Origin of the sequence: Rhizobium sp. BK112 (assembly GCF_014193215.1) — a bacterium.
In the GTDB taxonomy this organism is placed as follows: Bacteria; Pseudomonadota; Alphaproteobacteria; order Rhizobiales; family Rhizobiaceae; genus Rhizobium; species Rhizobium anhuiense.
On record NZ_JACHYZ010000022.1, the window covers coordinates 1 to 57,249 of the forward strand.

Genomic DNA, 57,249 nt, shown 5'->3' on the forward strand with positions numbered 1-57,249 from the left:
GGGCTGTCATTGCTGGTCTTTGCGCGCAACAGGGCCGGCAAGCCGACCGGCAGCAAGCTGACAGCCGACGAACAGGCGAAGCTGAGCGAGCTTCTTGGCGAAGATCGCATTGTTTGACGAAGATCAATGGCGGCTCGACGAGCTCGCATTATCGTCATTCCAGCAACAATTCCTATAAACGAGGCAGGACAATGCAGGCGAAGGACATAATGACCACCAACGTGGTATCGATCGGTCCAGCGGTCGGTATACGCCACGCCGTCGCCGTCATGATGCAAAACAACGTCAGCGGTCTTCCTGTCATTGACGACGAAGGCCGCGTCTGCGGAATGCTGACGGAGGGCGATCTGCTGCTGCGGAAAGAGATCCGATTCTCCCCCCGCGCCGCCCGCGCGCCCGAAATGATATCGGAGATCGATCTTGAGCGATATATTTCCAGGAATGGCTGGTGTGTCGCCGATGTCATGTCTCAGGATGTGATCGTGGCGTGCCCCGACAGCGAGGTATCGGATATCGCCGAAAGCCTCCAGGCGCACCGGATCAAGCGGCTACCGATCGTTGAGGACGGACGTCTTGTCGGGATTGTCAGCCGCAGAGACATCCTCGGCCTGATCATCAATGCCCAGACGGCGCCGCTGCCAAAGGAAGATGAATCGATCAGGCTGGCGGTTCGAACGCGCCTGAGGTCGGAGTTGGGGATAACGCCTCAGAAGGTCCAAGTGACCGTGAAGAACGGCCAGGTGACACTCGATGGCAACGTGGAGTCGGAGTTGAAGCAAAAGGCTGTTCGCACCCTGGTCGAAAGCCTGGGCGTCGGCGCCTATCGGGATCGGCTCCAGATCGCTCGGCTGACCGTAACCGAAAGGGGCTGAAACAGCACGTCCAAGCTAGATCTTTGCCACGGCGTGGAAACAGTTCATCCCGCGCCCCATTTGTTTTCACGCAATTCCGGACGCAAAACCGCGACACACTTTTTGCTGGAATTAGCGGCGCGGCTTCGGCTGTCGCTCTCGGCGTCTCCGCACGGTGCTCATTGGTGAGGGTAATCTGACGCGAGGAGGCTCACTCGGTGTTGCGCCCCAAAACCGAGCGAGCCTCTGTCAAGTTTCCCCCCTTGACACGGGAAAATCCCGACCCGCCAAACCGACATACGCAATAGGCGAGGCCGTTTCTTTGATGGAGGTCAAACACGGCTGGAAGAGGCCCCGCTTATTCGGCGGCGATGATCTTTTCCAGAGCGGGTAGGATATCCGTCGCGAGGCTTTTCTCGTCGATCGGCCCGACATGTCTCAGGAAGATTCGTCCCGCGCGATCGATAACGAATGTTTCCGGGACGCCGTAGACTCCCCAGTCGATCGAACTTCTTCCCGTGGTGTCGATTCCGATTGCCGCGAACGGATTGCCGTTTTCCTGAAGGAAGGCTGCGGCCTTTTCTGGAGCATCCTTATAGTTGATGCCGACCAGCTTTATGCGAGAATCTTTGGCGAGTTTCATCAGCGCCGGGTGTTCGAGCCGACAGGGAACGCACCAGGACGCGAAGATGTTGACGATGGCGATGTGGCCATCAACTGTGTGATCGTTCAGCCCAGGCGCTTGAAGACCGGCAAGCGGCGCGAGATCGACGGCTGGATGTCGGCGTCCCGCCAACGCCGAAGGAATAGCGGCGGGGGAATATCCGTCCACGGATTCGCGATACAGCGTATTGGCGACGGCACCCGCAATCCCGAGAAACGCGACAAGCGGAATCGCAGCGAAGGCGTAGCGTCGCATCCTAGCGGTCTCCGCGAGGCTGCCGACGTCGTGCCAGCGCCTCGATCCGACGGCGGTAGATTCGTCCTGAGAACCAGATCTTCAACGTCGCCGTGACCATGACCACGAAGGTGAGCAAATACGCCGCAAGAACATAGTGTTCGTGGTTCATTTCAAGTCTCCCGGTGAGCAGCGGCTTTTGCTGCGAGCCTGTCATGCGTGATCAGCTTCCGTCGCCAGATCTCGTTTCTTATCGATGCGACGTAGAGCGTGGCAAACAGCGCTGAGAACGCCACTCCCATGACCAGCAGAGGGCGTAGAAACTCGACGTCGAGGGCGGGGCCGCCCAGCCGCAGCACGCTGGCGGGCTGATGCAGCGTGTTCCACCAATCGACGGAAAACTTGATGATCGGAATATTGACGAAACCCACGACGATCAGGACCGCCGTGACACGGGCGGCGCGAGCCGGATCGTCGATCGCCCGGTTGATCGCCAATATGCCGAGATACATGATGAAGAGCACGAACATCGATGTCAGGCGGGCGTCCCATACCCACCATGTGCCCCACATGGGCTTGCCCCAGATCGCGCCGGTCACGAGCGACACGAAGGTGAAGGCGGCGCCAAGGGGAGCGGCGACGCGCGCCGCAACGTCGGCCAGGGGATGCCGCCAGACCAACGAGCCGATGGCATTGGCGGTCATCGTCGTATAGCAGAGCATGGCCATCCACGCTGCGGGGACGTGGACATACATGATCCTGACGGTTACCCCCTGTTGATAGTCGACGTCGGAGCTGAAGCTCAGATAGAGGCCGATCGCGAAGAAGAATGCGCTCAGGGCGGCAAGTGCAGGAAGCAGGCGTTCGGACAGTTCCAGGAACCTGGCAGGCTGCGCAAGGCCGACGATTGCGTTTTTAAGATGTGGAATTGAGCTCATACCTTCGAGCTTTAATGCCAGACGTCGTTCCGATAATTGATGTTGATCAAACAACCGACCTGTCGGCTGCAACGATTGGAATGACCGGCCGCCGCGATCAGCAGGCGGCTAAGGGACAGTTCGTCGTGGCTGGTCCCGGCGCGTCAGCCGCCCGCCTGGTGCGCGGGCTTCATCCGACTTGATCAAGATCAAATACGCCCAACCCCTCACAATGTATTGCTCGGACCACACAGGGGAGCGTGCATATGGATTTCGAAGCGTTTTTCAAAAACGAGCTGGACGGGCTTCATGCCGAGGGCCGTTACCGCGTTTTTGCCGATCTCGAACGTCACCGCGGCAACTTTCCGCGCGCGACGCGCCATACGGCCGATGGCGAGAAGGAAGTCACGGTCTGGTGCTCCAACGACTATCTCGGCATGGGCCAGAACCCGAAGGTGATCGAGGCGATGAAGAACGCCATCGACCACTGTGGCGCGGGTGCGGGAGGCACCCGGAATATTTCTGGCACCAACCACCATCACGTCATGCTCGAGCGTGAGCTTGCCGATCTGCACGGCAAGGAAGCGGCGCTGATCTTCACGTCGGGCTATGTGTCCAACTGGGCGGCCCTCGGCACGCTCGGTGCGAAGATCCCCGGCCTGATCATCTTCTCCGATGCGCTGAACCATGCCTCGATGATCGAGGGCATCCGCTACGCCAAATGCGACAAGGTGATCTGGAAGCACAATGACGTGGCCGACCTCGAAGCCAAGCTTGCGGCCGCCGATCCGAAGGCGCCGAAGCTGATCGCCTTCGAGAGCGTCTATTCGATGGACGGCGACATCGCTCCGATCAGGGAGATCTGCGACCTCGCCGACAAATATGGGGCGATGACCTATCTCGACGAAGTGCACGGGGTCGGCATGTACGGTCCGCGCGGCGGCGGCATTGCCGAGCGCGAAGGGCTGATGGACCGGCTGACCGTCATCGAGGGCACGCTCGGCAAGGCGTTCGGGGTGATGGGCGGTTATATCGCCGCGTCGACGGCCCTTTGCGATTTCATCCGCTCGTTTGCCTCCGGCTTCATCTTCACCACGGCGCTGCCGCCGGCGCTCGCCGCCGGCGCCGTCGCCTCGATCCAGCATCTGAAGGTCAGCCAGTTCGAGCGCGCCCGCCATCAGGACCGGGTCCGCAAGCTGAGAGCGCTGCTCGACCAGCGCGGCATTCCGCATATGCCCAATCCGAGCCATATCGTGCCGGTGCTGGTCGGCGATGCGGCCAAGTGCAAGTGGATCTCCGATCTGCTGCTCGACAATTGCGGCGTCTATGTCCAGCCGATCAACTACCCCACGGTGCCGAAGAAGACCGAGCGGCTGCGCATCACGCCGACGCCGCTGCATTCCGATGCAGATATCGCCCATCTGGTCGAGGCGCTGCATTCGCTCTGGTCGCGCTGTGCATTGGCGCGGATGGTTGCCTGAGCGGGGACCTATCCTCAGCAACTATCGGACACCGCGACAAAAGCCGGGGGTCTTTTGATGGGGATCAAGCGGCTATTCCTCTTCCAGCAGAAGAGCTGTGGCCAGGTAGCCCATGCTTATTGTGCTCGCGAAGAGATACATGAACAGCCCTTGGGCAAGGTAATTCTCAAGAGTGCCTGCCGCGGCGCTGGAAGACAAAAAACCGTTCTGCCAGACCAGGAATCCTGTGGCGCATCCAATTGCAAAGCCCGTGGCCAATCGAGTGAGCATGAAGCTGATCATGCGAGGCATGGCGGCACCTCAGAGTTAGCTCATGCCAACGGCCAGGCCACGAGAATGTTCCGGCCGCGGAGTGATCTTTGTCAACGACTGACGTGGCTGACCGTGCAAAAAGCGGACGGAACCGAGGGACCAAAGCAGTGCATCTCTTCCCTTTCGCAGCCGGCGCTTTTGCGCTTCTCATTTTGCCTGGGCCGACCAACGCGATATTGGCGATGGCCTCTCAGGGTCTGACCGCCGGGCGCGCGGTCATGCTGCTTGGTACGGTGGTCGCCGCCTATCTTGCCATTGTCGTTCCGGCGTCCGGCCTGGCCGGTCCTTTTCTCAACCAGCACCCGCTGGTCGCGCAAGGTGTCAAGCTTGCCTCAGCAACCTGGGTATTCTGCCTCGCGCTACGGCTCTGGGGCTCCGGATCCAGTCCCACCGAGGTTGTGACAGTACGGCAGTTGGCGATCACGACGCTGTTGAATCCCAAGGCGCTTATCATCGGGCTTACGATGATGCCCTCCGCGCAGGAGGTGTCTGGGATAGCCGCCACCGCGGCGCTCGCCTTCGTCGTCCTTTTCGCATCCTTGATCTGGCTGTCGACAGGCAGAATTGTTCTTGGAAGCGAAAAAGAAATGCCGTTGCTGGCCCGGCGATGCGGATCCGCAACCCTGCTGGTGTTCTCGGCCGCGCTGACCCTCAGTGCATTTTGACGGCACCAAGGATACCGCGAATACATCATGCCAAGCGCGGCCTTTTCGCTAGGAGATTTGCGTTAGGTCAATGAGCCTGTCTTGCGCGCCGCTAATGTACATTCGTGTTCAGAGGAGGCAGGCGATGATCGTCAATGACCGTGAACTGGCGGACTATTTTTCCGCGCTCGCCAATGCCAGCCGTTTATCGGTGCTGCGGAGGCTGGCCAAGGGCGAGATCTCAGCCACGGAGCTCGCCACAAGTGTCGGACTCAGCCAGTCGGCGTTATCGCACCATCTTAACGTGCTGAAACGTCAGCAGGTCGTCAAGGCGCGCCGCGAATCGCAAACGATCTACTATTCGCTCGCCAGCGATCGAAGCGAGAAAGCTGTCTCTCTCCTCAACGGCATATTGTTTCCCGACGGACTGCAGATGTCGATGTTCGGCTTCTCGGACTTCTGCCCAGAGGCCGCATGAAGATCGGCGATCGGCCGGAGCCTCGATCCTGCCAGGGGAGCCAGCCGCAGCCTGGCTGTTAGATCCAAGGTTCGATGGTCCGTTTCATTCGGTTGAATGGAACAAAGCTCTACGGGCCACAGCTTTACATTGAAGATCGGTTGGCTAACGAGTTTGGTGGAGCTAAGCGGGAGACAACCTTGCCGGAAAAATTTCTCTTCCATGTCAAATCCTTATTGAAATTCAGTTACCTGCGGGACTAGATATGGGTACTTTCTTGGGTACTCGGAGGCTTTCTTGGCCCTCTCTTCTGATCGCATGTTTCTGGAGCGTCATGGCAACCAGTGGCGCGTTGTTGTCAACGTGCCGAAGAAGCTGCGCACAAAACTCGGTACCAAGTTGAAAAGGTCACTGGGGACAGACAGCCTCAAGGAGGCAAACCGGCTTAAGTGGGATGTCATAGCCGAACTCAAAGCCACCTTAGCCCACGCGGAAAATCCATCCCTCTCGTTGGAGGCCGCCCGATCAATAAGCCGCGAGCAGGCAACGCAGCAGGCCATTCGGTTTGCCGAGCAGCGTAAGGGTGCTTTCGATCCGGTAAGGCGAGACGAGATTGATGAGGAGATTGACTGGCAGGCGGAATCCCTCGCAGGTCGGCCCATAGCCACTGATGAGGACGGCCAAGAAGTCTTCGACCCTGATCGCTTACGCCTCGCTACGGACTTTTCTCAGCTAGCGCGCGGGGACAAGACACCAATCGACGTTCACCACGAAAAGTTTCTGGCGATGTCGCACGTCAAGGCGCGCACATTGGCGGACGATAGGCGGGCGATGAAACTTTTGAAGGATTGGTGCAACAAGGCAGGTGTTCCGCCGTATCTTCAGGCGATCACTAAGAAGGAAGCCGTTCGGTTCTGTGATGAGCTTCCGACCCTTACCGCCAACCTGACCCCTGTCACCCTCAACAAATACGTTAGCCGCCTTTCGGTCTATTGGACTTGGCTAGAGAACCGGCACGAGGTCGAGGCGAACATCTGGCAAGGACGGCGCTTGCGCGAACCTCAGCAGACCACCGACCAGAAGGAACGGCCGTTCACCGACGATGAGGTGAAGACTCTGCTCAAAGGCCCGGCCAAGCTAGAGATGGACGACCTAATGAGGGTTGCCGCCCTTTCCGGTGCCCGCCTGGATGCCATTGTCTGTCTCAAGGTGAAGGATTGCCGAGAGGATGGTGTGTTCGTGTTTAAGCCCCAGAAGAAAGAGCCGGGGCCGCGTCTCTGCCCTATCCACCCTGACCTAGTCGAGCTCGTTGAGCGGAGAAAGAAAGGCAAAGGGCCTGAAGACGATATTTTCCCAGAGTGGCCTGGTGTGAAGAAATCCAACTCACTGCGCGAACGCTCCTTCAAGACCTCCAACGAGTTTACCGAGTATCGCCGCAGCGTTGGCGTCGAGGATAGACGCGAGGGCAAACGCAGGGGTCTTGTGAACTTTCACAGCTTCCGCCGCTGGTTCATCACCAAAGCTGAGCAGGCGGGGCAGCAGGAAAGTACCATCGCCGTCGTGGTCGGGCACAAGAGGCAAGGGATGACTTTTGGCGTTTATTCTGGGGGACCGCTTCTCGAACAAGCACGGCAGTGCGTTGAGGCCGTGAAGTTACCGACTTAAAGTGATATTCGGTAGCCGCGATGGAGTTGAGCGTCGATTGAAACTGCATCCGCAACGCCCATGAACTATGGGCCTGCTACAGCATTCTTAACGGGCACCATTGCGGGTTTTGCCGCGAGACGCGCACCGTAGTCCATTATAATGTCCGCGAAACTCTGTAACATTGGCTCGAACTTAGTGAAGTCAATTGAGGACCGCTCGGGTGCTACGATCTTCGTCGCAAGCTCATTTTTTCCATAATACTTGGTCAGGTCAAACTTTTTATTGCTGGAGTTGAAAATTCTACCATTAATGGGTTTTTTTACGGCTGCATCAAAAAGATCTTCGATAATTGCAGAAGTCCCTGCAACTTTTGGAACTGGAACGACGTAAAGGTTTTCGAAGACATAGTAGAAGGGGTCTAACCCTGAAACAGGTCCCGTGCCCATAACCGTTCCGATGTATGAAAAGATGCCCTTCGAAGCGTCATCGTTGTCCACCACCATTATCACCGGCTTAGACGGGCCATGCTTAAAGAATCTCATCCGCTCTCTGAACTCTTTCATGAGCTTATACATTTCGTCGCCGCCGCCCGAGAGGCCCTGAAAGAGCGCGGTTCTTTCTGAATAATTGAAAAACTGAACCTTCATCGGCACTTTTTGCGCTGGGTCGATGAGCTGTGGGAATTTGGCGGCCAGTTGTTTTATGGCTGCCAGCAAGTAGATATTATCCGTCTTGCCCTCGCAGATTATCGTTGGCCTCAGCATTCCATAAAACGAGCAGTAATTCAGTAGCCTCCCATAGAGTTCAGAAAAGCCCGGCTGGTCCGATTTAAAAAAACCTCTGGGGTCTGTTGCAGTGAAGTCTGGACTTCTAACTGCTCTGATTTGGTAGATAAAATTCATCATTCCTTCAACGGCGTCGTTACTCACCGGGGCAAATTCAGTCCTCGAATACGCATAACCATTGGTGAAGAGGTGATGGCACATCGCCCTAGCTTGCTTGTAATACTCATGTCGGACATTCACCTTTTGATTAACGACTAGACCTGTGGCGTCCTGCCTCGAATCGCGATGCTGCATCCTTGTTTTTTCATGATTTAATTGAAAGCCCGCGCGATATATAAGGTTCAAAAGCCCGTCGCCGGCAACCCACTTGTCATCGCTGCCTCTCACCAATCTAGCTATCGCTTCAGGGAAGTGCTTTTCGTTGGTCGAAAAAGTGAGGTCATCCGCATAACGGGTGTAGGTGCAGTGGAGATCGTTCGCGAGCTTATTAAGCTTGATATCGAGAATATGGGCAATCAGATTTGATATAACCGGCGAACATGGACTTCCTTGCGGTAACTTGTTGTCGTGGCATGCGATCTGCGCGATGATTGTCGCAATTTTTGGGTCTAGCTCAAAATTTCTATCTTTTAGGAAAAAGCCGTAGACGCGGCCAAAGTTAATGGATGGAAAAAATTCTTTAAGGTCAACGTTGAACACCCATCGCTTGTTACGGTGGTGCTTTGCATTTGTTACGATGGAGAAACCGGCCTTAAAACCGTGCGATAGCACACGTGATTTCGTGGTGCGCTTCAATTCCATATCGGTTTCGATGCGGGCCAGGAGCTGGCCAAGTCGACTTTGCACCAACTTCAAGCGAGAGTTCGGAGCGGCAATAGCTCTTCGACCACCGCTCTTTTTAGCGACCGTGAAGTAAGTATATGGAGCACTCCGCCTGTACCAGTAAAGGGCATAGGAAAGGGTTTCACCATTCAGATTTAACAAACGCGCGAGTTGCGGAAGGGTCTTAGCGGCTTTGAGATTGCTTAATTCTGACATGGAAGGGCTTGCGGATACTCGTTCGCCATAGCGTCGGACCGTGTGGAGCAGTCCGGAAGGAATGTAGAGGCAGTAAGCCCTGCATTGATATCAACTATCGCCGAAACAACAACAGCAGAATCTATCCGCAAGCTTTCAACAACTTGCACAGCTGTAGTTGAGTTGGCAATCGCGTCCTCAACCAAATTCGTGGATAACTGCTGGCAAAATCTCAGAGGTTTGTGGAGAGCCCTAAAGCAAGCTTGCGGTGCAGCACGCGGTGACAGTTCGCGCACAAGCACTTCAGGTCTTCCATGCTGGTTTTGTGTCCGGGCTCCATATTCGCCACGTGAGTTCGGTGGTGGTGGACCTCGATGCACGCGGACCCTGCTTCTGGGCCATACCGCTCAACAGGATCAAGCTTACAGTCCTCGCAAAAGAGTCGCTTATGCTCTGTAATAAAAGCATCCCGCTTTTCTTTCGCTAAACCGCTCGCCCTTTCACGCTGCAAATGCGAGACGATTTTTGGATTACCCTCAATCCAACTACGCTCCTCTTCGGTCGGCACAAAATCGCCAAGCTCTGACTCAATTACCTTGGGATCAGGCTTGGGGCGGGCAGCGCCCTCCTTTTTCGGTACGATCCAGAGGCCAGCTTCTTCGAGCAGCTCGAAAGAGATTTGACCCCATCCGGCGCTGAAGTGCCCAGGATAAGCCTCTATTCCTAGCGCTTCCTGAAGGGCCAGACCGAACACCTTTTTGGGCGCGAGGGGAATGCCAGTGTCGGTAAAAGCATCATATTCGCGGGATGGAGCGAAGTTAGGAGCGTCATCTCCGCCAAGAAGCTTCTGGACGGCGTTGTGGATATGGGCGGTGGTAACCTTCCTCAATTCGCTCGCAGGCAGACGAACTATGCCCTCATTGCCTTCAATTATTTCTCTCAACCTGGCAGGTGACGTGCCTGGGGTTTCGATCAAAAGCCGCCTCCATGCTCCATGGCTGGAGCTGCCCTCATTCATCGCCCGAACAAGCTCGTCAAATCGCGTTGCGGCAGGCGAGAGGCTATTAAAGGAAAGTTCGCGGTCAGCAAGATCGACCCCCTGCACTGGGCGGCTATCAAGATAGATCCGATAGGCAACTTGCCCGTGATCTAGTCGGCTCATCAGCGTTTCGAGTGCTGCGCGATAATCGCGGTTGCGGTCGGTGCCGCTGCGGCTGTGCAGAATGACACCCAGATCGTGCATCTCCACTTTAGCATTGAGCTGCGCGCCGTCATCAGTAACGAGAATCAGTTGGTCGGACATAACGCGAGGTTGAACAGTAACAGCACTACTTGTCTAGCCGCCTAAGGCGCAAGCGGCTGCCGGCAGACGCAAGGAATGACTCTGGGGCATTGCAATGGTGGTGGATTGCCTATCACTCATCTGTTCCCCAAGGCAGCACCAGAAGCGGGCACGGAGGCTGCCTTAGGTTGGTCACGTTGAGATAGCAGCTCTAAGCCACCATTAGGCTGAAGGGGATGATGGGTCTAAATCATCAAAGTTCATCACTGTAAGGCACGACTAGAAGTCCATAGGGGGGAGTTATTTGGCTAGGCATTTATATAGCCTTTACAACCACCTTGAGTGGCCTACCAACCCTTTCGGCACTGACTTTTCGCATTGTCTCAATGGCCAGATTCTTGTGGCAGGCGGCCACCATGATCCCGTCGTGCATTGGCAAAGCGGCCACGCCCTTCGAGGCCAATTCCAAGAGAATGCCGACAAGGATTTCACTTTCTCGCGCCATCAGCTCAAAGCCAACGTTGGTATCGAAAAGATGAGCGATGGCAGGATGACGAATCTTCACGGCGGCCTTGAAGCGCGTCATGTTCCAGCCCTCAGGTAATTCCTCTCTGCTGCCGGCAGGCAGCCGCTGCGCTTCAACCTTTCGGAAGAATAGCGAGACCATCGGTGATTTGACGGCACTGCGATATCCCTCCAGCCCAGGAATCTCGTACTGGTCGCCCGGCAGCGGCTCAGCCCCTTGATGGAAATATGCGAGCTGGACAAACATGGAAGAGAAGTCGAGGTCTGCAACTGGCTCCCCATCAATGGTTAGGAATCCGCGTTTCTTCCTAGGCAGATCTTCCCAGAAGCCGCCGTAAATTCTGCCGTGGCGGTCGAACTTAATCGCGTCTCCTGGCTGGTCAGTGTGGAACTGCCGGACGAGATGGATAGGGCTGGTTGGCTCGCCATCAAGGCGAATATCGGCGTCGTTGAGGACCCTGTTAATCTCCGCCATCTGAGCCCGCAACGCGTCCGCTTCGGGGCAGTCCTCATAGTGAACAGGCATCTTGTCCCGGCCCCGGTTGCTTCCTGTCCAAAGCTCGATAGTCTCCCGGCCTGCTAGGTGATGGATGTCCACAATCGATACCGCATACTCAGCAACAAGCTGCCGAAACCGCGGCGTTGGTACGACGACTGTCCGTCGCTCCTTGAATTTACCCTTCTCGACCGAGACCAAGCCTGCATTTTCGGCGTCTTTGATAGACTGCCTTAGAACATCGACGGTGAAAGCCCTCCGATCGTAGCGCGTACCCCCTGCATTCCTCAATGGCACCGCTAGACCTACGTATTCCGCTGGGTCCAGAGTGACTATGAGAAGGTTAGCCACAAGGGTCTCTACACTGCGCTTGCGCCGCTCCATGGCGTCGGCTCTGGGCTTCCTTTCTTGGGTGATGGTCGGGGAACGAAGCATTTCACTGATACGGTAGGCTAGTGCGGTGAGCCCATCGCCGCCAGCGGTGATCCACGCATCATAATGCCGGACATGAGGCAGCGCCTTTTCGTCCGCTACTCTTTTCGGCGACAAGACAAGCTCCAACATGTGCGTCCCCACCTCCGCCAGGTGATCAGACGGCGGTGAGGACTTGGTTGTTGATCAGGACGCCTTAGCGACAGGCGGATGAGATGGATGGGGACCGAAGCGCTCGCTGCGGATGGCAATCACCTCAGGCACTGCTGCACGGGCTAGCTCGTCGCACGCCTTTTCCAACGCTTCCCCGATCTTCCTCAAGACGTACCCCGATGAGCGAGGATAGGCGTGAAGCTCGGTTTGCCTGGTGCCACCTGTCCGGGGGTCCCAAACGTCCCACTTGCTGTGCGTGCCGCTAGCAAGCCTGTGGACAGCCTTCGCGGCCTGCACGATGCGGAACTCTCGGGTGCGGTGACTTCCGAAGTCATCCTCAATGAGGGCCGCAACGCCAAGATAGATGGCGATGATTCTCCGCGTAGGGATGTTCGCTGCCCGTAGACGCGCAAAGGCAACCCGAGCACGATACTCAGCGGATTGGCCGCGCAAATTCGTTGCAGGGTCCGCGCGACCCGAGCCAGCCAGCAGATATTCTAGCTGCCAATAGGCCGCCTGATAGGCCGGGTGCTGCCGGTATTCCTTGAGCCATCTTTCAGCGCTCTGCACGTAGGGCCACAGCTCAGACGCCTTATAGGTGGGATGCCAGTGGGAGCCGTGTCGAGCCATGCGCTGGACGTGGTAGCGACAATGGAAGCGCGCGAGGCCCTTTCCTGCGGACCTCATTGTTGACCGAGAGCAGCCGGGCACCAAGCATCTTTCTTTGGCGTGGCCGAAGGTTACCATGTCTTTGGCCCGGAACCAAATCGACCTTGCGCATGCTTCTGCGCTTCGCCTTTTGCCAATTTCTCGACGCTCTTAAGTATCGCTTTTTCGTCACCGATTGGCCGCCGGAAGCGAATTTCGAAGTGAGTCGCCATCACCGCGTTCGCCAACCAGGTCTCGATATTATCGCGCGCCTTGGTCTTGCCAGTTACCGTCTTTTCGAGAAGACTTTCGCTCCCCTGATCAAATCGAACGCTCATTTTCGGCGACTTTACGACAACCTCGACTATGGGCCGGGTACTCGTGACTTGATCGCTCAATTCTGCCAGCAGGTAATTGAAGGCCACTTCAAGCCCGACAGCATACATTGATTGGACTTCTGCTACCCTCCCGCCAGAAGTGAAAGTTCTATCGATACCGTCCGCCAAGACGCGCATTGCATAGGCTGCGGGCACCTCGCCGTTAACGTGATTCCCATCGTGAGTCGCCGATACTACGATTCTAATATTCTCTGCTTTCATCTCACGCTCCGTTACTGATGTCGTACAGATGAGATTCAGCAAGTCGGATTCAAAGGAATGAATTTCTAAATATAAATACCACTTTTTCCATGTCCTTACAGGGAGGACATGGCTTTCCGTTATGACTCAAGGACTACGCAGTAGAAAATTTTTTCGCCCGCTCTCGATTTGTCTTTCAAAATCCAAGCTTGCTGCGGAATCGCCGGAAGGGTAATGGTGATTTCGAGCGCAGACGCGGCGCTCCTGGGCGTCGAAACCCGGAACTCGGCGGTATGGCACACACCGGAATGGTGCCGATCCTTGACCTTTTAGTCGGTCGGGGAGCTTGTGGCGTATGTCCAGGCTTCTCGCAAGCTAAAGGCCTCAAGGCCAACCGAGTTGGTTTCGAACTCCCCGGCTCTAGGGGTCACGGAGGCAAGCTTGCGGGGGCGAACCGCAGGCATAGGCCTCAGGAGAAATCGATAGGTATGGACACACTTGAGCATGGGCTTCAAGCCACCCTTAAGGCTGACGAGGAGAACGCCTCGGCACCACCAGCCGCCACGTCATTGTCACCTCTCGCCGTCGTTGCGCTGAGTGCACTTGGCATCGTAGTGGGCTGCGCAATCGTCTCGCAGGTCTCACCGTGGGGCTCTCTGGGACGCTATCAATTCATCCACCTTAGGGACAGTACGCTAGTCCGCATTGATACTACCTCTGGCGCACTCTCCGCTTGTTATTACAAGGGTCGCAATATTGGTCAGCCAGCGACATGCTTTCCTTGGAGCCAGACCAGCAGGGACTTCTTGCCGGCTGCGGACGCTGGTACAGCGCAGTGAGCGCCATGGCCGTGGCGGTTGAATTGCCAAAGTGATAGGCGTTGTGGGAAAAGACCAGCTCGAAGGCGCTATAGTACGAAAACGCCGCAAGGCTGATGCTCGTGACCTGGAATTGAGAACATGGACCTGATGAGGTCGCTAAACGACTGCAAAGCAAAGTTATGGCGGGACTATACTGATCTATCTGACGTCTTGCACCGCGCAGCGGGGAACGCGGCTCGTTCTCTTGATGAGGCTATGCCAGCCCTGGCCGACCTGAGAGAGAGCATATACGAGAGCCTCAATCAAATTCTCCACGAATACTACACCGTTCGCGCCCTTGAATGGCTCTTGTCTGCGCATCCAGAGTATCAGTCGTTGGAATGGCATTGGAATCCACGAGCCACAGGCACATGGCTGGAGCCTGATCTGAGGGGACTCACTGCGGATGAAGTGTCTGTTTCCGGTGAGGTGACCACATCCCCGCGCCCCAGCGGCGTGATAGACACTCGAATGAGGAGCACTCTCGGAAAATTGTCCCAGATGCCTGGTACCAAGTTCTATTTTGTCACGAGCCCACAGATGGCTCAGCGGGCAAAGACAAAAGTCGGCAAGGCGGGCTATTCAATCGCGGTGGTAGACCTCTCCAGCTTTACGCTGCCTCTTTGATAATTCTGAAGTAGCTTGCGCGGCTGATTCCGAGCATCGCTTGTATCTCTGAGGGCGTCTTTCCGGCTTCCTTCAGGGCCAACGCTTCGGTCGCTTGGCGACGCGCCGTTGGTGCTCGTCCCTTATACTTGCCTTCTGCCTTTGCCTTGGCGATGCCCTCCCGTTGTCTTTCCAGCATCAGCTCCCGCTCGAACTCTGCGATAGACCCCAACAGATTGAGCATGAGCTTTCCGGTTGGCGTAGAGGTGTCGAGGTTCATTGTGAGGATGCGCAGCTCCACCCCTTTGCCCTTGAGCGCGGCCGTGATGGCTATGAGGTCCGTCACCGAGCGGGCAAGACGGTCGAGCTTGGTGACCACCAGCACGTCCCCCTCACGGACAAACTCAAGGGCGCGTTCAAGCTGGGGTCTTTCGTTCGCCACTGAGGAAAGCTGCTCTTGGAATATCTTTGTGCATCCCGCCGCTTGTAGGTCACGGAGCTGAGCTTCTAGACCCGCCTTTTGGTCGGTGGTGGAGGTGCGGGCATAACCAATCATCACTGCTGGCATCGTGGCTTTCTGTAGTCTCACACAAATCAACGACCATGAGATACTATTGGTATCAAAATGTCAACAGCATTTATGTGAGACTCATTGGGGCACCCAGCGCGAGACTCACAAGGGCTTGCTCTAGTGAGATTGCACATTGGGTCACCCCAAATGTAATCTCGGATTTAGCACTCGCCATGATTTCGTTTCAGATTGAATTGCCACGAGTTTTACGTATCGTGCTCTCCAGCGAATGGAAGAGGGGACCATGAGGGGATACATTCTAGCGATTGTTATTATTGCAGGTTCATCAACCGCACGAAGCCAGGAAGACTGGTGCCCATCCGGTTGCGATATTCAAACCGGTGGATACCAGGCAGATAAGACCTCATCGCGCAATATGAGCTTTCCGCAGCCCGACCCTCCAGACCATGATGCGCCCTATCCATCACCAGGCCCAATGCCGATACCACCGGGTTCGACTTGTGAATTTTATACGATACAGGGCAGGACACTTTCCTGCACAAGAAACGGCGGTGTGGTGTGTGTCCGTGGACGCGCGACCGTCGATTGGCGCGCCACGTGGGCATTTAGTATGGCTCCGAGCCCTGCATGCCTTCCGTCGACTTTCAGGCCGTATACCGTCGCCCAATTTCGGACGACCCAGCCGTATAAATCTGGGGATGTCCTGAAATCAGGTTTGTGCCCCATCGGTGACCACTGCCCGCAAGCTATCTTGTACCCCGGCCTATTCACCAGCAATTATAGTGATATCACTTACAGTGGCCCAAGCAGTCTATATTTGGACAAAGCCAACGCCCGGATAATGGGCAAAATTCCCGACGTGACAGAGCCGACCACTCTCGAAATTACCCTCAGGGTCAGCAATGAGCATGGGGTAGCTGTTGCAACCGTTAAGGTTCCGGTTGAACCCTAGGGGCCGCTCTAAGGCAATTTTTAAACATCGGCCCATACCCCCCACCGGGGGGAAATCGCGCGGTCACTGGCACGTAGGTGACCTCTGAAATGCGTGACCCCTAAATCAGTTTCGGCTTAACCGTGACGACAAGAAGGGACCCGAGGGCTCCCCTTCGAATCCTGACAGACGCTAACCGGGCGAGCCGAGACTCCCCTTGACTCCCTCCTCAATGAGAACATAATAGGAACATCACAACTCGAAACGGAGGATAACGGCGATGAGCACTTTGCCGATCGATGAGGCGTGGCAAGCGGACGACTTTGATAGGGAGCCCACCGGCACCTATTGGACGCCGCCTGTCCCAGTGAGCATCCATGAGCTGCATCCCACGCTTCGTGCGGCGGTGTCACTGGCTATCGAGGCTCGCTCTGAAGGCTTAGACCAATTCGAGATACACCTTGCCCACGCCTTCGATATGGACTCGGGCGCTCCGGTCGGAAGCTTCGTGGTTTCGACGGACGAGGCCGGTGGGCGTGCCTTTGGGATTTATAGCGAGGGCGGCGATGTTGGAGTTAAGGAGCCGATGTGGTTTGCCTTCGGGGGGGACACGGACTACGCCTTCAAGAGCCTCTATGACCGCTGCAAAGAGGAAGGCTACCTGGCCTGATTTTCGGCACCTCCCGGCTTTCCGGACTGCCCACCTGAGAGACGACCCAACGGGCGAGACTGCCATGCCGGAAATGAACCAATCGAAGAAGCTCTCGCGCTGGTCCCTGGAGGATGCGCGGGAGGTCGGGCACATCCTCGTTGTCCGGTGCGGTCTCTGCAACGTAACGCGGCGGTTCTTGCCCGGCGATATCCTTAAGCTCCGGGAGAACACAACCATCAACCGCCTCAAGTTCGTCTGCCAGGAATGCCGTAAGCGCGACTACATAGACGTAGCCGTTTACTTCCCCTCGGTGTCAGACATTGGGAAGCTGCGTGTGCGGCGCTTGGCTGACGTTAGGGACATGAAGCTGCCTGTATGGCGAGATGAGACCCTATAGGACGAGCATGGCAGACCGGAGAGACAACCCAATCAAACGCTGGCAGATGGCGAGGCCAAGGCAGCACCACGTGCTTCTCTGGTGGGCCGACCCCTCCGGCCGAAAGGTTATGTGGAACTTCCCTCCTCGTGTGCGGGCCACGGTGCTGTCATCGGCAATCGAACTAGATGCCCAATCAAACACCTATTGGGCGGAACTCGACGGGAACCATTACCTTGTCTTTTGCTTCAACAGTCGCAATCCTGCACGACACTTTAGAGACCGATGGCAAGGTCAGTTCATCGACACAGACGAAGTGAACCGCAAAGGCGTCTGGACGCCGAAGGAGGGAAACGTGTGTAATCTCTACCGGATGCTGAGCAATCAGGATGCTATCCGCTCAATTACGCGGGCGATGATCGACAGCACCGGCAACATGGAGCCCATCACTGAGTTTTGGCCCGACTACAGAGCACCTATCGTCCGCAACACGCCTGCCGGTCGGGAGCTTTCTTATGTGCGGTGGGGTCTACCGAGTTCATCGCAGGCGATATACCAGGCCGCCACGAAGCGAGCTGACGGCCTCCGGAAAAAGGGCAAGGAGGTGGACTTTCAGCAGCTCCTTAAGATGGAGCCAGACGGCGGCACCACGAATGTACGCAATGTCGAGAGCAAACACTGGAAACGGTGGCATGGGGTCGAGTTCCGGTGTGTCGTGCCATTCACCTCCTTCGCAGAGCCGGACCCCGCGAACAAACCCGAGGGCGGCCGGACGCCCAACGCATGGTTTGCCGCAGACCCAAGCCACCCGCTCATGTTCTTTGCCGGCATCTGGGTGCCGCAGTGGGAGAGCGTCAGGAAGGTCAAGGAGGGGCTCACCGTCAATGACCTGTTCGGCTTCCTCACCACCGAGCCTAATGGCGTCGTGGAGCCTGTCCATCAGAAGGCAATGCCGGCCATCCTCGCGAATAGCGATGAGGTCGAAGCTTGGCTTACGGCACCGTGGGAGGAGGCTCGCCAGCTTCAACGGCCATTGCGGGATGACCAGCTTATCCTTGTGCCAACCGAGAGGGATGCCGCGTGAGCATTGCCAGCCACTCAACAGCACCGGGCGCAAACATTCTCTTCGAGCATTACTGCGAGGAGCCTGGATGCCAAGAATGGGGAGGCTTCGGGCACAGCACTTCGCCTGCGGTCCCGGCTCGCTGGTGGTGCTGGACGCACTTCCCGCACAAGACCTACGAACAGGAGCAAGCTCTGAGGAGGAAACTTGAGGCTTCCGAGCGGGGGGCGGCAACGTGATTGCCGGACTGCTTGTTTGCGCCTCTCTCACTGCCGTCGATGGTGACACCGTGCGTTGCGATGGGCAGCTCATGCGACTGCTCGGTGGCGGCATTCCGTTCGTCCGGGGGATAGACACACCGGAGATTGGCAGCCATGCGAAGTGCCTCAAGGAGCGGAAACTAGCACTGATAGCCAAGGGGCGGCTGAAGGAGCTTATGGAGGAGCGTGGCCTCAGGATCGAGGTCAAGGGGTACGACAACACGCAGGCCCACCGGCCCTTGGTGAATATCTACAGGAAGGATGGCCGGGAGGTTGGCGCGATGTTGTTGGCGGAAGGCTTTGCTCGCGAGTGGAGGCCTCATCATCGGAACGACTGGTGCGGCTCGGATGACTAGCAATGTCCCGCCGACCCATCAGGCAAAAGGCGCATCGAAGACCTCTGAGACATGTCCGGGCGGTCGCAATGGATTAAACGCTGAGCGGCCCATTCTCACGTCCAACCACGACATGGTTGATCGGGGTGCCAAGGAAGCAGAATAGCCGTAATGTGACGACAAGATACGCTATCCCTTTCGACTTGACCCAACGGCGCGATATTAGGTGGAGGGATGCAGGGTCAGCAGCCGGGATTGCTAGGTCCCCACCAACCCAATGCCGGAAGTAGCTCGTGCGGGCCGTTATCAGGTCCAGAACAAGCGGCATAAAACTTCCAGCGCCCTCTTCGGCAACCGCATACGCGAAAGCAATTCGAGCAAGGTACTGCGCAGTCAAGTAGGGATTAATCGAGCCAATACGGGCAGCGTTCGCGCCGTCTCGAAAGGGATCGGAAGTCTCGGTGAAACTCCCGTGGTGTCGTACGTTCCAGGGCAGAGGTGTTCCGAGCGGCAGGCCTAATAATATGCCCGGCTTATCCAAATACAGGGAAGCGTAGGAAACTGGGAAACTCTTCACATCCACCTCAGACTCTCCAAGATATCGCGCCTGCTCTCCCGACTTAAACGTGGCGAAATGCGAGAGGCCGATAGACAATCGTTTCGGCCTGTCTCGGGGTCTACGTGTTGGAGAATTGATTACAGACCGAAGTTCCTTAAGTTGGCGGCGATGCATGGGACCTTCGATCTTGTTATTGATATCCGCACAGGGCTGACAACTGGCCTCTGGCAGGATGGCCGCGTCTCCAGCTATTGCGAACGGGATGATATGTTCGTCGCCAAGCGGGCCGGAGGTCGTGCCACAATAGATGCAGCGATTGGCCGGGCTATAGCGCCTTGTGATACGGCCTGCGTCACTGTTTGGGATGACTAGCACGACTCGGGTCTGCCTTCACCTAGAGCCGCCCAGCAGCGATTGCGCGCAAGTTTTCTAGCTGGAAGGATTTCTCGTAGCTTATCGTTGAGACAGTCACGACTTTCTCATTACCCACAATCTGAGGGCCAAGCGATTGAGTGTACCCGTCGTCGTTCGCGTGCCGATGAATATGAACGATGAGGCCATCGAAGTACAAGCGAAAGATGGGAATCTGCCGCTCGGGCTCCGATCCAATTGCAGGCGTTGTCTTAACTTGAGCAATCGGAGACAAATTGTGCTTGATCCCAAGCGTTGATAGCTGCGTTAAAGAGGCTGGGTAAAAATCGATAGGTGGCAGCTCATTCTTCAAGAGAACCAAGCGCAATCTTTCAAGATCATTTGCGGGCATCGAAATCTCGCTGAATTCGAGCATACTGCTGGCCGCCGCGCGCCAAAGCAGGCTGTAGATGAACAGGCGAAATTTTTCAGGCTCATCCACATCAACGGACCTGATGCCCCAGCCTGTCTCCTCCAAAATGACCCTGTTCCCCTGAAGCACTCGCGATGGCCCCCAGCCGCTCCAAACCAGCTTCTGCCTTCGAAGGTAAGAAATCGCCCAGGTATCCAGGTCTCTGAGTATCAACTCTCCTTCCGCCGTCACGAGTTTTTGGTCATACCAACTGCTCCATCGCCGCACAGCGGGCTGTCCAAAGCCAGCTTGCATCAAAGGTTGCCCAGCAATCTCGGGCTTTGTGAACGCATGAGGTATTAGGTGCGACTTTGCATACTTCCCTTTGACCTTGGTCAGCTTGCAAATTCCTACACCCATCGGCGCGCCCATCCTTGATTCGGAATACAACCATCCGATTTTGCGTATAAGTTGCGCCGCGATCAATGATGATATCGAGCCAAGCTGTCTGGTTTCTTCAATCGGCAGAAGGAGCAGCGCTCTTTTCAGGGTGTCTGGACTGCGCTCAATGAAGTCGAAGTAGCGCAAGGCGGGCAGACATGAATCGGTGGGTACTCTCGGTGGGTACTTTCCTGGGTACTTACCGAAGCATCACGCCGCCACAAGACATTGATTTTAAATCAAAATAACGGATGAAAGGAAATTTGGTGGAGCTAAGCGGGATCGAACCGCTGACCTCTTGCATGCCATGCAAGCGCTCTCCCAGCTGAGCTATAGCCCCATCAAGGTGGTCCGGCGCACGGCCGGTCCTGGGATGCTCCTCAGGGCGTGCCCTGCGGAGTGGCGGCTTATTACTTCCGGTTTCCGGAGATAGCAAGCCTAAAAAATCCGGCCCGGAGAATTTTTTCCTCGCCGGGCCGAAATGCAATCGTCAAACTTCGTCGTCGTCGCCGGTCACGCCGATGATGTCGCTCATGTCATCATCGTCATCGTCTTCGTCAGGCGTCAGGAAGGTATCGTCGTCGTCGTCGCCTTCGATTTCAACATCGTCATCGCCGATATCCGGGATGTCGTCGCCGCTGGCGGCGTCATCGGCATCCTCAAGCGAAACCAGTTCGACTTCGGTGTTTTCAGTATCGACTTCCGCCACCTCGTCTTCCTCGGCAACTTCGGCGATCGCCGAGGTTTCCTCGAAGAAGGACAGAGGGTAGGACTTGCCGGTATAAGGAGAGACGATCGGATCCCGGTTCAGATCATAAAACTTCTTGCCGGTTTCCGGATCGGTACGCTTGGTTCCAAGTTCCGCTTTCGCCACTATAAGCCTCGTGAGAATGACCGAATTCGAGATTCGGCAAATGCCGATCAAGCCGGCGTTCCATCGGAATTTATAAGCCGGTCCCCTTAATCGCTGTGGCTTCCCATGTCAAAGCCAAACTTTATGAACGCCCTGCGGGGTTTTCCCCGCGCCGACGGATGACCGCCCGGCGCGTTTATGTTAACGAGCCGCGGCAGCCACAGAACCGAGCGAGGATTGCGACCGGCCAAGCGTGTCCTGCTGTAAAAATAGACTGCGTTTGCAAAGGATTGCGCCATGCTTCACGGCTCTGCGCCCAGGCCCGCCACCGCCCGCAAATCCGCCGGCCTTTCCGGCCGCGTCCGCATTCCGGGCGATAAATCGATCTCGCATCGTTCCTTCATGTTCGGCGGGCTTGCTTCCGGGCAAACGCGGATCACCGGCCTGCTCGAAGGCGAGGATGTGATCAATACCGGCCGGGCGATGCAGGCGATGGGCGCCAGGATTCGCAAGCAAGGCGAAGAGTGGGTGATCGAGGGCACCGGCAATGGTGCGCTGCTTGCGCCTGACGCGCCGCTCGATTTCGGCAATGCCGGCACCGGGGTGCGGCTGACCATGGGCCTGGTCGGCACTTACGACTTTCACTCCACCTTCATCGGCGACGCCTCACTTTCGAAACGGCCGATGGGCCGCGTGCTCAATCCGCTGCGCGACATGGGCGTGCAGGTCAGCGCATCGGCGGGCGACAGGCTGCCAGTGACGCTGCGAGGGCCGGGAACCCCAAGCCCGATCCGCTATCGCGTGCCGATGGCCTCCGCCCAGGTGAAATCGGCCGTCCTGCTTGCCGGTCTCAATACGCCTGGCATCACCACGGTCATCGAGCCGGTAAAGACGCGCGACCATACCGAAAAGATGCTGCAGGGCTTTGGCGCCGCCCTTTCCGTCGAGACCGACGCGGACGGCATCCGCATGATCCGGCTCGAAGGCCGCGGCCGGCTGACGGGCCAGGTGATCGACGTTCCCGGCGATCCGTCTTCCACCGCTTTCCCACTTGTTGCGGCGCTGATCGTGCCCGGCTCCGATATCACCATCGTCAACGTGCTGATGAACCCGACCCGCACGGGGCTGATCCTGACGCTGCAGGAGATGGGAGCCGACATCGAGGTGCTGAATGCGCGTCTTGCCGGCGGCGAGGACGTGGCGGATTTGCGCGTGCGCCATTCCGAGCTGAAGGGTGTGGCCGTTCCCGAAGAACGGGCGCCGTCGATGATCGACGAATATCCGATCCTCGCGGTTGCTGCCTGTTTCGCCGAGGGCACGACCGTGATGAAGGGGCTGGAGGAACTGCGCGTCAAGGAATCCGACCGCCTTTCCGCCGTCGCCGACGGCCTGAAGCTGAATGGCGTCGACTGCGACGAAGGCAAGGATTTTCTGATCGTCCGCGGCCGACCGGACGGCAAGGGCCTCGGCAGCGCTGGAGGTAGCAAGGTCAGCACGCATCTCGACCATCGCATCGCCATGAGCTTCCTTGTCCTGGGGCTTGCATCGGAGCATGCTGTGACGATCGACGACGCAGCGATGATCGCGACCAGCTTTCCGGAATTCATGCAGCTGATGGCCGGCCTTGGAGCAAAGATCGAGGAGGTGCCGCAGTGATGGACCAACGCCTCGCATTTCCGCAAAGACGATCTCATTTGCCGTTCCCATGCGCTGCCGCAGGATTGATCGCATGACAACCAAGACTTTCATCATCGCCATCGATGGCCCGGCGGCTGCCGGCAAGGGCACGCTTTCGCGCCTTGTCGCCGAGCAATACGGCTTCCATCATCTGGATACCGGGCTCACCTATCGCGCCACGGCCAAGGCGCTGCTCGATGCCGGCCTGCCGCTCGACGACGAGGCGGTGGCGGAAAAGATCGCGCGCGAGGTTGAACTCGCCGGACTGGATCGCGATATACTTTCCAAACATGAGATCGGCGAAGCCGCCTCGAAGATTGCCGTCATGCCGGCGGTGCGCCGGGCGCTGGTCGAGGCGCAGCGGCGGTTTTCGGCGAAAGCGCCGGGGACGGTGCTCGACGGGCGCGATATCGGCACGGTCGTCTGCCCCAATGCGCCAGTGAAGCTCTATGTGACGGCGTCGCCCGAGATTCGCGCGAGACGCCGCTACGACGAGATCCTCGGCAAGGGGGCGACGGCGGATTTCGATGCGATTTTCGAGGACGTCAAGCGGCGCGACGAACGCGACATGGGACGGGCCGACAGCCCTTTGAAACCAGCGGTCGATGCGCACTTGCTTGATACGTCGGAAATGAGTATAGAGGCCGCGTTTCATGCCGCTCAATCGATCATCGATGCGGTCTTGAGCCGAAATGCCTAAATTCAAGCGATTTTGCGTGCTCTGAGCACGGATCGCTTCTAATGCAGCAGCCTGAAATTCCGTCCAAGCGCCGGATTGCCTTCGAGAGAGGGCGGACTGGGTTCAGGCCCGTTCAACGCAAACCAACCGGCGCATACGTGTCCGCTTCCGTTTAGGGCACGCAGGAGATTTTATGTCAGTAGCTACCCCCTCCCGCGAGGATTTCGCGGCTCTTCTCGAAGAGTCCTTTGCCAAGAACGACCTGGCCGAAGGCTATGTCACCAAGGGCATCGTCACGGGCATCGAGAAGGACGTCGCCGTTGTCGACGTCGGCCTCAAGGTTGAAGGCCGCATCGCGCTCAAGGAATTCGGCGCACGCGCCAAGGACGGTTCGCTGAAGGTCGGCGACGAAGTCGAAGTTTATGTCGAGCGCATCGAAAACGCGCTTGGCGAAGCCGTTCTGTCGCGCGAGAAGGCTCGCCGCGAAGAAAGCTGGATCAAGCTCGAAGCCAAGTTCGAAGCCGGCGAGCGCGTCGAAGGCGTGATCTTCAACCAGGTCAAGGGCGGCTTCACGGTCGACCTCGACGGTGCGATCGCCTTCCTGCCGCGTTCGCAGGTCGATATCCGCCCGATCCGCGACGTCACTCCGCTGATGCACAACCCGCAGCCCTTCGAAATCCTCAAGATGGACAAGCGCCGCGGCAACATCGTGGTTTCGCGCCGTACGGTTCTGGAAGAATCCCGTGCCGAACAGCGTTCTGAAATCGTTCAGAACCTCGAAGAAGGCCAGGTTGTCGACGGCGTCGTCAAGAACATCACCGATTACGGTGCGTTCGTCGACCTCGGCGGCATCGACGGCCTGCTGCACGTCACCGACATGGCATGGCGCCGTGTGAACCATCCGTCGGAAATCCTGAACATCGGCCAGCAGGTCAAGGTTCAGATCATCCGTATCAACCAGGAAACCCACCGTATCTCGCTCGGCATGAAGCAGCTCGAGAGCGATCCGTGGGATGGCATCCAGGCCAAGTATCCGGAAGGCAAGAAGATTTCCGGTACCGTCACGAACATCACCGACTACGGTGCATTCGTCGAGCTGGAGCCGGGCATCGAAGGCCTGATCCATATCTCGGAAATGTCCTGGACCAAGAAGAACGTTCACCCCGGCAAGATCCTGTCCACGAGCCAGGAAGTCGAAGTCGTCGTTCTCGAAGTCGATCCGTCCAAGCGCCGTATCTCGCTCGGCCTCAAGCAGACGCTGGAAAATCCGTGGGCAGCATTCGCCCGCAGCCATCCGGCCGGCACTGAAGTCGAAGGCGAAGTCAAGAACAAGACCGAATTCGGCCTGTTCATCGGCCTCGACGGCGATGTCGACGGCATGGTGCACCTCTCCGACCTCGACTGGAACCGTCCGGGCGAACAGGTCATCGAGGAGTTCAACAAGGGTGACGTCGTCAAGGCCGTCGTTCTCGACGTCGATGTCGAGAAGGAACGCATCTCGCTCGGCATCAAGCAGCTCGGCAAGGATGCGGTCGGCGAAGCCGCTGCATCGGGCGACCTGCGCAAGAATGCAGTCGTTTCGTGCGAAGTCATCGCAGTCAACGACGGCGGCGTCGAAGTGAAGCTCGTCAACCACGAGGACATCACTTCCTTCATCCGCCGCGCCGACCTCGCTCGCGACCGCGACGAGCAGCGCCCCGAGCGCTTCTCGGTCGGCCAGGTCTTCGATGCCCGCGTCACCAACTTCTCCAAGAAGGACCGCAAGATCATGCTGTCCATCAAGGCTCTGGAGATTGCGGAAGAGAAGGAAGCCGTCGCCCAGTTCGGTTCGTCCGACAGCGGCGCTTCGCTCGGCGACATCCTGGGCGCAGCCCTGAAGAACCGCGGCGGCGAATAAGCCTCGCATCCGCCTCTGAATTGAAGAACCCGCCGGAGCGATCCGGCGGGTTCTTCATTTTCAGGCGATAGAAATCTTATTCCCAGCCGACCATGCGCTGATAGAGCGCATAGACCGGGTCGGCGGCCGTGCCTGCCTGATAAACGGACGGCTCGGCATCGATCATCCTTGGCGTTCTTCGCCCGGGCGCTGCCTCGGTTTCTTCGGCATCAGGCTCGGCATCCTCGCCACCGGACTGCGCCTGCTGCTGATCCTCGGACGCGTCGTCGCGATGGTGCTGATGCTGGTGATGCGTTTCGCCTGCCGTCTCGTTCGGCGGCGTATCCTTGGCGAACTGGTAAGGCAGCTGGGCATAGGCAAACCCCTCCGGCATCTTTGCCGCCAGCGGCATGTAGGAAGCCTCGACGGTCTCGGACATCGGGATGATTTGCGGTTGCGCGGCGATTTCTTTCGGCTGACGGGCGACCGCGACCGCGCTCTCGATATCCATCTGCGAGGCGTGGAGCGCTGCGGATTGGCGAGCATCGGGAGCGACGAATTCGGCCGGCTGCCGGGTCAAGGTCTCGGTCGCATCGCTGATCACGGCGTCATCGAGGATCGTATCGATCTCCACCGCCGCCTCGACGGGGACATCCTCCAGCAGGGCTTCGACGTCCTGCTCGCGGATGATGGTGGCGATCATCTCGGAGGCTTCTCCGGTCATGGAGGCGACAATGCCTGTCCAGTTCTTCGGAATGACAGGATCGACTTTTTCCGATGTCGCGTGGGGTTGGATGGCAGGCGGCGCCGGCGTTTCCTGCGCGTCGTCGGCCGCTGCGGCATTCGTCGACAGCGGTTGCCGGTCTTCGATCTCCTGCGGCGCCGATTTTTTCGGTGCTACCTCGCTTGTCGCCGCCGGGGCGGACTGAGCCCGGTTTGCAGCCTGCGGCGTTTCCGGATCGGCAGCTTCCACAGCTTCGGCGATGACCGCTTCCTCGGCAGTCGCCGAAGTTGCGGCCTCGATCAGCGGATCGGCTTGCACAGGCGCCTTTTCCGCAGGCTGGCGCATGGCGGCAGGCAGGCTGTCCTCATGCAGCTGGATCTCGGGACGGGTTTCGGCGCGCATCGGCGAAGCGTCGTTCTGGCCATAAGAGCGGACGACGGCGCGGGCGGCGAGGTCGCGATCCTTGTAGCGGATGATTTCCAGATAGGCGACGATGCGGGCTGCTTCCGGGCCTGCCGGGTTCTTCAGGGCTTCGGCGATCATCCGCAACGGCAGGCTATGGCCCTCATCGGTCAGCTGGCGCTCGACCTCGTCGATCCTGACAGCCGGTAGCCGCCGGATGGCATCGGCAAGCCGGGAGGCAAAGGCAAGATTGGTCTCGTCCTCGCCGCGATCCAGCGAGATCGAGCGGCCTGCCGCATCGATGACATCGAAAAGCGCTTCGACCATACGCTCGCGCGCGGCCAGAAGCAGAATATTGAGCTTGCCGGCAATGGCGGAATTGAGATCAGCCGCTTCGACGGCGTTGACAGGCGCGGGGGCAATCACTGAACGACCGAGACCACCGGCGACGATCGCCGCAGTCTGGCCTTGGGACGAAAAGCTTGCATTGGACGCTGCACGAACGGGAGTCAACATGGCATGCTCCTTTCGCAAAGTGACGATGAAAGCAGGCTCTATAAAAGGACCGCGCTCATCCGGTCCCCTTGCATCCCAGCAGATCCTCCTGTCCGCATGACGCATTCTCGCGTCATCGAATGCATAAATATTAACTGGAATTTTAGGAAAGAGGCGTTAACGAATCGATAACGGCCGCAGGCAAACATGCCCACGGTCTTTGGTCACCTGTCGAAGAATGAATCGCTCAGCTATGAGCGAAGATATCGGCCTCTTCCCAGCCGAGCAGGTCGAGCTTGGCGCGGGTCGGCAGGAATGCGAAGCAGGCCGTCGCATGGTCGAAGCGGCCGTCGCGGATCAGGCGTTCCGTCAGCTTGTCGCGCAACGCGTGCAGATAAAGCACATCGGAAGCGGCATATTCGAGCTGGGCCGGGGACAGCGTCGCGGCCGCCCAATCGGAAGATTGCTGCGTCTTGGAGATATCGACGTCGAGCATCTCCTTGAGATTGTCCTTGAGGCCGTGGCGATCCGTATAGGTCCGGCTCAGGCGCGAGGCGATCTTGGTGCAGAAAACCGGGTTCGTCGTGACGCCGAAAGTGTGGAATAGCACGGCAATATCGAAACGGCCGTAATGAAAGATCTTCTGATGGGTGGGGTCTTCGAGCAGAGCGACGAGATTGGGGGCCTGCTTCTGGCCGGCAGCAATGCGGATAACGTCGGCAGTGCCGTCACCCGGCGAAAGCTGGACGACGCAGAGCCGATCGCGGCGCGGCACCAGGCCGAGCGTTTCGGTGTCGATCGCGACCGCGCCAGTGTAGCGGGCGGCATCGGCCGCGGAAATATCGCCTTCGTGATAACGTATGGTAGCCGCCATGAGACAATCTTTCGTTCGAATGCATCCTCTACAGCGCGGTGCGTCTTTTCAGACGCGCAAAGGACGCTGTAGCGCTTTGAATGGCTGTATAATTTATCCTTAAATCCATGCCGATTTAAGCAATTATGCAGCAGCGCTATAGCGCAAAGGTGCAGAATGCGAAACCGCTTTCCTGCCGCAGAGCCGTCCCGTCCTCTCGGACGCACAAAGGACGCTCTACTCTTTTGATCTTCAATCTCCGCTTCGTGCGGCGGTCAGAATGTCGGCGGCGTGTTGATCCAGAGAATCACGGTTTCACCATCATGGCGATTACGCCAAGAATGGTAACGGCGGCTTTCGAAATAAAGTGAATCGCCTTGGCCAAGATCGAAGAACTGATCGCTGTCGAGCACTAGTTCGAGCCGGCCGGACAGGACATGCATGAATTCTTCGCCCTCGTGGCGATAGGCGCCTTCGCTGGCAGCACCCGGCGCCAGCACGAAACGATGGCAGTCCATCATCCTGCGGCCTTCGGCGAGGAGCTGCACCGTGACGCCGGGCGTCGTTTCCGGCCATGTCCGCCATTCGCCGGCGCGCACCAGCGTCGGCACGTCCGCGCGCTCCTCGCCCGAGAGGCGCGAGACGGTGGTGCCGTAATATTCGGCGAGATCGTGCAGCGTCTTGAAGCTGACGCCCTGCGAGGTGCGCTCCAGCGTCGAGAGCGTCGACGCGGTGACGCCGATGTCGCCGGCGACCTGATCGAGCGTCTTGCCGCTCGCATGGCGCAGGCTGCGCAGCTTGCGGCCGATGCCGGAATCCTGGCTCGCCTCGGCGCCATCGGCGGAAGGTTCCTCGCTCTCCAGCGCCTCCCGGATTGCCGCGGGATTGAGGCCACGTTCGACACGATACCAGGAGATGCGCTTCAGCCGCGCCACATCGTCGGCGCTGTATTGCCGATGGCCGGTTTGCGAACGGCCGGGAACCAGCAAACCCTGGCTTTCCCAGAGGCGCAAGGTCGAGGCCGAAACGCCCGCCAGCCGCGCGGCCTCCGCCACCTTGTAGCGCACAGGTCCGTTGTCACCCATCGAAATATCCCTGATTCCAATCGCCCGCGAGCATTCATCAAAAGGCGTGATGTTTGAAGCAAAAAATCCCACTTGTTTTCTTGCAGGAAAAATGTAGGAGTTTTCTACATGTCTTGCAGAATTTATGCAAGATAGTTCTCAAGCCCCTTTTCAGCGCAGGAGCGCATCGATGACCGCGACAAGCCTTACGGACCGGAAGAACGCAGCCATTTCACGCGGCGTCGGCATGACGACCCAGATCTATGCCGATCGTGCAGAGAACGCCGAGATCTGGGACAAGGAAGGCCACCGCTACATCGATTTCGCCGCCGGCATCGCCGTTCTCAACACCGGCCACCGCCATCCCCGGGTCATCGCCGCAGTCAAGGACCAGCTCGACCGCTTCACCCATACCTGCCATCAGGTGGTGCCTTACGAAAGCTACGTGCATCTCGCCGAACGGCTGAACGCGCTGGTGCCGGGCAACTTCGAGAAGAAGACGATCTTCGTCACGACGGGCGCCGAAGCGGTCGAGAACGCCGTCAAGATCGCACGTGCGGCAACCGGCCGCTCGGCGGTCATCGCCTTTGGCGGCGGCTTCCACGGCCGCACCTTCATGGGCATGGCGCTGACCGGCAAGGTCGTGCCCTACAAGGTCGGTTTCGGCGCGATGCCGGGCGATGTCTTCCACGTTCCCTTTCCGGTCGAGCTGCACGGCGTCACGGCCGACCAGTCGCTGGCGGCCCTGAAGAAACTCTTCGCCGCCGATGTCGATCCACAGCGCGTCGCGGCCATCATCATCGAGCCGGTCCAGGGTGAAGGCGGTTTCTACCCGGCGCCCGGTGCCTTCATGAAGGCGCTGCGCGAACTCTGCGACCAGCACGGCATCCTGCTGATCGCCGATGAGGTTCAGACCGGTTTTGCCCGCACCGGCAGGATGTTCGCGATGGATCACCACGAGGTGGCGCCCGACCTGACGACGATGGCAAAGAGCCTGGCCGGCGGATTTCCGCTCGCCGCCGTCACCGGCCGCGCCGCCATCATGGATGCGCCGGGGCCGGGCGGGCTCGGCGGCACCTATGGCGGCAATCCGCTGGGGATCGCAGCCGCCCATGCCGTGCTCGACGTCATCAAGGACGAAGATCTCTGCAACCGCGCCAACCAGCTCGGCGGACGGCTGAAGCAGCGACTGGAATCGCTGCGCGAGACGGTGCCCGAGATCGTCGATATCCGCGGGCCGGGCTTCATGAACGCCGTCGAATTCAATGACCGGACGACGGGATTGCCGAGTGCTGATTTCGCCAACCGGGTGCGGCTGATCGCCCTCGACAAGGGGCTGATCCTGCTCACCTGCGGCACCCACGCAAACGTCATCCGCTTCCTGGCGCCGATCACCATCCAGGACGAAATCCTCGGCGAGGCGCTCGACATTCTCGAGGCCTCGATGCTGGAAGCCAGCGCGGCCAGCTAAGCGCGAGGAACCGGATTTCAATGGCTGCCGGCCACCGGCAGCCGCACTCCCCAGGAGGATATGACATGGCTTTCACCACTGCACTGACCAGGCACGTTCCCTTCTCCTCGCCCTTGCTGCGCGATGCCGGCTATATCAACGGCGTCTGGACATCAGGCGATGCCACGAAGACTTTCGACGTGCTCAACCCGGCAACCGGCGAGTTGCTCGCTTCGCTGCCCGATATGGGTGCGGGCGAAACGCGGACGGCGATCGATGCAGCGCATGCCGCCCAGCCGACCTGGGCTGCCCGCCCAGCCAAAGAGCGCAGCGCGCTCCTGCGCAAATGGTTCGACCTGATGGTCGCCAATGCCGACGAGCTCGCGGCGATCTTGACCGCCGAGATGGGCAAGCCGTTCGCGGAAGCGCGCGGCGAGATCCTTTATGCCGCGGCCTATATCGAATGGTACGCGGAAGAGGCCAAGCGCATCTACGGCGAGACGATCCCCGCGCCTTCCCAAGACAAGCGCATGATCGTCATCAGGCAGCCGGTCGGCGTCGTCGGCACGATCACGCCGTGGAATTTCCCGGCGGCGATGATTGCCCGCAAGATCGCGCCGGCACTTGCCGTCGGCTGCACCGCGGTGTCGAAGCCCGCCGAACAGACGCCGCTGACGGCGATCGCCCTTGCCGTGCTCGCCGAGCAGGCCGGCATTCCCCCAGGCGTCTTCAACGTCATCGTCGGGGTCGACGGCCCGGCGATCGGCCGCGAACTCTGCGGCAATGACAAGGTGCGCAAGATCAGCTTCACCGGCTCGACGGAAGTCGGCCGCATCCTGATGCGGCAGTGCGCCGACCAGATCAAGAAGGTGAGCCTGGAGCTCGGCGGCAACGCGCCGTTCATCGTCTTCGACGACGCCGACCTCGACGCCGCCGTCGAGGGCGCGATCGCCTCCAAATACCGCAATGCCGGTCAGACCTGCGTCTGCGCCAACCGCCTCTACGTCCAGTCGAACGTCTATGACGCCTTTGCGGCCAAGCTCGCCGCCAAGGTCGCCGAGATGCCGGTCGGCGACGGCTTCGAGCCGGGTGTCTTGATCGGGCCGCTGATCGACGAGCAGGGCCTTGCCAAGGTGGAAGACCATGTCAGCGACGCGCTTGCCAAGGGCGCCAAGGTGCTGATCGGCGGCAAGCGCATTGACGGCGCCGGCACCTTCTTTGCGCCGACGGTACTGACCGGTGTGGCGCGCGGCATGAAGGTGGCGCGCGAGGAAACCTTCGGGCCGGTGGCGCCGCTCTTCCGCTTCGAGACGGTCGAGGACGTCATCGCCCAGGCCAATGATACGGAATTCGGACTTGCCGCCTATTTCTATGCCGGTGACCTGAAGAAGGTCTGGCGTGTAGCGGAAGCGCTGGAATACGGCATGATCGGCATCAATACCGGCCTGATGTCGTCCGAGACGGCGCCCTTTGGCGGCATCAAGCAATCCGGCCTCGGCCGCGAAGGCTCGCGTCACGGCGCCGACGATTATCTGGAAATGAAATATCTCTGCATCGGCGGCGTCTGATCCGGGTCATCTACGATACAAGAAGCACTGGGACACGCGGCATTCAGCCGCGTGTCGTCAATAATGCGGCGGACGGGTGATACCAGGAGCTTCCAGCGACTGCTCCTCCAGCGACAGGAAGCGTTCGGTCAGCCGGTCGAGCTTGGTGCGCATCTGCTCCACCGTCTTCCATTGCTCGGCGAGCTGATCGGAAAGCTCTTCGATCGTCTTTGCCTGGTAAGCCAGCATTTCTTCCAGCCGGGTGATGCGGTTCGTCTCGTCGGACATCGATCCTCCTTTGCCGAAACCGGCAGAACAGATGGTTCTCCCAAAGCGGAAATAGGCCACCTCGTCAATGCTTTCCATGCCCAATGCAGCGATGCGCAAAACTGAACCGTTTGGTTACTAAAAGACCTTGCCGTGCCTGATGTTGTGGGGTAGGCCCTTATCCACCAGGGAGGAATACTGATGGATGCAGGGAACGGCTTTCTTCATCCGGACCGGCTTTTTCCGGCTGATCCGGCAACACGGACCATCGCGCGAGACCTCTACGAGACAGTGCGCAACCTTCCGATCGTCAGCCCGCACGGGCATACCGAACCCTCCTGGTTTGCCGACGACAAGCCCTTCGAAGACGCGGCCTCGCTGCTGGTCATTCCCGATCACTATCTCTTCCGGATGCTGCACAGCGTCGGCGTCACTTTGGACGAACTCGGCGTGCCGCGGCTCGACGGCAAGCCGGCGGCTGAGGGGCGGGCGATCTGGCGGAGCTTTGCCGCGCATTACCATCTCTTCCGCGGGACGCCTTCAAGCATCTGGGTCGACCATGCGATGTCGGCCGTGCTCGGCTGCACCGAGCCGCTGACACCAGACAATGCCGATGCGCTCTACCACCATATCAATGCTCAGCTTGCTCTTCCCGAATTCCGCCCGCGGGCGCTGCATCAGCGATTCGGCATCGAAACGATCGCGACGACCGAAGGCGCGCTCGACCCGCTGGCGCATCACCAGAAGATGGCGGCGGACGGCTGGATCGGCAAGGTGCGCACCACCTACAGGCCGGACAGCGTCACCGATCCCGAAGCCGTCGGCTTCCGCGACAATCTGGTCAAGTTCGGAGAGATCACCGGCGCCGACGTAACGCGCTGGGACGGCCTGGTCGAGGCGCATCGCCGCCGGCGCGCCTATTTCCGCCAGTTCGGCGCCACCGCGACCGACCATGGCGTGCCCACCGCCTTTACCGCGGATCTGCCGCTTGCGGAAAAACAGGCGCTGCTCGACAAGGCCTTGAAGGGACCGCTTTCGCCTGCAGACGCCGAACTCTTCCGCGGCCTGATGATGACGGAGATGGCCGGGCTTTCGGCCGAAGACGGCATGGTGATGCAGATCCATGCCGGCTCCCGACGCAATACCGACAGCGGGCTTTTTGCGACGCGCGGCCCCAATATGGGCGCTGATATTCCGACACGCACGGACTGGGTCGGCGGCCTGAATGCGCTGCTTTCCAAATACGGCCATGCACCGGGGCTCAGAGTGCTGCTCTTCACGCTCGACGAGACGACCTATGCGCGCGAGATGGCGCCGATGGTCGGCCATTGGCCCTGCCTGATGATCGGCCCGCCCTGGTGGTTCCACGACAGCCCGAACGGCATAAGGCGCTATCTCGACCAGGTCGTCGAGACGGCAGGCTTTGCCAATATGGCGGGTTTCAACGATGATACGCGCGCGCTGCTGTCGATCCCAGCGCGGCATGATGTCTGGCGCCGCGAAGTCTGCCGCTTCCTCGCCCAGCTCGCCGCCGAGCACCGGATTTCCAAACGCGACGCCGAGATCGTGGCGGGCGAACTCTCCTATGGCAATGCGAAGAAGGCCTACAAGCTGTGAGCGAACGACTGCAGACCCTTTCCGGCCTCGCCCCGACGGCGAAGCTTCCCGCCTATGACCGCAGCCGGCTGAAGAGCGGCATCCTGCATCTTGGGCCGGGCGCATTCTTCCGCGCGCATTTCGCGCCCTTCACGGAAGATGCGCTCTCGGCCGCGGGCGGTGACTGGGGCATCGATGTGGCAAGCCTGCGCACGCCTGACGTCGCGGATAATCTGACTGCCCAGAATGGCCTCTATACGATGCTGATCCGCGATACGTCAGGTACGACGGCGCAGGTGATCGGGTCGATCCTGAAGGCGCATGTGGCGCCGCGCGATCCGGCCGGCCTGCTGGCGCGGCTCGAGGACCCTGATATCCGCATCGTCAGCATGACGGTGACGGAAAAGGCCTATGGCTTCGATCCTGCGACGGGTGGCCTCGACCTGAAGCATCCCGATATTGTCGCCGACCTTGCCAACCGGCATGCGCCGCGGGGCGTCATCGGTTATCTCGTCGAAGGCCTGGCACGCCGGCGGAAGAAGGGCATAGCGCCCTTTACGCCGCTGAGCTGCGACAACCTGCCGAGCAACGGCGCCGTGCTGAAACGCCTCGTGCTGGAATTCACCTCCCGCATCGATCCCGACCTGCATCGCTGGATCGAAGCGAATGTACCCTTCCCCTCCACGATGGTCGACCGTATCACGCCGGCCAGCACGGACGCGACCTATGCCGATGCAGAGCGGCTGACGGGCCGCACGGATATGGCGGCGATCGAGACCGAACCCTTTACGCAATGGGTCATCGAAGACCATTTCGCCAATGGCCGGCCGGCCTGGGAAAAGGTGCACGGTGCGCTGATGGTCGAAGATGTCTCCGCCTACGAGAAGATGAAGCTGCGGATGCTGAACGGCGCGCATTCGCTGCTCGCCTATCTCGGTTATATCGGCGGCTATGAATTCATCCGCGACGTGATGGACGATGCCGGCCTTGCCGCACTTGCCTACCGGCACATGCATGCGGCCGCGAGAACGCTCGATGCGGTTCCCGGCATCGATCTCGATCACTATGCCAGCGAATTGATAGCACGCTTTGCAAACAAGGCGATCGCCCATCGCACCTATCAGATCGCCATGGACGGCACGCAGAAACTGCCGCAGCGGCTGCTGGAACCGGCCTGCGAGGCACTGGCCCTTGGCGACAGGGCAGAGACCTACGCGATCGCTGTTGCGGCTTGGATGCGCTATGCCATCGGCGAACACGGCAACGGCGATCGCTACGAGTTGCGCGACCCCCGTGCGGCTGAGATCGCCGCCCTCATCGCCGATGTCCCGCGCACCGGTCTGGCGATTTCGGCGGCACTCTTCACCCTTCCTGGACTTTTCCCGGCGGCTTTGACAGGACACCGGGCGTGGACGCAGGATGTCTCCGACAAGCTGGAGATTCTGATCCAGGACGATAGGTTGCCGCTGTTCTAGACTCCCCCGCTACGCCTTGATACGCGCCATATCGGGATCGTAGAGCGGCGACAGTGACACCTTGCAGGGGATACGCTCCCGCGCGACATCGAGCTCATAGGTGCCGGAGAGGACGAAATCCTCGGTCACCCCCTCGGGGCTGCGGACATAGCCATAGCCGATCGGCTTGCCCAGCGTGTAGCCGAAGCCGCCGCTCGAAAGCCAGCCGACGCGCTTGCCGTCGCGATAGATCGTTTCACGGCCGAGCAACACGGTATCGGCATTTTCGGGAACAAAGCAGGCAAGGCGCTTGTTCACCCCGCCTGCAAGCTGCCGTTCGATCGCTTCGCGGCCGCGGAAGGGAATGGCCTTGCGCATCTTCACCGCCCAACCGAGACCGGCTTCAACAGGCGTATGGTCGGGACCGATATCCGATCCCCAGGCGCGATAGCCCTTTTCCAGGCGGCAGCTCTCGATGGCGCGGTAGCCGGCATTGACCAGGCCGAATTCGCCGCCTGATGCCATCAGCACGTCATAGACCGTCGTCGCATATTCAACGGGAATATGCAGCTCGTAACCAAGCTCGCCGACATAGGTGATGCGCAGCGCCCGCACCGGGCAGCCTGATATGCCGATGGTCCTGACCCGGCCGAAGGGGAAGGCCGCATTCGAGACGTCGCTGCCCGTCACGTTTTCCAGCACGGCGCGCGAATTCGGTCCCATCAGCGACAACACCGAATAGGCTGACGTGACGTCGACCAGCTCGGCATGCATCTTTGCCGGTATATTGCGGGCGATCCAGTCGAAATCATGGGTGGCAAAACCGGTGCCGGTGACGATGTAATATTCGTTCTCGGCGATGCGGGCGACCGTCACGTCGCATTCAATGCCGCCCTTGTCGTTGAGCATCTGCGTGTAGATGAGCGATCCCACAGGCCTTTCGACATCGTTGGAAGCGATCCAGGAGAGCGCTGCCTCGGCATCCCTGCCCTTCAGCACGAATTTGGCAAAGGAGGTCTGGTCGAAGATGACGGCCGCTTCACGCACCGCCTTGTGCTCGCGGCCGACGGCGTCGAACCAGTTCTGCCTGGCATAACTGTAGACATCCTTCGGCTCCTCGTTGGCGAAGAGATCGGCAAACCAGTTCGGCCGCTCCCAGCCGAGCTTTTCGCCGAAACAGGCGCCCTGCGCCTTCAGCCGGTCGTAAAGCGGCGATTTGCGGCAGGGGCGGCCGCTCGAATGCTCCTCGAACGGCCAGGCCATGGTGTAATGTTTGCCATAGGCTTCGAGCGTGCGGGTGCGCACCCAGTCGGTATCGAAATGCGGACGGCCGAAGCGGCGGATATCGACCGGCCACAAATCATAGGGCGGTTCGCCCTTCGTCACCCATTCGGCAAGCGCCATGCCGGCGCCGCCGGCCGAGGCGATGCCGAAGGCGTTGAAGCCGGCGCCGACGAAGAAATTCTTCAGCTCCGGCGCCTCGCCGAGAATGAAGTTGCCATCCGGCGTGAAGCTTTCCGGGCCGTTCAGCAGCTGCTTGACGCCGACATTTTCCAGTGCCGGAACGCGGCCGAGCGCCTGTTCCATGATTTGCTCGAAATGATCGAAATTGCTGTCCAGCAGCGTGTAGTGGAAGCCGTCGGGGATGCCGTTTTGCGCCCAGGGAATGGGATTCGGCTCATAGCCGCCCATGACGATGCCGCCGACTTCTTCCTTGTAGTAGGTCAGGCGATCGGGATCGCGCAGGGTCGGCAGGTTGGAGGGCACGCCGAAGGATTCGGTGATGATGTATTGATGCTCGACGGAGACCAGCGGCACGTTGACGCCGAAGCGGGCGGCAAAGGCGCGCGTCCACTGGCCGGCGCAGACGACGACGCGCTCGCATTCGATGCGTCCCTCAGCGGTGACGACGGCGCGGATCCTTCCCTTGTCGATTTCCAGGTCGATGACTTCGGTGTCCTCGAAGATCGAAACGCCTGACATGCGGGCGCCTTTCGCCAGCGCCTGGGTGATGTCGGAGGGATTGGCCTGGCCGTCCGTGGGAAGGAAGGCGGCGCCGACGAGATCGTCCGTTGTCATCAGCGGCCAGAGATCGAATGCTTCCTGCGGCGTCAGCAATTGCATTTCGAGGCCGAAGGACTGGGCGGTGGTCGCCTGGCGCCGGACCTCGGTCCAGCGCTCCTCGTTGCAGGCAAGGCGCAGGCCGCCATTCATCTTCCAGCCGGTGCCGAGGCCGGTCTCCTCCTCCAGCCGCTTGTAGAGATCGACGGAATAACCGAGAAGCTGGGTGATGTTGGCGCTGGTGCGCAGCTGGCCGACGAGGCCGGCGGCATGGAAGGTGGTGCCGGAGGTGAGCTTCTTGCGCTCCAGCAGGACGGTATCGGTCCAGCCGAGCTTGCCGAGATGATAGGCTGTCGAACAGCCTATGATGCCGCCGCCGATGACCACGGCTTTCGCCGTCTTCGGTAATTCCCTCGTCATTTATTGATCCTGTTCAAAGGCTTGATAGGCGCGTTCGAAACGCGCGAGATTTTCGGCCGTATAGGCGGCATAGTCGAAATCGATGCTGGAATGGATTTCCGAAATCATACTCCAGAGCGTCTCGCGCAGCAGCGAAGCGCATTTCATCGCGCCATAGCGCCTGCTGAGATCATCGGTCAGCGGCCGGTCGAAATAGGTCTCCAGCATCGTGTGTTCTGCCGTTTGCGGGAGCTCATTGTTGGAGGCCAATCCGCCGAGATCGAAAAGCGGCGTGTTGAAGCCGGCATAATCCCAGTCGATCAGCCAGAGCCGCTTGCCGTCGTCGAGAAAATTGGCGGCCAGCAGGTCGTTGTGGCCGAAGGCGATTTCGAAAGGCCCTGCCGCTTCTTCCAGCGCCTCGGCTCGGCCGACCAGCGCCGGCAGCAGAGGCAGATAGGCGCTGCCCGCGGCCTTCAGATTGGCGGCGTAATCGCGGATGACGTGAAAGACCCAGAAGATCATCGCCTGGCCGCGGAAATGCCGGGCGATGTCGCGGTGGCAGGCGCGCACCAGCGGCACGACCCGGGCGAGCGTTTCCGGCCTCCTGATATCATCAGGCGAAAGCGCTCTCGCCTCGATATATTCGAGCACCAGAACGCCCGGCGAATGATGGATGACGGCAGGCGATATGCCGGCGGCATGCGCCGCACGGCTTGCGGCAAGTTCGTTCTGCCGGCTGATGTGATGGATCGGGATATCGGTGCCGAGCCTGACGACGCAACGCGCGACGGCATCGCTGACCAGGTAGTTCCTGTTGGTGATGCCGCCTGCTATCGGCGAAATATCGATCGGGCCCTGCCAGATGCCAAGCGCATGAATCCTATCTTCAGGCGTCATGCTTATTCCCCTTCAGCCCCTTCGGAAATGATGGGGCAGAGGAGGATCCTATGTCAAGCAGCGCTTAGATCGTCTTGCCGGCGGCGTCGAAGACGTGGCAGCGGGCCGGATCGAAGAAGGTCTTCACATTGGTGCCACGTTCCACCTTCTGCTGGCCGTCAAGCGCGACGGTCAGGAGCTGGCTATCCGGCGTCGTGGTGTAGAGCATGGTGGCGCCGCCCAGGTTTTCGACGAGATCGACATTGACGGTCGAGAGCGTGATAGCGCCTTCGGTCAGCGAAAGATGCTCGGGGCGGATGCCGAAGGTGACATCCTGTCCGACCGCGCCTTTCAACCGGCGCGGCAGATGGACGGAATTGCCGCAGACATGGATGCTGGTTTCGGTCTCACCGACCTGCTCGATGCGGGCCTTCAGGAAATTCATCTTCGGGCTGCCGATGAAACCGGCGACGAAGCGGTTGGCCGGGTTGTTGTAAAGATCGAGCGGCGCGCCGACCTGCTCGATGCGGCCGGAATTCAACACCACGATCTTGTCCGCCATCGTCATGGCTTCGACCTGGTCATGGGTGACATAGATCATCGTGTTGCCGAGGCTGCGGTGCAGGCGGGAGATTTCGACGCGCATCTGCACGCGCAGTTCGGCATCGAGGTTCGACAACGGCTCGTCGAACAGGAAAATACGCGGCTCGCGCACGATGGCGCGGCCGATCGCGACACGCTGGCGCTGGCCGCCGGAGAGCGCCTTCGGCTTGCGCTCCAGGAGCTTCTCGATCTGCAGGATCTCGGCGGCCCGCTTCACTTTCGGCTGAATATCGGCCTTCTTGTAACCCGCCGTCTCCAGGCCGAAGGCGAGGTTCTTATAGACCGACATATGAGGATAGAGCGCGTAGGACTGGAAGACCATGGCGATGCCGCGCTTGGCCGGCGCCACTTCGTTCATGCGCTCGCTGTCGAGCAGCAACGCGCCGCCCGAGATCTCCTCGAGACCGGCGATCATGCGCAGAAGGGTCGATTTTCCGCAGCCCGAGGGGCCGACAAAAACGACGAATTCGCCGGGATCGATCGTCAGGTCGATGCCATGGATCACGTCCAGCGAGCCATAACGCTTCTCGACCTTCTGAAGAACGACACTGGTTGCCATCTTCTCAAAACCTCTCTTTTGCCGATTACTTCGTTCTTGCGCGCCAATCGGCGTATTTCGGACTGTCGGGACCGACCGGCAGCGGCACTTCAGCGCCGCTGTCGGAAGACTGGTAGATGGCGGTGACGAGTTCCAGCGCGCGGCGCGCGTCCGTCGTTGTCACCGGCAGCGGTCCTTGACCGCTGAGGAAGGCATGGAACTGGCCCATCTGGGTGGTGAAGCGCGGCGCGACCGGCTGCCAGTCGCCGACCACCCGGTCGATCTTTTCCTGCACGTCGTCATTCGCGGCGATGATCTTCCAGGGATCCTTGCCTGGTGTGTAGGGCTCATGGGTGCTTTCGAAAGTGACATTCTCGAAATGCAGCCTAAGCCGGCTCATCTGCTCCTGCGAACCAAGCGTGCAGGACAGCGAGACGAAGGCGCCGTTTTCCATCAGCAGGCTGGCGGAGGCGCAATCCTCGACCTCGATATCGTTGACGCGGGTGGCGACGCGGCCGAAGACCCTTGCCGCCGGACCCATGAGATGCATCAGCATGTCGTGCAGATGCAGGGCATGGGTGACGAGCACACCGCCGAGTTCCGTCGCCCATTTGCCGCGCCAGGGCACGGCGTAATATTCCGGCTTGCGCAGCCAGAAGGTTTCGACCGAGGCCGTATAGGCTTTGCCGGCAATACCGGCGTCGATGATCCGCTTGGCCTTCTGGATACCGTCGCCATAGCGGTATTGGAAGATCGGCATCAGCACGCCTTTGGCGTTCCTTTCCGCTTCCATGATGGTATCGACGCCGGCAAGCGAACCGGTCAGCGGCTTTTCGCAAACGACATGTTTACCGGCGGCGAGCGCGGCGACCACCTGCTCCAGATGGATGCCCGGCGGGGTGCAGATATCGATGATGTCGATCGTGTCGTCGGCGAGCAGCTCGGCGAAGGAGGTGGTACGCCGTTCGATGCCGAACTCGTCGCCGACGGCCGCCAGACGCTGTTCATTCAGGTCGCAGATTGCCGCGACCTTGAACTTGTCGGCATGCGGCAAATAACCCTCGACGATATGGGAGCGGCCGATACCGCAGCCGACAATCGCGACCGTCCTGATGCTCATCTCGTTCTTTCCCGTTGCCGCCATCAGCGCTTCATGCCCGTCGTGGCGATGCCCTCGATCAGAAGGCGCTGGAAGAACAGGAAGAAGAAGAAGACCGGCACCAGCGTCAGAGTCGACATGGCGAACAGGCCACCCCAATCCGATGCGCTGGTGGAATCCACGAAGGTGCGCAGGCCGAGCTGGATCGTATAGGTGTTCATGTCGTTCAGGTAGATCAGCGGACCGAAGAAATCGTCCCAGGTCCAGATGAAGGAGAAGATGGCGGCCGTCGCCAGCACCGGCAGCGACAGCGGCAGCATGATCTTCCAGTAGATGCGCCAGGCGCTGCAGCCATCCATCATCGCCGCCTCATCGAGTTCGCGCGGGATGCCGCGGAAGAACTGCACCATCAGGAAGATGAAGAAGGCATCGCTTGCCAGGAACTTCGGCACGACGAGCGGCAGGATGGTGTTAACCCAGCCGAGGTTGAGGAAGAGCACATATTGTGGGATCAGCGTCACGTGATAGGGGATCATCAGCGTGCCGAGCATGATCGCGAACCAGAAGTTCCGGCCGGCAAAACGCAGCCGCGCAAAGGCGAAGGCCGTCAGCGAACAGGCGATAACATTGCCGGTCACCACCAGCAGCGAGATGACGAGCGAATTCCAGAAGAACCGGCCAAAGCTGACATCGAGGCCGACCCAGCCGCGCGCATAGGAGGAGAGATCGATCGACGACGGGATAAGCGAGGTCGAGGAGAAGATCTCGTTTTCCGGTCTGACCGATGCCGAAACCATCCACAACAGCGGATAGAGCATGAGAAGCGACGCGGCGATCAGCAGGGCGTGGATGATGAGCGACCCCGGCAGGCTGCGTTTGTTGATATCCGATGGCGGCCTGGCCGCAGTGACGGAAGCGGTCATCTCAGTCATCGTAGTGCACCCAATAACGCGAGGTCAGGAAGGAGAAAGCGGTGAAGATCGCGATGATCACCACCAGGATCCAGGCAAGCGCCGAGGCATAGCCCATGCGGAAATTGCCGAAGGCTTCCTGATAGAGGTAGAGCGTGTAGAACAGCGTCGAGTTGATCGGGCCGCCCGTGCCGCCTGATATGATGAAGGCCGGCGTGAAGGCCTTGAAGGCTTCGATCGTCTGGACGACGGCATTGAAGAAGATCACCGGCGTCAGAAGCGGCAGGGTGATCTTGTAGAATTGCCGGAATTTCGAGGCGCCGTCGAGGCTGGCCGCCTCATACATGTCCTGCGGGATCTGGCGCAGGCCGGCCAGGAAAATAATCATCGGCGAGCCGAACTGCCAGACCGACAGCGCCACCAGCGTGTAGATCGAATAGTTCGGATGCGAGATCCAGCTCGGACCTTCGATGCCGAAATGCGAGAGCGCGGCATTGACGAGGCCATCGCTGGCGAAAAGCTGACGCCAGAGCACGGCGATCGCCACGCTGCCGCCCAGCAATGAGGGGAGATAGAAGATGGCCCGATAGATCGGCAACCCGCGCAGGCCGCGGTTCAGCGCCATGGCGACCAGCAAGGCGAAGGTCAGTTTGAACGGGACGGAGAAGACGACATAGGTCAAGGTGACGTGCATGGCGGCCGAAAATTTCGGATCCGCCGTGGCGATGCGCACGTAATTCGCTATTCCCACCCACCTCGGCGACTGCAGCATGTCGAAGTCGGTGAAGGAGAGGTAGAGCGAAATAAGGGCCGGCCCGAGCGTCAGCCCGAAAAAGCCGATGAGCCATGGAAGAAGGAAGAGATAGCCGGGAGCATTGGCGTTCCAGAGACGCCTGAAACGTCCTTCGGCCACGGCCCCCTGATATCTTTCCACATTTATGGCCCCTGCGGGCGTGCGCATCGCATTGCTCATACGGGATCAGCCTCGTGCGAGAATCTGCGTGATTTCGGTGACAAGCTGTTTGCCGCCATCGGCAGGAGATAGCTGTCCGAAGGCCACCTGCTCCGCGATGTTACGCAGCATCAGTTCGCCTTCACCGGCGCCGGCGGGCGGCGGCGGCGGCAATTTGCCGGCGAGATCGCCAAGGCCGCTGACATATTCCAGCGGAACCTTGCCGTTCTCATCGAGCTTCGCCGCGACGACCTCGCGCATGGCGCTCGATTCCGGAATGCCGCGTTCGACATCCAGGAGGACCGCTGCCTCGGGGTTCTTGACGAAGAAATTGACGTAGTCCACGGCCAGGTCGACCGCTTGCGACTGGGCCGAGACCGAGAAGAACATCGAAGGCTTGCGATAATGGCCACCCTTCGAATCCGCCTTGATCCGCATATAGTTGGTCAGCGCCAGCTTGTCCTTGTTCATTGCCTGATAGGCGACGAACTGGTTGGAATGGGCAAAACCGGCAGCCGACTTGCCGAGCGAGACCGTGTTGGTGTCGATATCGTTCTTGTCGAGAGCCTGGACATCGGCGGGAACGCAGGCGCCGGCCTCACGGAACTTGGCCCACATGTCGTACCATTCCGAGGCGTCGTCCACGCCGAAGGCGATCTTGCCGTCGGCGGTATAAAGCGCCTTGCCGCGCTGGCGCAGCCAGTTTTCGAACAGCGGTTCACCGCCGCTGCCGTCGGCCATGCCAAACATGCCCTTGCGTTTACCGGCCTTGGTGATCTCCGCACCCATGCGGGCGAACTCTTCCCAAGTGGTCGCCTGCGTCGGCAGATCGACGCCGGCTTCCTTGAAGGCGGTGGTGTTCAGGACCGTGGCGGCCGAATTCGCGCCGAGGCTGACGCCATAGAGATGGCCGTCGACGCTGCCGCCTTCGATCTGCGCCTTGTCGAAATCGTCGAGGTTGAGCTTGGCCGGCATATAGGATTCGAGCGGGGCAAGCGCGCCGCGCCGGGCATACTGAACGATATAGCGGTAATCCATCTGGATCACGTCGGGCGCGTTGCGACCGGCGACCTGGGTCGCAAGGCGCGGCCAGTAATCGCCCCAGCCGAGGAATTCGCCGGTGATCGACGTGCCCGAATTCTTAGACTGATAGAGCTGCGATACCTTGTTGGTACGATCTGCGCGCGGCTGCGAGCCCCACCACAGGAGACGCAAGCGCTTTTCCTGTGCCAAAGCGCTGGTTCCAAGCGCCGAGAGCGAAAGGAGCGTGGCCCCTCCCGCAACGAAATTACGTCTGCTTACACGTAGGGTCATTTTTTCCTCCTCCAAAGGGAAGCGCCTCCACACGCTTCCGAAACTAGTTACCCTTGCATAAATAACTAATTGGTTACAAGCTACGAGCAAAGCGGCAAGTGTGTCAAGCGGTGTCGGCTAGAGCGTGGTGCCGAAAAGTGCGAGCGGTTTCGGGCGACATCGTGCTCCGGCTGTTTGAGCCCTTCAAATTCGGTTTTTACAATTTCGCACCGAAGGCTTATGAGCGCAACATGCGAGACGGAGGTGGAGCGATGAACGACAGCGGGGAGAATGGGGAGAAGAAAAGGCCTCGACGCCCGGCTCAGGAACGGACGACGCAACGCGATCCGGAACGGACGCGCGCCGCGATCCTTGAGGCGGCAACCCGGGAATTCGCCGAAAACGGCATGGGCGGAGCCCGCGTCGACGCCATCGCCGAACGCGCCGGCACCAACAAGCGCATGCTCTATCATTATTTCGGCGACAAGGAGCAGCTCTATCTCCGCGTGCTCGAAGAAGCTTATGTCGGCATCCGTACCGCCGAGCGCGCGCTTCATATCGGCGACCGCAGCCCGGAGGAGGGCATCGGCGAACTGGCGTTGTTCACCTGGCGTTATTTTCTCCAGCACCCGGAATTCCTCAGCCTGCTCGGCACAGAAAATCTGCATCGCGCCCGCTGGCTGCGCCAGTCCGTCCGGCTCAAGGAACTGCATTCGCATCTGATCGGCGAGCTTTCTCAAGTGCTCGAGCAGGGAAAGAAACAGGGTGTCTTCATCGAAACCGCCGATCCCCTGCATGTCTACCTGACAATCGCCTCACTCGGTTATTTCTACCTGTCGAACCAGTACACGCTTTCGACGATCTTCGGCCGCGACCTGATCGAGCCGACTCATCTCAATGCCTGGGAAAGGCATATCGTCCACGTCACGCTCGCCTCGATCAAGCGCTGAATTTCAAAAATCGGATTTGACGCTTGACAGCCGCGCCGCTCTTCTGCCATCAAGTAACTGTTTAGTTACCGGCTCGGGAGGGCCGGGCGACGATGCCCGCTCCCGCCGCAAAAGATTGCTGGGAGGATAAAATGGCACGCTTGGGGATCATCTTGCACGGCGTCACCGGCCGCATGGGTTACAATCAGCACCTGGTGCGCTCGATTCTCGCCTTCCGCGACCAGGGCGGCATCACATTGAAATCGGGCGAGAAACTCGAGATCGACCCGATCATCGTCGGCCGCAACGGCGCCAAGATGGAAGAGCTGGCGAAGAAGCACGGCATCAAGCGCTGGTCGACCGATCTCGACGCCGCGCTCGCCAATCCCGACGACACGATCTTCTTCGACGCCGGCACGACGTTGATGCGCGCCGAGCTGCTGTCCAAGGCGCTCGATGCCGGCAAGCACGTGTATTGCGAAAAGCCGATCTCCGACGACCTGCAAGTGGCGGTCGACCTTGCCCGCAAGGCGCGCCGCTCGGGCCTCAAGCACGGCGTCGTGCAGGACAAGCTTTTCCTGCCCGGCCTGCGCAAGCTGGCGCTGCTCAGGGATTCCGGCTTCTTCGGCAAGATCCTCTCGGTGCGCGGCGAATTCGGCTACTGGGTCTTCGAAGGCGATTGGGGCGTGCCCGCCCAGCGTCCGTCCTGGAACTACCGCAAGGGCGACGGCGGCGGCATCATTCTCGACATGCTCTGCCACTGGCGTTACGTGCTCGACAATCTGTTCGGCGAAGTGAAGGCCGTCTCCTGTCTTGGCGCGACGCATATTCCGCGCCGCATCGACGAACAGGGCAAGCCCTATGATTGCGATACGGATGATGCGGCCTATGCGACCTTCGAGCTCGAGGGCGGCGCGATCGCGCAGATCAATTCCTCCTGGGCGGTGCGCGTCCGTCGTGACGATCTCGTCACCTTCCAGGTCGACGGCACCCATGGTTCGGCCGTCGCCGGCCTGACGAAATGCTGGAGCCAACACCGCGTCAACACGCCGAAGCCGGTCTGGAACCCGGATCAACCGCAGACGATCGACTTCTACAAGACCTGGGACGAGGTTCCGGACACCCAGGCCTTCGACAACGGCTTCAAGGCGCAGTGGGAAATGTTCATCCGCCATGTCGTCGAAGATGCGCCGTGGCCCTATGGCCTGGAAGCCGGCGCCAAGGGCGTGCAGCTCGCCGAGCTCGGCCTGAAATCCTGGGCCGAACGCCGCTGGCTCGACGTTCCCGCACTGGAGCTCTGAACCGTGACGACGATCAATCTCCCCCTCGACGGCAAGATCGTCCCCTATACGCTGACCGGCACGCCGATCGCGGTCGCCAAGCGCGACGCCAAGTCCTTTCCACGCATCGCCTTTGCCGCCGCTCATGTCGTTGCGGATCCGCTTGCCGACAACGATCCGTGGCTGACGCCGGCGATCGACTGGGAGCGGACGCTTGCCTTCCGCCACCGGCTCTGGGATCTCGGCCTCGGCGTTGCCGAGGCGATGGATACGGCGCAGCGCGGCATGGGCCTCGGCTGGCCGGAAGCGCGCGAGCTGATCCGCCGGGCGCTTGATGAAGCGGCCGGGCGCAAGGATGCGATGATTGCCTGCGGGGCCGGCACCGATCATCTGACGCCTGGCCCCGACGTCACCGTCGACACTATTCTCAGGGCCTATGAGGAGCAGATCGAAACGGTGGAGGCGGCCGGCGGCCGCATCATCCTGATGGCGAGCCGGGCACTTGCCGCCGCCGCCAAGGGGCCGGACGACTATGTCAGCGTCTACGACCGCATCCTCCGCCAGGTGAAAGACCCTGTCATCATCCATTGGCTCGGCGAAATGTTCGATCCGGCGCTCGAGGGGTATTGGGGCAATGGCGACCATCTGAAAGCCATGGAGACCTGCCTCGAGGTGATTAGGGCCCATGCCGACAAGGTCGACGGCATCAAGATCTCGCTGCTCTCCAAGGAGAAGGAAGTGGCGATGCGCCGCCAACTGCCGAAGGGCGTGCGCATGTATACCGGCGACGATTTCAACTATGCCGAACTGATCGCCGGCGACGAAGCGGGTCATTCCGACGCGCTGCTCGGTATTTTCGATGCGATCGCGCCGGCAGCTTCGGCGGCCCTCGAAGCGCTCGGTCGCAAGAGCAACCATGAATTCTTCGATCTGCTGGAGCCGACCGTACCGCTGTCGCGCCACATCTTCAAGGCGCCGACGCGCTTCTACAAGACCGGCGTCGTCTTCCTCGCCTATCTCAACGGTCTGCAGGATCATTTCGTCATGGTCGGCGGACAGCAGAGCACTCGCTCGCTGGCGCACCTGGCGGAGCTTTTCCGTCTGGCCGACAAAGCGCGGGTGCTGGCCGACCCCGAACTCGCCGCAAGCCGCATGCGCCAGGTGCTCGCCGTCCACGGCGTCAACTGAAGCGGGACACCGGCTGGGAGGAGAATGACATGCAGGTCGAAGGACTTTCGATCAATCTGGCGACGATCCGCGAGCAATGTGGCTTTGCCGAAGCCGTCGACATCTGCCTGAAACACGGCATCACCTCGATCGCGCCCTGGCGCGATCAGGTCGCCAAGGTCGGTCTTGACGAGGCGGTGCGCATCGTCAAATCGAACGGCATCAAGCTGACCGGGCTTTGCCGCGGCGGTTTCTTCCCGGCGGCAAATAATGCCGACTGGCAGAAAAATCTCGACGACAACAGGCGCGCCATCGACGAGGCGGCCGCATTTTCAGCCGACTGCCTCGTGCTCGTCGTCGGCGGCCTGCCGGGCAGTTCGAAGGATATCGTTGCGGCCCGTCAGATGGTGTTCGACGGCATTGCCGCCGTGCTGCCGCATGCGCAGGCGGCCGGCATGAAGCTCGCGATCGAACCGCTGCATCCGATGTATGCCGCCGACCGCGCCTGCGTGAACACGCTCGGTCAGGCGCTCGACATGTGCGAGCCGCTTGGCGAGGATGTCGGGGTGGCGATCGATGTCTACCATGTCTGGTGGGACCCCGATCTTGCCAACCAGATTGCTCGAGCGGGCCGCATGAAACGCATCTTTGCCCATCACATCTGCGACTGGCTGGTGCCGACCCGGGATATGCTGCTCGACCGCGGCATGATGGGCGATGGCGTGATCGACCTCAAAGGCATAAGACGAATGATCGAGGCCGCCGGCTTCTTCGGCGCGCAGGAGGTGGAGATCTTCTCGGCCGAGACCTGGTGGAAACGCCCGGCCGACGAGGTGATCGCCACCTGCGTCGAACGCTTCCGGAGCTGCTGCCAGATCTGATTTTCAATAATTGTTTCATCACGCATGCAGGAGGATCATTCGATGGAGAAACGCCGTTTTGCCCTGATCGGCACCGGGAACCGCGGCACCACCATGTGGGGCAAGGATCTGCTGGCCGGCTGGCGCGAACATGTCGACCTCACAGCCATCGTCGAGAAGAATTCGCTGCGCGGCGAGCGCGCCCGCAACATGATCGGCAGCAACGCGCCGCTCTATGACAATATCGATTCCATGCTCGTCGAGCAGAAGCCGGATCTGGTCATCGTCTGCACGCCCGACCATACGCATGACGATATCATTGTGCGGGCGCTGGAGTCCGGCATCGATGTCATCACCGAAAAGCCGATGACCACCTCGATCGAGAAAATTCGCCGGATTCTCGACGCAGAAAAGCGCACCGGCCGCCGGGTCGACGTCTCCTTCAATTATCGCTATGCGCCGACGGCCGGCAAGATCAAGGAACTGCTGAACGCCGGCGAGATCGGCCGGGTGACCTCAGTCGACTTCCACTGGTATCTCAACACCAAGCACGGCGCCGACTACTTCCGTCGCTGGCACGCCTATACGGAAAATTCCGGCAGCCTATTCGTCCACAAGGCAACGCATCATTTCGATCTGCTGAACTGGTATCTCGACAGCGATCCGGAGTCCGTCACCTCGTTTGCCGACCTGCAGAATTACGGCCGCAAGGGCCCGTTCCGCGGGCCCCGCTGCAAGCTCTGTCCGCACACGCAGGAATGCGACTACTATCTCGATCTTGAAGCCGATCCCTTCCTCGACCAGCTCTACGAGGATCCCTCGAAGATCGACGGCTACTTCCGCGACGGCTGCGTCTTCCGCGAGGACATCGACATTCCCGATACGATGGTGGTGTCGCTCCGTTACCGCAACAACGTCCACGTCTCCTATTCGCTGAACACTTTCCAGCCGATCGAAGGCCATCACCTCGCCTTCAACGGCACCAAGGGGCGGATCGAGCTTCGCCAATACGAGGCCCAGCCCTGGGAAGAGCCGAAGCAGGACACGATTCTGCTGATCCGGAATTTCCCGAACGGCAAGGAGGCGGTGGAGCGCATCGTCGTTCCGCATTTCACCGGCGGCCATTACGGCGGCGACGACCGGATGCGCAACATGATCTTCAAGCCGGATATGGAAGACAGGCTCGCGCAGCGCGCCGGCACGCGGGCGGGCGCCATGTCCGTGCTTTGCGGTATTGCCGCGCTGACGAGCTCGCGCACCGGCAAGGTGGTCGACATCGCCGAGCTGATGCCTGAGCTTGCCAATGACGGTTCGCCGAATTCGCTGAGGTCGTCACGCTGACGCCTGCTGTGTAAGCTCGCTCGGCGAGGCACGCGTCAGGCGATGTTTTCGAGATTCTCCCGGCGGATTTGGTAGAGCAGCGGCCGACCGGCCACGAAGCGCTCGACCTCGTCAGCCGCCATCTCGCCGAGGCGCGCCCGTTCCAGGCCGACGGCGCCGGCAATATGCGGCGTCAGAAAGACATTCGGCAGATCGTAGAAAGCAGAATCGGGCTCAGGGATCTCCGGATCGGTGACGTCGATGACCGCGTCGATGCGGCCGCTCTTCAGCACTGAGAGCAGTGCGGCCTCATCGATAAGAATGCCGCGCGCCGTGTTGATGAGTGTCGCCCCGTCCTTCATCAGCGACAGCCTTCGCGCATCGATCATATGCTGCGTCGAGGGCAGCGACGGCGCATGCAGGGAAACGATATCGGCTTGCCGCATCAATTCGTCGAGCTCGACCTTTTCCGCTCCGAGGCAGGCCGCCTCGGCGGCATCGAGCGTGGGATCGGAGAGCAGCAGCCTGTAGTCGAAGGGTTTCAACAGCTCGATGACGCGCCGACCGATGCGCGAAGCGCCGACGATGCCGACGGTGCGGCGGTAATTTCCGATCGCCTGACGCTGCATCGAATGGGTCCGGTCGCGGTTGCGATCGGCGACATAGAGATCGCGGAAACGGAAGACCCGCTTGCCGGCGAAGATGATCGCGGCAAGCGTGAATTCGGCAACCGGCACGGCGTTGGCCTCGGCCGCATGGCTGACCGGGATACCGGCCGCGAAGATGGCGTCGTCGATGACGCCCTTGACCGTGCCCGCAGCATGAACGATGAGCTTGAGGTGCGGCGCCGCGGTAAGCATTTCGGTCCCGGCATAGGGTCCGCCCCAGCCGGTGATCAGGATTTCGGCCTGGGCCAGCAGACGCCTCGCACGCTCGTCGTCGAAACGCTGCAGCGGTTTAGCGTCCAGCAGGCGGCCGATGCCGTCCAGCCGGCGCAGAACCTCATCCGGCAAGACATGCTCGGTGCGCGACGGCTGCATGGCAAGGACAATCGCCGGATGGCTCATGGCATCTGCCCCGGCGCTTCGATGGCGCTCACCGTCACGCCCCTTTCCCTCACCACGGCCTCCAGCGCCGTAATGTCAGGCGCTTTCGGCGGTCTTGTCCAGGCAGACGAAACGGCAGCGGGATTGTCAAGCCCCAGCACCGCCGTCACCAGGATGGTTTCGCCGGCCGGAATCTGGCCGCGCAGCTGCGGCACGAGGGTTTTCGCAACGATCACATTGGTGTTGGGCATTGCCTTCTGGACGAGCCCGGACCGTTTCACCGAAGAGCCGAGATCGAGAATGCCGGTGAAATCGGCCTCGCCGATTGCATAGGCAACCCCATTCGAGGCGGACAGCCTATCCAGCTCGAAATCCCGGCGACCGATGGCAAATCCGCCTTCGGCAATCCGCAGCGGCCGGCTTGTCCTCACCCGGTGGAGGCGGATATGCCAAGGTACTGCGGGCACGAGCCAGGTTTCGACGCCGACATCCGGGAAAGGCGACCATTTCGCAAAAAGCACGTCGCCTGCGAGCCTGGCCTCCTCGTTCGTTTCGCGCACCCGGTAGTGCAGGCCGTCATCGCTGAAGGCCAGCATCGAATCAAAGGCGGCGAGCGCAAAGGCGCGCTCATCGGCCTCGACGCTGAAGCCGTAGCGGGCGGAATAGGCGAACTTGGCGTATTTTTCCGTGCCGAACCGCATCTGCAGATTTTCCTGGCCGGAGGATAGCGCCACGACATCGCCGCCCGCCCGCATGATCACCATGCCGGGATGGTGCTGGGGAACGACCTCAGGCGCCTGCTCCGGCGCTTTTTCCGTCGCGGTCCAGAATGGATGATCCTCCGCGATCGCCAGCGGCAGGAAGGCCTTGAAGGCCCAATAGGGCGAACCGGTGGAATTGTAGCTTTCGGACATCAGCAGGTTTGGATAGCCGAAACCGATCGACAGCACGCCGTCGCGATCGGCAATCGGCTTGTCCTTCCACCAGCGCAGATGCTGCAGGCAGAGATGCTTGACCTCACCCCAGGGCAGAGCTTCAACATCGGCAAAGGCAAGCGCCGACCAGAAGCCGGCGCAGGCGAAGCGATAGGTCAGACTGCGGCCGAAGGGGATCGTCGCCCCGTCCGCGGCAAACCAATGCCGGAAATCCCGGGCAAAAAGGATCGCGCGCTCGCGATAGCGCTTTGCATAATCGTCGTCGACGAGCTTCGAATAGATCAGGCCATAGAAATGCATGGCAAAGGGAATGTAATGGTCGATGCGGCGCACGTTGCCGTCGCGATACCAGCCGTCGCCGATATAGAAGCCTTCGAGTTCCTGCAGATATTGCCGCGTCAGGCTGCGGTCGAAATCGGCGCCGAGACGATCGAGCGCGATGTCGACGAAAATCCGGAAGAATTTCCAGTTGTTGTCGGCATAGTCGAACTGCCTGACATGCTTGAGATAGGCGATCACATTGCCGCGGGCACGCGCATCGAGCGGTTCCCAGATCTTTTCCGGCACCAGGGCCAGGGCAAAACCGAGAGCGGCAAGCTCGACCATCCGCTGATCGCGGCCATTGACCGTTCCCCAATATTCGGGATGGGCGGGATCGGTGCCGTTTGCGAGGCCTTCGGCGAAACGATGCCAATGGGCAAAGTCGCCGTTGCCGGCACCAAGCGGCGCCAATCCCCAGAGCGGCCGGGCGAAGCCTTCGAGGTCGGCCGCCGCCCGGTCGAAATGGGCGGCGGTGCCGCTCAACCTGACGCGGGCATTGTCCTTCGAAAAGCAGGGAAGCAGCGGATCGAACAGATCAAGGAGGGCGCGGCTCATATCGGCACGGGTTTCGAGCGGATTGCCTGCGAGCGGGTTGGCGCTGGCGGGATCATAGGTCATCGGCGTCACTCACGGGGTTCGACGTTCACAACGGTCCCTCCCGGAACGGGAACGACTGCCTGGCAGATGTGGCGCGCCGGTGCCGTCCTGTCGCGGAAACGGGACAGCATCAGCGAAACGGCCTCGCGCCCGAGAGCGGCGCGGTCGACGCGCATGGTGGAAAGCTGCGGATTGGTCATCAGCGCGCAGGGCAGATCATCGAAGCCGACGATCGCGAAATCTTCCGGCACACGCAGACCGGCTTCGGTGACCGCCTCGAGCACGCCGACGGCGATGAAATCATTCATGCAGAAGGCGGCGGTGAAACCGGCATTTTCGGCAAGGATCGCAGCCGTGTGTTCATGGGCCTCGCGGCTGGCGCTGCCCTGCAGCGTCATGGACACAAAACGGCCCTCGGCACCGGGGACGGCGGCGATCGCCGCCTCGAAACCGCGCACGCGCTCCCGGATCGTATGGCGGTGGGAGCCGCTCAGATGCAGGATGCGGCGATGGCCGGCCTTGGTCAACCGGCTGGTCGCCTCATAGGCTCCAAAGAAATTAGCCGGCGAAACGCCATCGAACTGCATCCTGGGATCGGTGCCGTTGACAAGAACGGTCGGCGTCATGCCGGCTTGCAGCCAGCCGCGCAACATCTCGTTCGGATCGATGCCGACGAGGAAGAGACCTTCGGCGCCTGCCGCCTGCATATGGTCGCGCACGGCATCCGGCGTGGTGCGATCCTCCCGGACCAGCCGGACCTCGAACGGCATGCCTGCGTCGACGGCTCCGGCACGCAAGCCGTCGACGATCGCTTCATAGAAAACGCTGAGACCGCCCGTGACGCCGTCGCTGGCAATCAGCGCCAGCCCCCCGGCAACGGCTTCGGAAGCCGGCTTGACCGGGTAGCCGTGCTCGGCCGCCACCTTCAGGATCTGGCGGCGAACGGTTTCGCTGATACCAGGTTCGTTGGCAAGCACGCGCGACACCGTGGAGACGGAGACGCCGGCCAATGTGGCTATATCGGCCTGACGCGGCCGTCTGATCTTTTGGTCGTTCATAGGCAAACATTATGCAAGTTATGCAAATTTGCAAGAAAATGATTACTTCTTGCAATAAATATTTTTTTGCGTACCCTGTTTGCCGAAATGCCCCGACAGGCCATTGGAGGATGGCAGCGGGGCATATTGGGACAAGGAGGATATCATGCAGGTCAATCGCCGTTCATTCCTGATGGGTTCAGCCGGTGCGGCCGCCGGCCTCGCCTTCGGCGCCGGAAGCGCCATTCCGGCCTTTGCCGAAGATGCGCAGCTCAGGGCTATGTGGTGGGGTTCCAACGACCGTGCCAAGCGCACACTCGATGTCGCCAAGCTCTATCAATCCAAGACGCCCGGCGTCACCATTGTTGGTGAATCGCTTTCGGGCGACGGTTATTGGACGAAGCTCGCAACGCAGATGGCCGGCCGCTCGATCGCCGACATATTTCAGCTCGAGCCGGGAACGATTTCCGACTATTCCAAGCGCGGCGCCTGCCTGCCGCTCGATGAATTCGTCCCTTCGACGCTGAAGGTCGACAGCTTCGGCGCCGACATGCTGAAGCTGACCACCATCGACGGCAAGCTCTATGGTGTCGGCCTCGGTCTCAACTCCTTCTCGATGTTCTTCGACACGGTCGAATTCGAGAAGGCAGGCATCCCGCTGCCGACGGCCGACCTCACCTGGGATGAGTATGCCAAGCTCGCCGTAGAACTCGCCAAGTCCTCGGGCAAGGGCGGCGGCCCCTATGCGGCGCGCTATGCCTATGTGTTCGATGCCTGGCTGCGCCAGCGCGGCAAAAGCCTCTTTGGCAGGGAAAGCGCTGGGCTCGGCTTCACGGCCGACGATGCCAGGGAATGGTTCGACTACTGGGAGACACTGCGCAAGGCGGGCGGCACTGTTGCTGCCGACGTGCAGACGCTCGATCAGAATACCATCGATACCAATTGCCTCGGTCTCGGCAAATCGGTGATCGGCATGGCTTATTCCAACCAGATGATCGGCTATCAGTTGATCATCAAGAACAAGCTCGGCATCACCATGCTGCCGCGCGAAAAGAAGGGCGGTCCATCCGGCCATTATTACCGTCCGGCACTGATCTGGAGTGTGGGTGCAACGAGCAAACAGGGCGAAGCCGCCGCGAAGTTCATCAGCTTCTTCGTCAACGATCCCGAAGCCGGCAAGATTCTCGGCGTGGAACGCGGTGTGCCCATGTCAACGACAGTGCGCGAAGCCATCCTGCCGCAACTCAACCCGACGGAGCAGGAAACGGTCAAGTACGTAAACCTGCTCAAGGATCAGGTCGGCGAATATCCGCCGCCGGTGCCGATGGGCGCAACCCAATTCGACCAGCGGGTGCTTCGCCCGATCTGTGACGAACTCGCCTTCGAACGGGTCTCGCCCGCCGACGCGGCAACCCGGCTCATCGAAGAGGGTAAGGCAACGATCAAAGGCTGATCTGTTGCTGGATATGAGAGGAGAGGCCCGCAAAACCCCGGCGGGCCTTTCTGTTATCCTGGATCTCAGTTGCCCAGGCTTTCAACCACGCGCCAATCCGGCCGGCCGAGATCGAAGGGCCAGGCGTGCACATCCCGATCGTTGAAATAGACCACCTCCTGCAGATTCGGGAAGGCGCTCTGCTTCAACGTGGCAGTTTCGATCCACGGCTTCATATAGGCGTCGCCACCTTGATAACCGAGTTCCGCCACCCAGATGGGCTTGCCGTAGCCGGCGACGAGATCATAGCCCTGCTTCAACGCTTCCGAGAACGTGCGGTGCTCATTGTGGGCAAGCTCGTCATAGCGCTGCAGGCCGAAGACCGACAGTCCGACGAGGTCGACATAATCGTCGCCGGGATAATAGGCCTCGAGGCCGGGCAGTCCCTTCGGCGACCACATGATCTGTGTGCCGGGCGCCTCCTCGCGGACGATATCCATCATCCGCTTGTAGGCCGTGATATAGTCCTGCGGGCTCCAGCCGGACCATGAGAACCGCCCCGACGTGTCTTCCATCTCCTGCCCCCAGCGGACAATCACCGGGCTTTTCAGCTGGGATATCATCTGCGTGATCGCACGCATGTTGACATCGTAGTCGCCGCGCAAAACCTTTGCGCGAAGCTGAGCGGAGGTCAGCCGCCAATCGACGTCCCAGGACCAGGGCTCCACTGTTATCAGCAGGTTGCGGCCTCTGGCCAGCGCATAGGCGTCGGCGACGCGCAAGGTTTCGAGGTCGACGTCCTCCCAGGGCAGGAACAAGGCTTCGGTCGCGACATTCGCCTGCGCGCCGAAATCGCCGTGCGGATCATAGGCCCCGAACTTGATGCCGTCGGCATGAAGGACGGGGCGTTTGTCGATGATCGTCCGCACGGCCGCCGCCGGGTTCGGGACAATGCCGGCATATTGCACCTCGCTTCGGCTCGGCAGATCCGCGACACACAATAACAGCAGCGCCATCGCGGCGGTCGAGAGGTGGTTTTTCATTAGCTTCTTCATGGCTCACCCTCCTTTTCGGGCTACTTCCTGGCTCAGCAGGATCTGCTTCAGTTCGCTTGCCTTCGCGCTTACGGTATCGGCGGCAACAAGCTTCCCGAACTCATCGTCCTGGCGCACCGATGCATGGCGGAAGACGTACCACTCGCCGCTCGGCTGGCGCCGCTGATAGATCGTGTTGCCGACCTTGCGATGCCCGAAACAGGTGCTGGCGCGGGCCGCGCCCTCGGCATTCGTCCAGGTAGCGCGCATGCAGAGCTGGCCGAGATCGTCGACCACCCATTTGCCTTCGGCGAAAGACGGTTTCCCCTTGTCGTTGCTCCAGGCGACGAACCGCCGACCATCGTCGAAGAAACGGCCGCCTCCGGTATTCCAGGTCCAGGTCTTGTCGCCGTAGATCCGATAGAGCTCATAGGCGCTCAGCGGCGTCGGCGCCTTCGTTTTGGCGATCTCGGCGCCGTGCGCCGCCACCGGCAGACACAGGCTGAGAGCAAGCGCTGCTCCCCATAGTCTCGATCCGATACTCATTACATCCTCCATACTCGACACTTGCCGGTTCCGCCGGCTTACACACCATGTTCGTCTCGGTCGGTTCTGCCGAAACCATTCCATCTCAAGTGGAATTTCACTATCCTGGTCTTGCCGCCGCCGAGGCCGGCCCCGGCCACGGCAAATTGCGATTGGGTAAAACTGACGAGCGTCTGGCCGTGGGAAAGGGCCTCGAGGCTGTGCAGACCATGGGTACCCGCTTGCATGCCGCCGGTGATGCAGATCGCAAACCCCATGGCCGTCGCAAGCCACAGCCGGCGTGATTGCGGCCGTAATGGCAGACCGTTCTCGATTGCGTGGCGAACGACGATCAGCGCCGTCAGTGACAGATAGATCGAAAGATTCATCGCCGCGAAAATATAGAAGCCCTGAGCGGCAGCGGCCTCACTGGCGAGCACCATCGCGACAGCGCACATCCCGGCGAACGCGATATAGGGTGCGATGACGCGCAGCGGCAGCGACTGCTGCTGCTGCCTTCCCTTCGGCGTGATGCGAAAATCGACGAAGGAGCCGCAGATATGATCGCGAACGGCCGCCAGGCTGCCGGCCAGCGA

Annotated in this window: 51 protein-coding genes, 1 tRNA gene and 1 pseudogene (1 of these 53 only partly in view); 24 read left to right on the top strand and 29 right to left on the bottom strand. The window is 60.1% G+C overall.

The annotated features are described in order from the left end of the window. Nucleotides 1-117: pseudogene (locus FHT75_RS33580) on the top strand (cytochrome c-type biogenesis protein CcmH); the annotation flags it as partial. Nucleotides 118-191: 74 nt separating this feature from the next. Next, entirely contained in the window at nt 192-872 is a 681-nt protein-coding gene (locus tag FHT75_RS33585; protein ID WP_047619852.1) for a CBS domain-containing protein, read from the top strand. A gap of 337 nt (nt 873-1,209) precedes the next feature. On the opposite strand, the gene FHT75_RS33590 is transcribed toward FHT75_RS33585, so the two are convergent. The 3 genes from FHT75_RS33590 to FHT75_RS33600 are packed head-to-tail and all read right to left on the bottom strand — an operon-like array spanning nt 1,210 to nt 2,687. Then, a complete protein-coding gene (locus tag FHT75_RS33590) occupies nt 1,210-1,770 on the bottom strand; it encodes a DsbE family thiol:disulfide interchange protein (protein ID WP_047619827.1) in 561 nt (186 codons plus the stop codon). Between the two features lies 1 nt (nt 1,771). Next, nucleotides 1,772-1,921, bottom strand: a complete 150-nt coding sequence (gene ccmD / locus FHT75_RS33595; RefSeq protein ID WP_183845607.1) for a heme exporter protein CcmD — start codon at nt 1,919-1,921, stop codon at nt 1,772-1,774. 1 nt (nt 1,922) lies between these two features. Next, on the bottom strand, nt 1,923-2,687 hold the full coding sequence (locus tag FHT75_RS33600) for a heme ABC transporter permease (protein WP_183845608.1): 765 nt from the start codon (nt 2,685-2,687) through the stop codon (nt 1,923-1,925). A gap of 245 nt (nt 2,688-2,932) precedes the next feature. Between FHT75_RS33600 and hemA the strand changes: the two genes are divergently transcribed. Continuing rightward, complete coding sequence (hemA, locus tag FHT75_RS33605) at nt 2,933-4,147, top strand: 5-aminolevulinate synthase (protein WP_028757941.1); 1,215 nt, start codon at nt 2,933-2,935, stop codon at nt 4,145-4,147. Between the two features lie 72 nt (nt 4,148-4,219). Here hemA and FHT75_RS33610 read toward each other — a convergent pair whose 3' ends face one another. Continuing rightward, on the bottom strand, nt 4,220-4,438 hold the full coding sequence (locus FHT75_RS33610) for a hypothetical protein (RefSeq protein WP_028757940.1): 219 nt from the start codon (nt 4,436-4,438) through the stop codon (nt 4,220-4,222). Between the two features lie 128 nt (nt 4,439-4,566). Here FHT75_RS33610 and FHT75_RS33615 point away from each other — a divergent pair, with 128 nt between their 5' ends. From FHT75_RS33615 to FHT75_RS33625, 3 genes are all read left to right on the top strand, one after another. Further along, the gene (locus FHT75_RS33615) at nt 4,567-5,124 is read left to right on the top strand and encodes a hypothetical protein (RefSeq protein WP_028757939.1); all 558 of its coding nucleotides are present in this window, start codon (nt 4,567-4,569) and stop codon (nt 5,122-5,124) included. A 124-nt stretch (nt 5,125-5,248) separates the two neighbouring features. Continuing rightward, the gene (locus FHT75_RS33620; RefSeq protein ID WP_063473422.1) at nt 5,249-5,581 is read left to right on the top strand and encodes an ArsR/SmtB family transcription factor; all 333 of its coding nucleotides are present in this window, start codon (nt 5,249-5,251) and stop codon (nt 5,579-5,581) included. A gap of 276 nt (nt 5,582-5,857) precedes the next feature. Further along, a complete protein-coding gene (locus FHT75_RS33625; RefSeq protein WP_246713016.1) occupies nt 5,858-7,225 on the top strand; it encodes a DUF6538 domain-containing protein in 1,368 nt (455 codons plus the stop codon). A gap of 65 nt (nt 7,226-7,290) precedes the next feature. On the opposite strand, the gene FHT75_RS33630 is transcribed toward FHT75_RS33625, so the two are convergent. The 5 genes from FHT75_RS33630 to FHT75_RS33650 all read right to left on the bottom strand — a co-directional run bounded on the left by FHT75_RS33630 (nt 7,291) and on the right by FHT75_RS33650 (nt 15,157). Continuing rightward, nucleotides 7,291-9,030 carry a retron Ec67 family RNA-directed DNA polymerase/endonuclease gene (locus FHT75_RS33630; RefSeq protein WP_183845609.1) on the bottom strand — a complete coding sequence of 580 codons (1,740 nt, stop codon included), beginning with the start codon at nt 9,028-9,030 and terminating at the stop codon, nt 7,291-7,293. A 211-nt stretch (nt 9,031-9,241) separates the two neighbouring features. Then, the gene (locus tag FHT75_RS33635) at nt 9,242-10,312 is read right to left on the bottom strand and encodes a hypothetical protein (RefSeq protein WP_183845610.1); all 1,071 of its coding nucleotides are present in this window, start codon (nt 10,310-10,312) and stop codon (nt 9,242-9,244) included. Between the two features lie 295 nt (nt 10,313-10,607). Next, entirely contained in the window at nt 10,608-11,876 is a 1,269-nt protein-coding gene (locus tag FHT75_RS33640; RefSeq protein WP_183845611.1) for a hypothetical protein, read from the bottom strand. Between the two features lie 761 nt (nt 11,877-12,637). Next, nucleotides 12,638-13,144 (bottom strand): hypothetical protein, encoded by a 507-nt coding sequence (locus tag FHT75_RS33645; protein WP_183845612.1) that lies wholly within the window; start codon nt 13,142-13,144, stop codon nt 12,638-12,640. A gap of 1,449 nt (nt 13,145-14,593) precedes the next feature. Next, nucleotides 14,594-15,157 carry a recombinase family protein gene (locus FHT75_RS33650; protein ID WP_183845613.1) on the bottom strand — a complete coding sequence of 188 codons (564 nt, stop codon included), beginning with the start codon at nt 15,155-15,157 and terminating at the stop codon, nt 14,594-14,596. Nucleotides 15,158-16,332: 1,175 nt separating this feature from the next. Here FHT75_RS33650 and FHT75_RS33655 point away from each other — a divergent pair. From FHT75_RS33655 to FHT75_RS33670, 5 genes are all read left to right on the top strand, one after another. Next, a complete protein-coding gene (locus FHT75_RS33655; RefSeq protein ID WP_183845614.1) occupies nt 16,333-16,722 on the top strand; it encodes a hypothetical protein in 390 nt (129 codons plus the stop codon). Continuing rightward, nucleotides 16,688-17,101: a hypothetical protein gene (locus FHT75_RS33660; protein WP_183845615.1), complete on the top strand. Its 414-nt coding sequence runs from the start codon at nt 16,688-16,690 to the stop codon at nt 17,099-17,101. The genes FHT75_RS33655 and FHT75_RS33660 overlap by 35 nt, the downstream gene beginning before the upstream one ends. 70 nt (nt 17,102-17,171) lie before the next feature. Then, the gene (locus FHT75_RS33665) at nt 17,172-18,164 is read left to right on the top strand and encodes an SOS response-associated peptidase family protein (protein ID WP_312865785.1); all 993 of its coding nucleotides are present in this window, start codon (nt 17,172-17,174) and stop codon (nt 18,162-18,164) included. After that, nucleotides 18,161-18,382, top strand: coding sequence for a hypothetical protein (locus FHT75_RS36160; protein ID WP_312865395.1), 222 nt, complete (start codon nt 18,161-18,163; stop codon nt 18,380-18,382). The genes FHT75_RS33665 and FHT75_RS36160 overlap by 4 nt, the downstream gene beginning before the upstream one ends. Continuing rightward, nucleotides 18,379-18,759, top strand: a complete 381-nt coding sequence (locus FHT75_RS33670) for a thermonuclease family protein (protein WP_183845617.1) — start codon at nt 18,379-18,381, stop codon at nt 18,757-18,759. Before FHT75_RS36160 ends, FHT75_RS33670 begins: the two co-directional genes overlap by 4 nt. A gap of 932 nt (nt 18,760-19,691) precedes the next feature. Here FHT75_RS33670 and FHT75_RS33675 read toward each other — a convergent pair. The 3 genes from FHT75_RS33675 to FHT75_RS33685 all read right to left on the bottom strand — a co-directional run bounded on the left by FHT75_RS33675 (nt 19,692) and on the right by FHT75_RS33685 (nt 21,375). Beyond that, on the bottom strand, nt 19,692-20,648 hold the full coding sequence (locus tag FHT75_RS33675) for a hypothetical protein (RefSeq protein WP_246713018.1): 957 nt from the start codon (nt 20,646-20,648) through the stop codon (nt 19,692-19,694). Nucleotides 20,649-20,765: 117 nt separating this feature from the next. Further along, a tRNA-Ala gene (locus FHT75_RS33680) sits at nt 20,766-20,841 on the bottom strand. Between the two features lie 150 nt (nt 20,842-20,991). Beyond that, nucleotides 20,992-21,375 (bottom strand): TIGR02300 family protein, encoded by a 384-nt coding sequence (locus FHT75_RS33685; RefSeq protein WP_028757143.1) that lies wholly within the window; start codon nt 21,373-21,375, stop codon nt 20,992-20,994. Nucleotides 21,376-21,651: 276 nt separating this feature from the next. On the opposite strand from FHT75_RS33685, the gene aroA reads away from it, so the two are divergent. The 3 genes from aroA (at nt 21,652) to rpsA (ending at nt 25,607) form a co-directional block, all read left to right on the top strand. Next, entirely contained in the window at nt 21,652-23,010 is a 1,359-nt protein-coding gene (gene aroA / locus FHT75_RS33690) for a 3-phosphoshikimate 1-carboxyvinyltransferase (protein ID WP_047619821.1), read from the top strand. 73 nt (nt 23,011-23,083) lie between these two features. After that, nucleotides 23,084-23,731 (top strand): (d)CMP kinase, encoded by a 648-nt coding sequence (gene cmk, locus FHT75_RS33695; protein WP_183845618.1) that lies wholly within the window; start codon nt 23,084-23,086, stop codon nt 23,729-23,731. A 172-nt stretch (nt 23,732-23,903) separates the two neighbouring features. Further along, nucleotides 23,904-25,607: a 30S ribosomal protein S1 gene (gene rpsA, locus FHT75_RS33700; RefSeq protein WP_028757934.1), complete on the top strand. Its 1,704-nt coding sequence runs from the start codon at nt 23,904-23,906 to the stop codon at nt 25,605-25,607. 76 nt (nt 25,608-25,683) lie between these two features. Here the strand turns inward: rpsA and FHT75_RS33705 are convergent, their stop codons facing one another. From FHT75_RS33705 to FHT75_RS33715, 3 genes are all read right to left on the bottom strand, one after another. Continuing rightward, nucleotides 25,684-27,228, bottom strand: coding sequence for a hypothetical protein (locus FHT75_RS33705; protein WP_028757933.1), 1,545 nt, complete (start codon nt 27,226-27,228; stop codon nt 25,684-25,686). Nucleotides 27,229-27,454: 226 nt separating this feature from the next. Beyond that, a complete protein-coding gene (locus FHT75_RS33710; RefSeq protein ID WP_028757150.1) occupies nt 27,455-28,081 on the bottom strand; it encodes a ribonuclease D in 627 nt (208 codons plus the stop codon). 254 nt (nt 28,082-28,335) lie between these two features. Then, nucleotides 28,336-29,145, bottom strand: coding sequence for a MerR family transcriptional regulator (locus FHT75_RS33715; RefSeq protein ID WP_028757151.1), 810 nt, complete (start codon nt 29,143-29,145; stop codon nt 28,336-28,338). Between the two features lie 169 nt (nt 29,146-29,314). Here FHT75_RS33715 and FHT75_RS33720 point away from each other — a divergent pair, with 169 nt between their 5' ends. Both FHT75_RS33720 and FHT75_RS33725 read left to right on the top strand, forming a co-directional pair. Next, entirely contained in the window at nt 29,315-30,595 is a 1,281-nt protein-coding gene (locus tag FHT75_RS33720) for a 4-aminobutyrate--2-oxoglutarate transaminase (protein WP_183845619.1), read from the top strand. 65 nt (nt 30,596-30,660) lie between these two features. Beyond that, nucleotides 30,661-32,142, top strand: coding sequence for an NAD-dependent succinate-semialdehyde dehydrogenase (locus FHT75_RS33725; protein ID WP_132576062.1), 1,482 nt, complete (start codon nt 30,661-30,663; stop codon nt 32,140-32,142). A gap of 57 nt (nt 32,143-32,199) precedes the next feature. Here FHT75_RS33725 and FHT75_RS33730 read toward each other — a convergent pair whose 3' ends face one another. Beyond that, nucleotides 32,200-32,409 carry a SlyX family protein gene (locus FHT75_RS33730; protein WP_028757154.1) on the bottom strand — a complete coding sequence of 70 codons (210 nt, stop codon included), beginning with the start codon at nt 32,407-32,409 and terminating at the stop codon, nt 32,200-32,202. Between the two features lie 180 nt (nt 32,410-32,589). Between FHT75_RS33730 and uxaC the strand changes: the two genes are divergently transcribed. Next, the gene (uxaC, locus tag FHT75_RS33735) at nt 32,590-34,005 is read left to right on the top strand and encodes a glucuronate isomerase (protein ID WP_183845620.1); all 1,416 of its coding nucleotides are present in this window, start codon (nt 32,590-32,592) and stop codon (nt 34,003-34,005) included. Continuing rightward, nucleotides 34,002-35,459, top strand: coding sequence for a mannitol dehydrogenase family protein (locus FHT75_RS33740; RefSeq protein WP_028757928.1), 1,458 nt, complete (start codon nt 34,002-34,004; stop codon nt 35,457-35,459). The genes uxaC and FHT75_RS33740 overlap by 4 nt, the downstream gene beginning before the upstream one ends. A 9-nt stretch (nt 35,460-35,468) precedes the next feature. Here FHT75_RS33740 and FHT75_RS33745 read toward each other — a convergent pair whose 3' ends face one another. The 7 genes from FHT75_RS33745 to FHT75_RS33775 all read right to left on the bottom strand — a co-directional run bounded on the left by FHT75_RS33745 (nt 35,469) and on the right by FHT75_RS33775 (nt 44,191). Continuing rightward, entirely contained in the window at nt 35,469-37,919 is a 2,451-nt protein-coding gene (locus FHT75_RS33745; RefSeq protein WP_132576068.1) for an FAD-dependent oxidoreductase, read from the bottom strand. Continuing rightward, nucleotides 37,920-38,795, bottom strand: coding sequence for a phosphotransferase (locus FHT75_RS33750; RefSeq protein ID WP_183845621.1), 876 nt, complete (start codon nt 38,793-38,795; stop codon nt 37,920-37,922). A 64-nt stretch (nt 38,796-38,859) separates the two neighbouring features. Beyond that, a complete protein-coding gene (locus FHT75_RS33755; protein ID WP_029868036.1) occupies nt 38,860-39,936 on the bottom strand; it encodes an ABC transporter ATP-binding protein in 1,077 nt (358 codons plus the stop codon). 25 nt (nt 39,937-39,961) lie between these two features. Continuing rightward, the gene (locus FHT75_RS33760; RefSeq protein ID WP_028757924.1) at nt 39,962-41,059 is read right to left on the bottom strand and encodes a Gfo/Idh/MocA family protein; all 1,098 of its coding nucleotides are present in this window, start codon (nt 41,057-41,059) and stop codon (nt 39,962-39,964) included. Continuing rightward, entirely contained in the window at nt 41,059-41,946 is an 888-nt protein-coding gene (locus FHT75_RS33765; RefSeq protein WP_028757923.1) for a carbohydrate ABC transporter permease, read from the bottom strand. The genes FHT75_RS33760 and FHT75_RS33765 overlap by 1 nt, the downstream gene beginning before the upstream one ends. Further along, nucleotides 41,939-42,898 (bottom strand): carbohydrate ABC transporter permease, encoded by a 960-nt coding sequence (locus tag FHT75_RS33770; protein ID WP_028758429.1) that lies wholly within the window; start codon nt 42,896-42,898, stop codon nt 41,939-41,941. The genes FHT75_RS33765 and FHT75_RS33770 overlap by 8 nt, the downstream gene beginning before the upstream one ends. 6 nt (nt 42,899-42,904) lie before the next feature. After that, on the bottom strand, nt 42,905-44,191 hold the full coding sequence (locus FHT75_RS33775) for an ABC transporter substrate-binding protein (RefSeq protein WP_029733086.1): 1,287 nt from the start codon (nt 44,189-44,191) through the stop codon (nt 42,905-42,907). Between the two features lie 251 nt (nt 44,192-44,442). Between FHT75_RS33775 and FHT75_RS33780 the strand changes: the two genes are divergently transcribed. The 5 genes from FHT75_RS33780 (at nt 44,443) to FHT75_RS33800 (ending at nt 49,747) form a co-directional block, all read left to right on the top strand. After that, a complete protein-coding gene (locus tag FHT75_RS33780; RefSeq protein WP_029733085.1) occupies nt 44,443-45,120 on the top strand; it encodes a TetR/AcrR family transcriptional regulator in 678 nt (225 codons plus the stop codon). A gap of 131 nt (nt 45,121-45,251) precedes the next feature. Continuing rightward, nucleotides 45,252-46,400 carry a Gfo/Idh/MocA family protein gene (locus FHT75_RS33785; protein WP_029733084.1) on the top strand — a complete coding sequence of 383 codons (1,149 nt, stop codon included), beginning with the start codon at nt 45,252-45,254 and terminating at the stop codon, nt 46,398-46,400. Nucleotides 46,401-46,403: 3 nt separating this feature from the next. Then, on the top strand, nt 46,404-47,567 hold the full coding sequence (locus FHT75_RS33790) for a dihydrodipicolinate synthase family protein (RefSeq protein ID WP_028758433.1): 1,164 nt from the start codon (nt 46,404-46,406) through the stop codon (nt 47,565-47,567). A gap of 29 nt (nt 47,568-47,596) precedes the next feature. After that, the gene (locus tag FHT75_RS33795; RefSeq protein WP_029733083.1) at nt 47,597-48,427 is read left to right on the top strand and encodes a sugar phosphate isomerase/epimerase family protein; all 831 of its coding nucleotides are present in this window, start codon (nt 47,597-47,599) and stop codon (nt 48,425-48,427) included. Between the two features lie 42 nt (nt 48,428-48,469). Next, complete coding sequence (locus tag FHT75_RS33800; protein WP_029733082.1) at nt 48,470-49,747, top strand: Gfo/Idh/MocA family protein; 1,278 nt, start codon at nt 48,470-48,472, stop codon at nt 49,745-49,747. A gap of 35 nt (nt 49,748-49,782) precedes the next feature. On the opposite strand, the gene FHT75_RS33805 is transcribed toward FHT75_RS33800, so the two are convergent. From FHT75_RS33805 to FHT75_RS33815, 3 genes are read right to left on the bottom strand one after another with little or no spacing between them, the layout of a single operon-like run. Beyond that, nucleotides 49,783-50,793, bottom strand: coding sequence for a hydroxyacid dehydrogenase (locus FHT75_RS33805; RefSeq protein WP_029733081.1), 1,011 nt, complete (start codon nt 50,791-50,793; stop codon nt 49,783-49,785). Then, on the bottom strand, nt 50,790-52,646 hold the full coding sequence (locus FHT75_RS33810; protein ID WP_029733080.1) for a DUF2264 domain-containing protein: 1,857 nt from the start codon (nt 52,644-52,646) through the stop codon (nt 50,790-50,792). The genes FHT75_RS33805 and FHT75_RS33810 overlap by 4 nt, the downstream gene beginning before the upstream one ends. A gap of 5 nt (nt 52,647-52,651) precedes the next feature. Continuing rightward, nucleotides 52,652-53,683 (bottom strand): LacI family DNA-binding transcriptional regulator, encoded by a 1,032-nt coding sequence (locus FHT75_RS33815; RefSeq protein ID WP_029868038.1) that lies wholly within the window; start codon nt 53,681-53,683, stop codon nt 52,652-52,654. A gap of 145 nt (nt 53,684-53,828) precedes the next feature. Here FHT75_RS33815 and FHT75_RS33820 point away from each other — a divergent pair, with 145 nt between their 5' ends. Then, on the top strand, nt 53,829-55,115 hold the full coding sequence (locus FHT75_RS33820; protein WP_028756228.1) for an ABC transporter substrate-binding protein: 1,287 nt from the start codon (nt 53,829-53,831) through the stop codon (nt 55,113-55,115). 65 nt (nt 55,116-55,180) lie between these two features. On the opposite strand, the gene FHT75_RS33825 is transcribed toward FHT75_RS33820, so the two are convergent. The 3 genes in view from FHT75_RS33825 to FHT75_RS33835 are tightly spaced (at most 38 nt apart) and all read right to left on the bottom strand, a layout consistent with a single transcriptional unit that may run on beyond the window. Then, complete coding sequence (locus FHT75_RS33825; RefSeq protein WP_028756229.1) at nt 55,181-56,149, bottom strand: glycoside hydrolase family 26 protein; 969 nt, start codon at nt 56,147-56,149, stop codon at nt 55,181-55,183. 3 nt (nt 56,150-56,152) lie between these two features. Then, the gene (locus tag FHT75_RS33830; protein WP_028756230.1) at nt 56,153-56,674 is read right to left on the bottom strand and encodes a DUF995 domain-containing protein; all 522 of its coding nucleotides are present in this window, start codon (nt 56,672-56,674) and stop codon (nt 56,153-56,155) included. Nucleotides 56,675-56,712: 38 nt separating this feature from the next. Beyond that, nucleotides 56,713-57,249 carry the 3' portion of a glycosyltransferase family 2 protein gene (locus FHT75_RS33835; protein WP_028756231.1) on the bottom strand. It continues 1,335 nt past the right edge of the window, so the window shows 537 of its 1,872 coding nt (coding positions 1,336-1,872); its start codon lies beyond the right edge, outside the window; its stop codon occupies nt 56,713-56,715.

What these genes read in the sequence shown, in the direction of transcription:
- FHT75_RS33600 (WP_183845608.1), bottom strand. Translation starts at nt 2,687, where the DNA reads ATGAGCTCAATTCCACATCTTAAAAACGCAATCGTCGGCCTTGCGCAG.
- FHT75_RS33705 (WP_028757933.1), bottom strand. Translation starts at nt 27,228, where the DNA reads ATGTTGACTCCCGTTCGTGCAGCGTCCAATGCAAGCTTTTCGTCCCAA.
- FHT75_RS33820 (WP_028756228.1), top strand. Translation starts at nt 53,829, where the DNA reads ATGCAGGTCAATCGCCGTTCATTCCTGATGGGTTCAGCCGGTGCGGCC.
- FHT75_RS33630 (WP_183845609.1), bottom strand. Translation starts at nt 9,030, where the DNA reads ATGTCAGAATTAAGCAATCTCAAAGCCGCTAAGACCCTTCCGCAACTC.
- cmk (WP_183845618.1), top strand. Translation starts at nt 23,084, where the DNA reads ATGACAACCAAGACTTTCATCATCGCCATCGATGGCCCGGCGGCTGCC.
- FHT75_RS33750 (WP_183845621.1), bottom strand. Translation starts at nt 38,795, where the DNA reads ATGACGCCTGAAGATAGGATTCATGCGCTTGGCATCTGGCAGGGCCCG.
- FHT75_RS33640 (WP_183845611.1), bottom strand. Translation starts at nt 11,876, where the DNA reads ATGTTGGAGCTTGTCTTGTCGCCGAAAAGAGTAGCGGACGAAAAGGCG.
- uxaC (WP_183845620.1), top strand. Translation starts at nt 32,590, where the DNA reads ATGGATGCAGGGAACGGCTTTCTTCATCCGGACCGGCTTTTTCCGGCT.
- FHT75_RS33810 (WP_029733080.1), bottom strand. Translation starts at nt 52,646, where the DNA reads ATGACCTATGATCCCGCCAGCGCCAACCCGCTCGCAGGCAATCCGCTC.
- FHT75_RS33645 (WP_183845612.1), bottom strand. Translation starts at nt 13,144, where the DNA reads ATGAAAGCAGAGAATATTAGAATCGTAGTATCGGCGACTCACGATGGG.
- ccmD (WP_183845607.1), bottom strand. Translation starts at nt 1,921, where the DNA reads ATGAACCACGAACACTATGTTCTTGCGGCGTATTTGCTCACCTTCGTG.
- FHT75_RS33585 (WP_047619852.1), top strand. Translation starts at nt 192, where the DNA reads ATGCAGGCGAAGGACATAATGACCACCAACGTGGTATCGATCGGTCCA.
- aroA (WP_047619821.1), top strand. Translation starts at nt 21,652, where the DNA reads ATGCTTCACGGCTCTGCGCCCAGGCCCGCCACCGCCCGCAAATCCGCC.
- FHT75_RS33795 (WP_029733083.1), top strand. Translation starts at nt 47,597, where the DNA reads ATGCAGGTCGAAGGACTTTCGATCAATCTGGCGACGATCCGCGAGCAA.
- FHT75_RS33725 (WP_132576062.1), top strand. Translation starts at nt 30,661, where the DNA reads ATGGCTTTCACCACTGCACTGACCAGGCACGTTCCCTTCTCCTCGCCC.
- FHT75_RS33715 (WP_028757151.1), bottom strand. Translation starts at nt 29,145, where the DNA reads ATGGGTGACAACGGACCTGTGCGCTACAAGGTGGCGGAGGCCGCGCGG.
- FHT75_RS33655 (WP_183845614.1), top strand. Translation starts at nt 16,333, where the DNA reads ATGAGCACTTTGCCGATCGATGAGGCGTGGCAAGCGGACGACTTTGAT.
- FHT75_RS33780 (WP_029733085.1), top strand. Translation starts at nt 44,443, where the DNA reads ATGAACGACAGCGGGGAGAATGGGGAGAAGAAAAGGCCTCGACGCCCG.
- FHT75_RS33805 (WP_029733081.1), bottom strand. Translation starts at nt 50,793, where the DNA reads ATGAGCCATCCGGCGATTGTCCTTGCCATGCAGCCGTCGCGCACCGAG.
- FHT75_RS33660 (WP_183845615.1), top strand. Translation starts at nt 16,688, where the DNA reads ATGACCGCTGCAAAGAGGAAGGCTACCTGGCCTGATTTTCGGCACCTC.
- FHT75_RS33730 (WP_028757154.1), bottom strand. Translation starts at nt 32,409, where the DNA reads ATGTCCGACGAGACGAACCGCATCACCCGGCTGGAAGAAATGCTGGCT.
- FHT75_RS33650 (WP_183845613.1), bottom strand. Translation starts at nt 15,157, where the DNA reads ATGCCAGCAGTGATGATTGGTTATGCCCGCACCTCCACCACCGACCAA.
- FHT75_RS33590 (WP_047619827.1), bottom strand. Translation starts at nt 1,770, where the DNA reads ATGCGACGCTACGCCTTCGCTGCGATTCCGCTTGTCGCGTTTCTCGGG.
- hemA (WP_028757941.1), top strand. Translation starts at nt 2,933, where the DNA reads ATGGATTTCGAAGCGTTTTTCAAAAACGAGCTGGACGGGCTTCATGCC.
- FHT75_RS33745 (WP_132576068.1), bottom strand. Translation starts at nt 37,919, where the DNA reads ATGACGAGGGAATTACCGAAGACGGCGAAAGCCGTGGTCATCGGCGGC.
- FHT75_RS33800 (WP_029733082.1), top strand. Translation starts at nt 48,470, where the DNA reads ATGGAGAAACGCCGTTTTGCCCTGATCGGCACCGGGAACCGCGGCACC.
- FHT75_RS33815 (WP_029868038.1), bottom strand. Translation starts at nt 53,683, where the DNA reads ATGAACGACCAAAAGATCAGACGGCCGCGTCAGGCCGATATAGCCACA.
- FHT75_RS33635 (WP_183845610.1), bottom strand. Translation starts at nt 10,312, where the DNA reads ATGTCCGACCAACTGATTCTCGTTACTGATGACGGCGCGCAGCTCAAT.
- FHT75_RS33830 (WP_028756230.1), bottom strand. Translation starts at nt 56,674, where the DNA reads ATGAGTATCGGATCGAGACTATGGGGAGCAGCGCTTGCTCTCAGCCTG.
- FHT75_RS33620 (WP_063473422.1), top strand. Translation starts at nt 5,249, where the DNA reads ATGATCGTCAATGACCGTGAACTGGCGGACTATTTTTCCGCGCTCGCC.
- FHT75_RS33770 (WP_028758429.1), bottom strand. Translation starts at nt 42,898, where the DNA reads ATGAGCAATGCGATGCGCACGCCCGCAGGGGCCATAAATGTGGAAAGA.
- FHT75_RS33710 (WP_028757150.1), bottom strand. Translation starts at nt 28,081, where the DNA reads ATGGCGGCTACCATACGTTATCACGAAGGCGATATTTCCGCGGCCGAT.
- FHT75_RS33610 (WP_028757940.1), bottom strand. Translation starts at nt 4,438, where the DNA reads ATGCCTCGCATGATCAGCTTCATGCTCACTCGATTGGCCACGGGCTTT.
- rpsA (WP_028757934.1), top strand. Translation starts at nt 23,904, where the DNA reads ATGTCAGTAGCTACCCCCTCCCGCGAGGATTTCGCGGCTCTTCTCGAA.
- FHT75_RS33785 (WP_029733084.1), top strand. Translation starts at nt 45,252, where the DNA reads ATGGCACGCTTGGGGATCATCTTGCACGGCGTCACCGGCCGCATGGGT.
- FHT75_RS33720 (WP_183845619.1), top strand. Translation starts at nt 29,315, where the DNA reads ATGACCGCGACAAGCCTTACGGACCGGAAGAACGCAGCCATTTCACGC.
- FHT75_RS33765 (WP_028757923.1), bottom strand. Translation starts at nt 41,946, where the DNA reads ATGACTGAGATGACCGCTTCCGTCACTGCGGCCAGGCCGCCATCGGAT.
- FHT75_RS33755 (WP_029868036.1), bottom strand. Translation starts at nt 39,936, where the DNA reads ATGGCAACCAGTGTCGTTCTTCAGAAGGTCGAGAAGCGTTATGGCTCG.
- FHT75_RS33775 (WP_029733086.1), bottom strand. Translation starts at nt 44,191, where the DNA reads ATGACCCTACGTGTAAGCAGACGTAATTTCGTTGCGGGAGGGGCCACG.
- FHT75_RS33760 (WP_028757924.1), bottom strand. Translation starts at nt 41,059, where the DNA reads ATGGCGGCAACGGGAAAGAACGAGATGAGCATCAGGACGGTCGCGATT.
- FHT75_RS33825 (WP_028756229.1), bottom strand. Translation starts at nt 56,149, where the DNA reads ATGAAGAAGCTAATGAAAAACCACCTCTCGACCGCCGCGATGGCGCTG.